Origin of the sequence: Gordonia sp. 852002-50816_SCH5313054-c, from assembly GCF_001665925.1 — a bacterium.
GTDB classification, from domain to species: Bacteria; Actinomycetota; Actinomycetes; order Mycobacteriales; family Mycobacteriaceae; genus Gordonia; species Gordonia jacobaea.
The window spans coordinates 1-47,942 of the sequence record NZ_LZTE01000028.1 but is presented as its reverse complement, the minus strand read 5'-3'; the positions used below and the strand labels follow the sequence as shown (position 1 = coordinate 47,942).

Annotated in this window: 40 protein-coding genes; 23 read left to right on the top strand and 17 right to left on the bottom strand. The window is 64.7% G+C overall.

Annotation, left to right across the window (positions count from 1 at the left end):
* Positions 1-241 precede the first annotated feature (241 nt).
* From A5788_RS04400 to A5788_RS04385, 4 genes are all read left to right on the top strand, one after another.
* A complete protein-coding gene (locus tag A5788_RS04400) occupies positions 242-1,612 on the top strand; it encodes an SAM-dependent methyltransferase (RefSeq protein ID WP_064865303.1) in 1,371 nt (456 codons plus the stop codon).
* The gene (locus tag A5788_RS04395; RefSeq protein WP_049700273.1) at positions 1,609-2,439 is read left to right on the top strand and encodes a DUF1295 domain-containing protein; all 831 of its coding nucleotides are present in this window, start codon (positions 1,609-1,611) and stop codon (positions 2,437-2,439) included. Before A5788_RS04400 ends, A5788_RS04395 begins: the two co-directional genes overlap by 4 nt.
* Before the next feature lie 146 nt (positions 2,440-2,585).
* The gene (sigK, locus tag A5788_RS04390; RefSeq protein ID WP_005207638.1) at positions 2,586-3,155 is read left to right on the top strand and encodes an ECF RNA polymerase sigma factor SigK; all 570 of its coding nucleotides are present in this window, start codon (positions 2,586-2,588) and stop codon (positions 3,153-3,155) included.
* A complete protein-coding gene (locus A5788_RS04385; RefSeq protein WP_049700329.1) occupies positions 3,148-4,032 on the top strand; it encodes an anti-sigma factor in 885 nt (294 codons plus the stop codon). Before sigK ends, A5788_RS04385 begins: the two co-directional genes overlap by 8 nt.
* Positions 4,033-4,098: 66 nt before the next feature.
* On the opposite strand, the gene A5788_RS04380 is transcribed toward A5788_RS04385, so the two are convergent.
* On the bottom strand, positions 4,099-5,814 hold the full coding sequence (locus tag A5788_RS04380) for a flavin-containing monooxygenase (protein ID WP_064865341.1): 1,716 nt from the start codon (positions 5,812-5,814) through the stop codon (positions 4,099-4,101).
* A gap of 399 nt (positions 5,815-6,213) precedes the next feature.
* On the opposite strand from A5788_RS04380, the gene A5788_RS04375 reads away from it, so the two are divergent.
* The 14 genes from A5788_RS04375 to A5788_RS04310 all read left to right on the top strand — a co-directional run bounded on the left by A5788_RS04375 (position 6,214) and on the right by A5788_RS04310 (position 24,881).
* Positions 6,214-7,485: an aromatic ring-hydroxylating oxygenase subunit alpha gene (locus tag A5788_RS04375; RefSeq protein ID WP_197494425.1), complete on the top strand. Its 1,272-nt coding sequence runs from the start codon at positions 6,214-6,216 to the stop codon at positions 7,483-7,485.
* Positions 7,485-8,516, top strand: coding sequence for a hybrid-cluster NAD(P)-dependent oxidoreductase (locus A5788_RS04370; RefSeq protein ID WP_064865309.1), 1,032 nt, complete (start codon positions 7,485-7,487; stop codon positions 8,514-8,516). Before A5788_RS04375 ends, A5788_RS04370 begins: the two co-directional genes overlap by 1 nt.
* A gap of 7 nt (positions 8,517-8,523) precedes the next feature.
* Complete coding sequence (locus A5788_RS04365; protein WP_064865312.1) at positions 8,524-9,732, top strand: sarcosine oxidase subunit beta family protein; 1,209 nt, start codon at positions 8,524-8,526, stop codon at positions 9,730-9,732.
* 66 nt (positions 9,733-9,798) lie between these two features.
* On the top strand, positions 9,799-10,065 hold the full coding sequence (locus A5788_RS04360; protein WP_064865314.1) for a sarcosine oxidase subunit delta: 267 nt from the start codon (positions 9,799-9,801) through the stop codon (positions 10,063-10,065).
* Positions 10,062-12,866, top strand: coding sequence for a 2Fe-2S iron-sulfur cluster-binding protein (locus A5788_RS04355; protein WP_064865317.1), 2,805 nt, complete (start codon positions 10,062-10,064; stop codon positions 12,864-12,866). Before A5788_RS04360 ends, A5788_RS04355 begins: the two co-directional genes overlap by 4 nt.
* Positions 12,859-13,437 (top strand): sarcosine oxidase subunit gamma, encoded by a 579-nt coding sequence (locus tag A5788_RS04350; RefSeq protein WP_064867885.1) that lies wholly within the window; start codon positions 12,859-12,861, stop codon positions 13,435-13,437. Before A5788_RS04355 ends, A5788_RS04350 begins: the two co-directional genes overlap by 8 nt.
* Before the next feature lie 15 nt (positions 13,438-13,452).
* The gene (purU, locus tag A5788_RS04345) at positions 13,453-14,301 is read left to right on the top strand and encodes a formyltetrahydrofolate deformylase (protein WP_064865325.1); all 849 of its coding nucleotides are present in this window, start codon (positions 13,453-13,455) and stop codon (positions 14,299-14,301) included.
* Positions 14,302-14,411: 110 nt separating this feature from the next.
* Positions 14,412-16,868 carry a GcvT family protein gene (locus A5788_RS04340; protein WP_064865328.1) on the top strand — a complete coding sequence of 819 codons (2,457 nt, stop codon included), beginning with the start codon at positions 14,412-14,414 and terminating at the stop codon, positions 16,866-16,868.
* A 31-nt stretch (positions 16,869-16,899) separates the two neighbouring features.
* On the top strand, positions 16,900-18,612 hold the full coding sequence (locus A5788_RS04335; RefSeq protein WP_049700283.1) for a BCCT family transporter: 1,713 nt from the start codon (positions 16,900-16,902) through the stop codon (positions 18,610-18,612).
* A complete protein-coding gene (locus A5788_RS04330; protein WP_064865332.1) occupies positions 18,609-20,114 on the top strand; it encodes an aldehyde dehydrogenase family protein in 1,506 nt (501 codons plus the stop codon). Before A5788_RS04335 ends, A5788_RS04330 begins: the two co-directional genes overlap by 4 nt.
* A gap of 17 nt (positions 20,115-20,131) precedes the next feature.
* Positions 20,132-21,679, top strand: a complete 1,548-nt coding sequence (locus A5788_RS04325) for an APC family permease (RefSeq protein ID WP_064865335.1) — start codon at positions 20,132-20,134, stop codon at positions 21,677-21,679.
* A complete protein-coding gene (locus tag A5788_RS04320) occupies positions 21,676-23,250 on the top strand; it encodes a GMC family oxidoreductase (protein WP_064865338.1) in 1,575 nt (524 codons plus the stop codon). Before A5788_RS04325 ends, A5788_RS04320 begins: the two co-directional genes overlap by 4 nt.
* A gap of 162 nt (positions 23,251-23,412) precedes the next feature.
* Positions 23,413-24,210, top strand: a complete 798-nt coding sequence (locus tag A5788_RS04315) for an IclR family transcriptional regulator (protein ID WP_197494424.1) — start codon at positions 23,413-23,415, stop codon at positions 24,208-24,210.
* A gap of 380 nt (positions 24,211-24,590) precedes the next feature.
* Positions 24,591-24,881 carry a GIY-YIG nuclease family protein gene (locus A5788_RS04310; protein WP_049699084.1) on the top strand — a complete coding sequence of 97 codons (291 nt, stop codon included), beginning with the start codon at positions 24,591-24,593 and terminating at the stop codon, positions 24,879-24,881.
* 405 nt (positions 24,882-25,286) lie between these two features.
* Here A5788_RS04310 and A5788_RS04305 read toward each other — a convergent pair whose 3' ends face one another.
* The 8 genes from A5788_RS04305 to A5788_RS04270 all read right to left on the bottom strand — a co-directional run bounded on the left by A5788_RS04305 (position 25,287) and on the right by A5788_RS04270 (position 35,390).
* Positions 25,287-26,801, bottom strand: coding sequence for an ATP-dependent DNA ligase (locus A5788_RS04305; RefSeq protein ID WP_082938019.1), 1,515 nt, complete (start codon positions 26,799-26,801; stop codon positions 25,287-25,289).
* The gene (locus A5788_RS04300; RefSeq protein WP_049699086.1) at positions 26,798-28,591 is read right to left on the bottom strand and encodes a SulP family inorganic anion transporter; all 1,794 of its coding nucleotides are present in this window, start codon (positions 28,589-28,591) and stop codon (positions 26,798-26,800) included. The genes A5788_RS04305 and A5788_RS04300 overlap by 4 nt, the downstream gene beginning before the upstream one ends.
* A gap of 55 nt (positions 28,592-28,646) precedes the next feature.
* Positions 28,647-29,105 (bottom strand): DoxX family protein, encoded by a 459-nt coding sequence (locus A5788_RS04295; protein ID WP_049699087.1) that lies wholly within the window; start codon positions 29,103-29,105, stop codon positions 28,647-28,649.
* A gap of 87 nt (positions 29,106-29,192) precedes the next feature.
* Complete coding sequence (locus A5788_RS04290; protein WP_331710811.1) at positions 29,193-30,482, bottom strand: MFS transporter; 1,290 nt, start codon at positions 30,480-30,482, stop codon at positions 29,193-29,195.
* A 205-nt stretch (positions 30,483-30,687) separates the two neighbouring features.
* Entirely contained in the window at positions 30,688-31,317 is a 630-nt protein-coding gene (locus A5788_RS04285; protein ID WP_049699089.1) for an MBL fold metallo-hydrolase, read from the bottom strand.
* Positions 31,314-32,408 carry an S-(hydroxymethyl)mycothiol dehydrogenase gene (locus A5788_RS04280; RefSeq protein ID WP_049699090.1) on the bottom strand — a complete coding sequence of 365 codons (1,095 nt, stop codon included), beginning with the start codon at positions 32,406-32,408 and terminating at the stop codon, positions 31,314-31,316. Before A5788_RS04280 ends, A5788_RS04285 begins: the two co-directional genes overlap by 4 nt.
* A gap of 128 nt (positions 32,409-32,536) precedes the next feature.
* Positions 32,537-33,742 (bottom strand): serine hydrolase domain-containing protein, encoded by a 1,206-nt coding sequence (locus A5788_RS04275; RefSeq protein ID WP_049699091.1) that lies wholly within the window; start codon positions 33,740-33,742, stop codon positions 32,537-32,539.
* 46 nt (positions 33,743-33,788) lie between these two features.
* Positions 33,789-35,390, bottom strand: a complete 1,602-nt coding sequence (locus A5788_RS04270; RefSeq protein WP_064867445.1) for a flavin-containing monooxygenase — start codon at positions 35,388-35,390, stop codon at positions 33,789-33,791.
* Positions 35,391-35,676: 286 nt separating this feature from the next.
* Between A5788_RS04270 and A5788_RS04265 the strand changes: the two genes are divergently transcribed.
* Positions 35,677-37,356 (top strand): sigma-54-dependent Fis family transcriptional regulator, encoded by a 1,680-nt coding sequence (locus A5788_RS04265; RefSeq protein ID WP_231894240.1) that lies wholly within the window; start codon positions 35,677-35,679, stop codon positions 37,354-37,356.
* Positions 37,357-37,571: 215 nt separating this feature from the next.
* Here A5788_RS04265 and A5788_RS04260 read toward each other — a convergent pair whose 3' ends face one another.
* Complete coding sequence (locus A5788_RS04260; protein WP_231894239.1) at positions 37,572-38,867, bottom strand: helix-turn-helix transcriptional regulator; 1,296 nt, start codon at positions 38,865-38,867, stop codon at positions 37,572-37,574.
* 10 nt (positions 38,868-38,877) lie between these two features.
* Positions 38,878-39,933: a zinc-binding dehydrogenase gene (locus tag A5788_RS04255; protein WP_064867447.1), complete on the bottom strand. Its 1,056-nt coding sequence runs from the start codon at positions 39,931-39,933 to the stop codon at positions 38,878-38,880.
* A gap of 222 nt (positions 39,934-40,155) precedes the next feature.
* Here A5788_RS04255 and A5788_RS04250 point away from each other — a divergent pair, with 222 nt between their 5' ends.
* Complete coding sequence (locus A5788_RS04250) at positions 40,156-41,070, top strand: beta-propeller fold lactonase family protein (protein WP_064867449.1); 915 nt, start codon at positions 40,156-40,158, stop codon at positions 41,068-41,070.
* Between the two features lie 26 nt (positions 41,071-41,096).
* Here A5788_RS04250 and A5788_RS04245 read toward each other — a convergent pair whose 3' ends face one another.
* Positions 41,097-41,615, bottom strand: coding sequence for a Rho termination factor N-terminal domain-containing protein (locus A5788_RS04245; protein WP_064867451.1), 519 nt, complete (start codon positions 41,613-41,615; stop codon positions 41,097-41,099).
* 187 nt (positions 41,616-41,802) lie between these two features.
* Here A5788_RS04245 and A5788_RS04240 point away from each other — a divergent pair, with 187 nt between their 5' ends.
* The gene (locus A5788_RS04240; protein ID WP_064867453.1) at positions 41,803-42,072 is read left to right on the top strand and encodes a DUF7218 family protein; all 270 of its coding nucleotides are present in this window, start codon (positions 41,803-41,805) and stop codon (positions 42,070-42,072) included.
* A gap of 75 nt (positions 42,073-42,147) precedes the next feature.
* On the opposite strand, the gene A5788_RS24230 is transcribed toward A5788_RS04240, so the two are convergent.
* From A5788_RS24230 to A5788_RS24020, 3 genes are all read right to left on the bottom strand, one after another.
* Complete coding sequence (locus A5788_RS24230) at positions 42,148-42,348, bottom strand: hypothetical protein (RefSeq protein WP_231894238.1); 201 nt, start codon at positions 42,346-42,348, stop codon at positions 42,148-42,150.
* Positions 42,335-43,258, bottom strand: coding sequence for an NAD(P)-dependent alcohol dehydrogenase (locus A5788_RS04235; protein ID WP_231894237.1), 924 nt, complete (start codon positions 43,256-43,258; stop codon positions 42,335-42,337). The genes A5788_RS24230 and A5788_RS04235 overlap by 14 nt, the downstream gene beginning before the upstream one ends.
* Before the next feature lie 128 nt (positions 43,259-43,386).
* Entirely contained in the window at positions 43,387-43,572 is a 186-nt protein-coding gene (locus A5788_RS24020) for a hypothetical protein (protein ID WP_197494551.1), read from the bottom strand.
* A gap of 185 nt (positions 43,573-43,757) precedes the next feature.
* Here A5788_RS24020 and pcaC point away from each other — a divergent pair, with 185 nt between their 5' ends.
* The gene (gene pcaC / locus A5788_RS04225) at positions 43,758-44,126 is read left to right on the top strand and encodes a 4-carboxymuconolactone decarboxylase (protein ID WP_064867457.1); all 369 of its coding nucleotides are present in this window, start codon (positions 43,758-43,760) and stop codon (positions 44,124-44,126) included.
* A gap of 262 nt (positions 44,127-44,388) precedes the next feature.
* On the opposite strand, the gene A5788_RS04220 is transcribed toward pcaC, so the two are convergent.
* Positions 44,389-45,183, bottom strand: coding sequence for an IclR family transcriptional regulator (locus A5788_RS04220; protein ID WP_064867459.1), 795 nt, complete (start codon positions 45,181-45,183; stop codon positions 44,389-44,391).
* A 2-nt stretch (positions 45,184-45,185) separates the two neighbouring features.
* Positions 45,186-45,989: a LuxR C-terminal-related transcriptional regulator gene (locus tag A5788_RS04215; protein ID WP_064867461.1), complete on the bottom strand. Its 804-nt coding sequence runs from the start codon at positions 45,987-45,989 to the stop codon at positions 45,186-45,188.
* Positions 45,990-46,100: 111 nt separating this feature from the next.
* Here A5788_RS04215 and A5788_RS04210 point away from each other — a divergent pair, with 111 nt between their 5' ends.
* Positions 46,101-47,840 carry an AMP-binding protein gene (locus tag A5788_RS04210; RefSeq protein ID WP_082938018.1) on the top strand — a complete coding sequence of 580 codons (1,740 nt, stop codon included), beginning with the start codon at positions 46,101-46,103 and terminating at the stop codon, positions 47,838-47,840.
* The last annotated feature ends 102 nt before the right edge of the window (positions 47,841-47,942 follow it).

The following is a 47,942-nucleotide window of genomic DNA, read 5'->3' as shown; positions in this document are numbered from 1 at the left end:
AAACGATCGTCGGCAGCGTCAGATGTGTATAAGAGACCCCCACCGTCGGCCGAGCCCACGGAACCGCTGGTCGAGCCCACCCCACCGGCCGAGCCTCAACCCTCGCTGGTCGAGCTTGTCGAGACCACCACGCCGACCGAGCCCACCACGAGCCCACCGAGCAGCCTTCAACCGCTGGTCGAGCCGGCCACGAGCGCAGCGAGTAGCCGAGTCGAGACCACCCCCACCCGAAAGGTCACCGATGAGTAGTCCCACCACCGACTCCGACTCGCATGACACCCCGCCGCCCGCGCTCGACACCGACCTCACCGCGGCCGACGCTCGCCGCTGGCCTGACGTCGCGGACGTACCCACCGGCGCGGCCGCACGAGTCCGTGGTCGCGCCGCAGCGTGGCTCTTCCGACACGCGACCACCGGAATCGGAGTCCGCATCGAGTTCCCCGACGGCTCACGTCGCGGAAGCAAGACCGATTCGGTGTTGCCGCGCATGATCGTTCGTCGCCCGGTCGCGTTCTCACGTCGCGTCGGCTCGGGCGGTCTGATCGGATTCGGTGAGGCCTTTATGGCGGGCGACTGGACCACCGACGACCTCGTCGGTGTCCTCACCCCCTTCGCCGAACGAGTCGCCCGGCTCGTCCCGAAGCCCCTGCAAACCCTGCGCGCACTCGTCCTACCCCGACATCCCGCCGACGAGGAGAACACCGCCGCCAACACGCGCAGCAACATCGCGCGACACTACGATCTCTCCAACGACCTCTTCGCGACCTTCCTCGACGAGACGATGACCTACTCGAGCGCCCTGTTCGACGACCCGTCCCTCGACGCAGACGCCGCGAAGACTCCCAAACCAACCTCCCAGGCCGGATTCGACGACCTCGCAGATGCCCAGCGCCGCAAGGTCGATCGCCTGCTCGATGCGGCGGGTGTCGGCCCAGGCTCGCGCGTCCTCGAGATCGGAACCGGCTGGGGCGAGCTATGCCTGCGGGCTGCAGCACGAGGAGCCACCGTGCGATCGGTAACTCTCTCGAGCGAGCAGCGCGAGCTCGCGATGCAGCGCGTCGACGAGGCGGGCTTCGCCGACCGTGTGCAGATCGACCTGCTCGACTACCGCAGCGTCACAGGTACCTATGACGCCGTGGTTTCCGTCGAGATGATCGAGGCCGTCGGCGAAAAGTATTGGCCCATCTACTTTTCGACGATCGATCGGGTGCTCGCGCCCGGAGGCCGCGTCGCCATCCAGGCCATCACCATGCCCCACGACAGGATGCGCGCCTCGCGGAACACCTATACCTGGGTGCACAAGTACATCTTCCCCGGCGGGCAGCTCACCTCTCTGCCCGCACTGCGCGACGTCACCGCAGAGCACACCCGACTTCGCCTGCGCGACAACCTGTCCATGGGCCATCACTACGCCGAGACATTGCGACTGTGGCGCGAACGCTTCACCGCTCGCCGCGCCGACGTCGAATCCCTCGGTTTCGATTCGACGTTCATGCGGATGTGGCAGTTCTATCTCGCCTACTCCGAGGCGGGATTTCGCGCTGGATACCTCGACGTGCATCAACTCGTCTTCACCCGTGATGACGACTCCGCCGGGAGCACCGACTCATGACAGGACTGACCGGGTGGGCGGGCTTCGGCGTGGTCACCGGAGCGTCGTTGCTGTTCATCGTTGTCCTGCAGGCCATCACGTTTGCGGTGGGACGTCGTCTTGGGCACTACAACGTCGTCGACGTCATCTGGGGATTCGGATTCGTCGGGATCGGCTGGATCGCACTGATTCTCGGTGGCGGCGACATCACCCGACGATGGATTCTGGCCGTCGCCGTCACGGTGTGGGGTCTGCGACTGACCTGGCACATGCTGGGCAAGGTTCGCGGCAAGGGTGAAGACCCACGCTATGCAAAGGTCCTCGGCGAGAACCCCTCGGCCGAGCGCGTGATTCGCAAGATCTTCGGAACCCAGGGGGCTGCACAGTGGTTCGTGTCGCTGCCGCTGCAGGTCTCCGCGGTCACGCACGCGACGCACGGAATCTGGTGGATCGTGCTGATCGCGGGTGTCGTGCTCTGGGCCATCGGCATCTCGTTCGAGGCGATCGGCGACGCGCAGATGACGTCGTTCAAATCCGATCCGTCCAACAAGGGCAAGATCATGGACCGCGGGCTCTGGGCATGGACGCGTCACCCCAACTACTTCGGCGACTCCGCCGTGTGGTGGGGCATGTGGCTCATCGCCGCGTCGGCATGGCCCGGAGTTCTGACCGTGCTCTCGCCCGTGGTGATGACCTACTTCCTGGTGTTCGCAACCGGCGCGCGTCTCCTCGAGCAGTCGATGAGCAAACGCGACGGCTACCCCGAGTACCAGCAGCGCACGTCGTACTTCTTCCCTCTACCGCCGAAGACGCGTGAGGGGGCGGGTAGTCAGGGCCACGCGCCATGACCGCCCTGCTCGCAGCCCCAACACCTCCAGCCCGGTCGACGAGTTCGGCCTGGTCGCCGAGTTCTGCCGGACGCAAGACTCAGGTGTGGTTGAGGGTCGGCACGTCGCCAATTAGGGTGAACTGCGATGAACGCAGAGGCCTGTCGGTGACCGCTGACCACGATGCCGGCGACCGGCTGCCCGCACTTCTGGAGAAGATCGCTTCGGGAGACGAGCTCGCATTCGCCGAGTTCTACGACCTCACCAGCCATCGCGTCTACGGCATGGTGCTGCGTGTTCTGCGCGACCCCGGCTACAGCGAGGAGACCACGCAGGAGGTCTACCTGCAGGTCTGGCGATCTGCGTCGACGTTCCGCGCCGACCTCGGCTCGGCGCTGAGCTGGCTGATCACCCTGGCACACCGCCGCGCCGTCGACCGTGTGCGATCGGAGACCGCGAGCAGCCGCCGCGAGGAGAACTACGGAGCACAGGACTACACCTCGACGTTCGACGAGGTCAGCGAGGCCGTCGACAAACGGGAGACGAGCTCTCAGGTCCGCGGCTGCCTCGAGACGCTGACCGACGTCCAGCGCGAATCGATCGGCCTCGCCTACTACGAGGGGCTCACCTATCGCGAGGTCGCCGAGCGACTGTCGGTGGCTCTCCCCACCATCAAGAGCCGTATCCGCGACGGAATGGCTCGCCTCCGCTCATGCCTCGGAGATCGTGATGTCTGACGAAAATCCCACTACCCCAGCACCTTCGGACGACAACCTCGTCAGTCTTGCACCGATGCTCGGCCTCGACGCACTCGGCGCGGCCGAGCGCGACTCGGTTGCCCGACGCCGCGCGAAGGCGTCGGACACCGACCGCGCCGCCTTCGACCGCGACGTCCGACTCACCCGCGAGGCGATGGCCTCGGTCAGCTCCACCACATCCGCGGCTCCGCCACCAGAACTGCGCGACCGCCTGCTGCACCTCATCCGCACCGAGCCCCAGGACGACGCACCGTCGCACCGGCCCGCGGGTCTGTCGGCAGTGACCCCCTCCCACGAGGCGGGAGCTGCAGACCCCTCCCGCCAGACCGGAGCACCGGCGGACCTTTCTCGCTGGTCGAGCCGGTCCGGAGCGCCAGCGGAGGGCCGAGTCGAGACCACCCCACGCAACCGTCGCATCCTCTACCTCGCGGCCGCGGCGATCGTGGCCGTCGCGATCGGAGCCGTCGGCTGGGTCGTCGGCGCCAATCTCTCGTCCGACAACGAGCCTCAGCAGACCACCGCGCAGCAGGTGTTCGACGCCAAGGACATCCGCACCTCGTCGGGTTCGGTCGCCACCGGCCGCGCGACCGTCGCATACTCCGAGAGCGCAGACGCGGGCGTGCTCGTCATGAACGACGTCCCGCCACCCAAGTCCGGAACCGTCTACCAGATGTGGCTGGTCGGCCCCGAGGGCGCGACGTCGGCGGGCACCATGACCGACAAGGACGTTGCCCCGTCGACCACCGCGGTGATCCCCCACATCGGAAACGCGAAGTCGCTGGCGTTCACCGTCGAGCCGCCCGGCGGTTCGACGACTCCGACCAGCAGCTTTGTGGCCGAACTGCCGCTGAGCTAGGTTCCGCGCCGCAGTTGCGTGGGACACACGGGGGCATTTTTGTACCCGTGTGTCCCACACAACTTTTCAGATCAGATGCTTCGGGTGCACGCGCTTGGGCATCAGCTGCAGCAGCGCTAGCTGACCGGCCATCTGCCAACGGTTTTCGACGGTCTCGGAGTACAGGTCATCGAGCGCTGCCTTCCCGAGCCTGTGCGGCCCGACGATGCGATAGCACGACTGGTTGAAACTCCCGAACCACAACTGGATAAACAGCTTGGGATTCACCATCATTCGCCAGGCGGGCACCAGGCAACCGATCTCGCCGGCGAGTGCGTCCAGGTACAGCACCTGCGACGGAATCGCCTCCGTGTGGCCAGGACTCAGCGCAGTCCAGTGCTCTTCCCACTCCTTTTCGCGACCGATGCGTTCGTCGATGTTCGACGGCGCGGCGAGCTTTCCGCTGCACAACTGCGCGAAGTACCGCGCCTGCATCTCCGCGCAGATCGGGATGCCACCCGAGAACGGCCGGACGAATCCGATGAACGCCGCGGTGCCGTCGTGTTCGGGGTGCAGGAAGTGCTTGTAGAGGTTGCGCACGTTGCCGTCCTTCACCTGCAGATCGCCGATCGACAGCTTCTCGGTGGTGAAGCCGGTGCACAGCACGATCGCGTCGAACTCCGCCGAGCTCTCGTCACGGAAGCGCACCGTCGAACCGTCGGAGCCTGCAATTCCACTGTCGTTCAACGCTACTCGTCCGTCGACGAGACTCGGGATGAAGCTGACGTTCTTGCAGAAGATCGCCCGCTGCGCCCAGCTACCGTCGGGATGCGACCGTCGATTCCAGGTGCGAATCATGTCCCAGTTGGCCTCGTTGTCGAGGGTGTCCACGTCGATCTTCGCAGGCTCCATCGGCTGGCCGAGAGGATTCACGTCGGGCTCGACGGTGCGCCGACCTCCCGGCGCCCTGCCCGCGTACGCCCGCACTACACCTGCCGCAGTGGTGAACACACCCAGCACCACCGACATCGCCAGGAACAGCGCCTTGATCACCGAGTTGCGGCCCCATGCGGAGTCGAGCACGAACGGATACTCCGCCGACCTCCTGCACATCTCATGCGCATGCGCACGGACGGTTCCGTTGTCGGTCGTCCTCGTACGGTTGAACACACGCGGCAACAGGTAGGTGTAGGAGCGGATCGCAAGAGTGCATTCCGTTGCCACATCACCGATTTCGCGCACGAGGTCTGCACCGGATTCGGCCATTCCGACAATCAGAACCCGCTTTCCGGCAAACCGGTCGCTGTTGCGGTACTCCGACGAGTGCACGACCTCCCCGGTGAAACCCTCGAGCCCCGCGATCGCGCGGTTGGGTGTCTTGAAGGGGCCGGAGCAGACGGCTACCGCGTCAAAGCTCTCCGACGACGTCGCGCTCCCGCGTGAGACCGTCACCGTCCAGCCCCGGTCGTCGCGCCGGATATCGGTGACCTCTGAACCGAACGTGATGCTGTCGGCGAGACCGAATCGGGCCGCGTACTCGCGCAAGTACTCCAGATACTGCGCGCGCGTGTAGAACACGCGGCCGTCGGCAAAGGGGTGATCCGAGTAGGCCATGAGTTTCATCGAGATCGTGAGCATGAGGTTGTCGTAGGCCTTCATCTGCTCGCCATCGCCCTCGTGGCGCAGCCACAGGCCACCGAAGTCCGTGTTCTTGTCGAAGCAGACGACGTCGTGCCCCTCGTCGCGCAATTGCTTGATCGTCGTCAGACCACACGGGCCCGCACCAACCACACACACCTTCACGGCAATTCCTTCGAGTTTCCGGGCGTCGAATTCGACGGCCAACCAATCGAGACTTAGGGAAGGCTAACATCACCTCCTCATTGGCGGGGATGTCATATCCGCAGGTCAATGACCCACACCGGTCAATTCGGGCCAACCCGACATGGATTGCGCATCGCCCTGAATCGTCGCCAGACCCCTCCTTGCGTCCGATTGACAGACGCAACCCGAGCATTCACACTTGTTGCATCAGTTGCTTGTCGTTGCGTTATACGCAACTAGCAATGCAAGGGTCGCCGCTGACCCCCGCACGCCTGCCACCGCGATCCCATACGCCGCCAAGAGAGACTTCGATGGCCGATGCACACTGACCCGCCCCAGCAGAATGCGCGGTCGACCGCACACCGAGCCGACCCGGCCATGTGCACCCTGATCGACACGCGTGTCGTCAGCGAAAGCCTCCCGGGCCAGTGCTACGTCGATCAGAAGTGGTTCGACGTCGATCTTGACGAGATCTTCGCCAAGCAGTGGATCTTCGTCGCCGCCGAAGCCGAGATCGCGGAGCCCGGCGACTACGTCACCGTCGAGTTCGGAACGCGATCGGTCATCGTCACGCGTGACAACCTCGGCAACGTCCGCGCCCACCACAACGTCTGTCGCCACCGCGGGGCGCGCCTGATCACGCAGGCAAACGGCTCGACCGGCACCATTGTCTGCTCGTACCACTCGTGGACCTACGGCACCGACGGCCGCCTCATGTACGCCGAGGCCCAGGCACCCGACTTCGACAAGCGCTGCTTCTCGCTCCGCTCCGTCGCAGTCCGCACCATCGCCGGCCTCGTCCTCATCTGCCTCGCCGACGACCCGCCCACCGACATCGACGACGTCGCGCGCATCGTCGAACCGTATCTCGCGCCTCACCGACTCGCGGAGGCCAAGGTCGCCAAGCAGACCGATCTCGTCGAGAACGGAAACTGGAAGCTCGCAATGGAGAACAACCGCGAGTGCTACCACTGCGGCGGCCATCCGGAACTCCTGAACGTCTTCTTCCCGACCTGGGGCTACAGCGACTCCGACGCCATCCCAGACCGACTCACCGCTGTCGTGGAACGTTATCGACGCGCCACCGCGGAACTCACCGACACGTGGACCCGCTTCGGCCTTCCCTATCGGCGCATCGCCCAACTCGACTCCCGCCCAACGGGTTTCCACATCGAGCGGGAAGCAATGGATCTCGCGGGCGAGTCGTTCACACTCGACGGAACCTCCGCGTGCACACGCCCGCTCTCCGACGACCTACCCGACCGCCGACTCGGCCGCCTCTCGATGCACCTGCAACCGAACATGTGGTTGCACGTGACCAGCGATCACGCAGTGTTGTTCTCCGTCATACCGATTCGGCCCGACGAGACGCTCGTGCGCACCACCTGGCTGGTCAACGCCGCGGCAGTCGAGGGCGTCGACTACGACCTCGATCGACTCACCGGGGTCTGGGAGATCACCAACCAGCAGGACGCCGACCTGGTCCGGCTCGCGCACCGGGGCATCGCCGATCCCGCCTACGTTCCCGGTCCGTACGGACCGTCAGAGTTCCAGGTCGAGGCGTTCATCAACTGGTACATCACACGGCTGCGCGTCAACCTCGGACTCGACGCTGACGCCACACCCGATCAGATTGCCGAGAGCGCGTGATGAGCACCGACCACCTCCTCGTGTGCGTCGACCGCACCGAACTCACCCGCGACATGGCGACGTTCACCTTTCGCGCAGTCGAGCCGTACACGTTCGTGTTCAACCCAGGGCAGTTCTTGTCCGTCGGAATAGAGATCGATGGGCGGGTCGTCGAACGGTGCTACTCGATTTCGTCGTCGCCCACCCGCCCGGACACCCTGTCGATCTCGGTGAAACGTAAAGTCGGTGGGCACGTGTCGAACTGGTTGCACGACAACATGTCTGAAGGTCGAACCATCACCGCGTCCGGGCCACTCGGCCGGTTCAGCTACATCGACAAGGCCGCAACCAAGCTCCTGTTGATCTCCGCCGGCAGCGGCATCACCCCGGTGATGTCGATGCTGCGGGCCGCCACCGATTCCGACACCGATACCAGCCCCGACATCGTCTTCATCCACAGCGCCCGCACGCTCGACGACATCCCGTTCCGCACCGAGCTCGACGACCTCGCCGTCACGCACCCCAAAGTCGCTGTCGCCTTTGCCTGCACACGCCTCACCGACGACGATTCGGGCGCCGCGTGGTCGGGGCATCGTGGCCGACTCGACGCCGCAGCCCTCGCCCGCATCTGCCCCGATCTCGCCGAGAGGGAGGTCTTCCTCTGCGGCCCAGGCCAGTTCCGTGCGGGTGTCCGTTCGGCTCTCGTCGCCTCCGGCGGTTCGCTGACGCGAATTCACGAGGAGAGCTTCGGCTTTCGGTTGCCAACCAGCGACGACGGCGCTGCCTCCGACGGCGTCAGCGTCGACTTCACCCGCCGCGCACGCCGTATCCACGTCGGCACCGGTACGACGATCCTCGCCGCCGCCGCGGCTGCAGGAGTCACGCTTCCGTCGTCCTGCGGTGTCGGCCTGTGTGGCTCGTGCAAGGTGACCAAGACCTCGGGCGACGTCGTGATGAACCATCAGGGCGGAATCCACCGCCGCGAAATCGAGCAGGGCAAGATCCTGCTCTGCTGCTCCGAACCACTCTCGCCCGTCGTGATCGATCTGTGAGGACCCCATGACCAGCCCCCATCCAGACTTCCTCTGGCGCAACCCCGATCCCGTGCCCCACTACGACGTGGTGATCGTCGGCGGCGGCGGCCACGGCCTCGCCACCGCCCACTATCTGGCACGCAATCATGGGATCACCAATGTCGCTGTGCTCGAGCGTGGTTGGCTCGCGGGCGGCAACATGGCACGCAACACGACGCTGATTCGCTCCAACTACCTGTGGGACGAGAGCGCCGCGATCTACGAGCATTCCCTCAAGCTCTGGGAGGGACTCGAGGACGAGCTCGGGTATCCGATCCTGTTCAGCCAGCGCGGAGTGCTCAACCTCGCGCACACCGAGCAGGACGTCCGTGATTCGATCCGCCGAGTAGAAGCCAACCGGCTCAACGGAATCGATGCCGAATGGCTCGACCCCAAGCAGGTCGCCGAGGTCTGCCCGATCGTCAACACCTCCGCCGACATCCGCTATCCAGTCCTGGGTGCCACATTTCAGCCGCGCGGAGGGATCGCGAAGCACGATTGGGTCGCATGGGGATTCGCGCGCAGCGCAAGCGACGCCGGCGTCGACATCATCCAGAACTGCGAGGTCCTCGGGTTCGAGACCGACGCGGGCAAGATCACCGCGGTCAACACCAGCCGCGGGCGAATCGGGGCAGGCACCGTGGCACTGTGCGCCGCAGGCCACACTTCGACGCTCGCCGACCCGCTCGGCATCGACCTTCCGCTGCAGAGTCACCCGTTGCAGGCTCTCGTCTCCGAACTCCTCGAGCCCGTGCACCCCACCGTCGTGATGTCCAACGCGGTACACGTGTACGTCTCGCAGGCACACAAGGGCGAGCTGGTGATGGGAGCGGGCGTCGACTCGTACAACGGGTACGGCCAGCGTGGCGCTTTCCACATCATCGAACGCCAGATGGCGGCGGCCGTCGAACTGTTCCCGATCTTCGGTCGAGCCAGGCTGCTAAGGACATGGGCGGGCATCGTCGACGTCACCCCCGACGCCTCACCGATCCTCGGCGCCACGCCGTACGACAATCTGTTCCTCAACTGCGGCTGGGGCACAGGCGGTTTCAAGGCAACACCAGCCGTCGGTTGGTGCCTCGCGCATACCGTCGCGACCGGTGCACCACATCCGATCAACGCGCCGTTCACCATCGAGCGCTTCACCACCGGCGAGCTCATCGACGAACACGGCGCCGCAGCGGTAGCGCACTGAAACACTGACACCGCGCCGCTGATACCCCGCCACCGACACCGCAGCCACTGAGTACCAGGAGATCCGTTGCAGCTCATCACCTGCCCGCACTGCGGGCCACGCGAAGAAGTCGAGTTCCACTACGGTGCCGCCGCGGGCGTCGCCTACCCCGACCGTCCCGCCGACCTCGACGACGCCGCGTGGGCACGCTATCTGTTTTTCCGCCCCAACCCGAAAGGTGCACTGACAGAGCGCTGGTGCCACAGCGCAGGTTGTCGGCAGTGGTTCACCGTCCAGCGCGACACCGTCACCTACGCGATCGTGCCGGCACCGTCCGAGGAGACCTCCCGATGACTCAGACCTTCCGCGCCCCCTCCGGCGGACGTGTCGATCGCGATACCCCCATCGACTTCGTCTTCGACGGTGCCACGTACACCGGTTACGCAGGCGACTCACTGGCATCGGCATTGCTGGCCAACGGAGTTCGCTCGATCACCAGCAGCGTGATACTTCATCGCTCGCGTGGTGTCACGGGATCGTGGGCCGACGATGCCACCGCGCAGATCGGTGTCGACGCTCCCTACAGCGAACCGATGGTTCCCGCGACCACAGTCGAGCTGTGCGCCGGCCTCGTCGCGCACGGCGTGCCGGGACTGGGCCGCTTGTCATTCGACGTCGACACCGCCCGCTACGACTCGCTGCACCACCATCCCGACCTGCTCGTCGTCGGCGCCGGACCCGCAGGCCTCATGGCGTCACTGATCGCCGCCCGCGCAGGCCTACAGGTCCTGCTCCTCGACGAGCGCGCCGAGCCCGGCGGCGCAACACCGTGGGCGCCCTGGGTAGCCGACGCCATCACCGAGTTCGACTCACTGCCCACCACCACCCGACTGAACCGCACCACCGCGTTCGGTGCATACGACGACGGGTTCGTACTCGCTGTCGAACGTCGCACCGACCATCTGGGAACGGACGCACCACAGCACATCTCGCGGCAGCGCATTCATCGAATCCGTGCCCGACACATCGTCATAGCCGCCGGCGCACACGAACGTCCGATCATCTTCGGCAACAACGACCTACCCGGTGTCATGCTTGCCGGTGCGGCGGCCGACTACCTCCGCCGATACGCAGTGCTCGTCGGCGCCAGCGCTGTCGTCTTCACCGCCTGCGACGCCGCATACGACGCCGCGTTCGCGTTGGCGCAGGAAGGAGTCGAGGTCCGTGCGATCGTCGACGTGCGCGCCACCGTGTCGACCGATCTCGCCGAACAGGCTGCAGCCCTCGGGATCTCACTGCGTGTCGACGACGCCGTGGTCGGGGCTCTCGGCACCGATTCGGTAGCGGGTGTGCGCCTCCGGGATGGCACGTCACTCGACTGCGACACCGTGCTGGTCTCAGGAGGCTGGAATCCCGCTGCGCACCTGTGGAGTCAACTGCGCGGTCCGCTGACCTTCGACGCCTCAGCCGCAGCCTTTCTACCCACGGGAACGCTACCGACCACTGAGATCGCGGGCGCGGCAGCCGGAATGCTCACCACGCCATCGTGTCTGGCCGACGGGCGTCGAGCAGGGCTATCAGCAGTGCGCGCGCTCGGCGTCGTGGCACCCGAGTTCCGAGCCATTCCGCACGTCGGTGAACGCACCCCGGCCGCGACAGAAGTGTGTTGGCGAGTTGCCGAATCCGACGCTGCGACATCGTTTGTCGATCTCCAGCGAGATGCCACGGTCACCGACGTCGAGCGTGCCGTCGGCGCCGGGATGACGTCTGTGGAGCATGTCAAGCGCTACACCACGATCGGCACGGCACACGATCAGGGCAAGACGTCTGGCATCGTCGCTTCGGGCATCGTCGCGGAGTTGCTCGGCGTCGACGTCACCGACACCGGAACCACGACGTTCCGTCCGCCGTACACCCCGGTGTCGTTCGCCGCCTTGGCAGGTCGCGACCGAGGCGATCGCTACGACCCGGTTCGACGAACCGCGTTGCACGAGTGGCACAGTGAGCGCGGGGCGGTGTTCGAGGACGTCGGCCAGTGGAAGCGTCCACGCTTCTATCCACGCGGCGGCGAAGACATGGCATCGGCTGTGCTCCGTGAATGTGCCGCTGTCCGTTCGGGAGTCGGCATCCTCGACGGTTCGACGCTCGGTGTCATCGATGTCGCGGGACGTGACGCCCCCGCATTCCTCGACATGCTCTACACGAACATGATGAGCACACTTGCGGTCGGCAAGATTCGTTACGGCGTGATGTGTGGCCCCGACGGCATGGTCAAGGACGACGGCACCGTCATGCGCATCGCGGACGACCGCTACACCGTCTACACCACCACCGGAAATGCGGCGGCCATCCTCGACTGGATGGAGGAGTGGCACCAGACCGAATGGCCGGAGCTGCAAGTGTTCACCACCTCGCTGACCGATCACGTCGCCACGTTCCCCGTCGTGGGACCGCGATCTCGGGACGTCGTGGGTGCCGTGTTCGGTGACCTCGACGTGAGCAACGGCGCGTTCGGCTTCATGGACTGGCGCGACACCACTCTCGACGGCGTTCCGATCCGTATCGGGCGCGTCAGCTTCTCCGGCGAGCTCGCCTTCGAGGTCAACGTTGCCGCGGAGTACGCACTCGATGTGTGGTGTGCACTCCTCGACGCCGGTGAACGCTACGAGATCACGCCGTACGGAACCGAGACCATGCACGTGTTGCGCGCCGAGAAGGGGTATCCGATCATCGGCCAGGACACCGACGGAACGGTCACGCCGCACGATCTCGGCATGAGTTGGGTGGTGTCGAAGAAGAAGTCCGACTTCATCGGAAAGCGCTCGTTCGCCCGCGTCTCCGACCGTGATCCGTTGCGCAAGCATTTCATCGGGCTACTTCCGACCGATGCGTCGACGGTGTTGCCGGAGGGATCGCAGATCATCGCGCACAGTCCGAGCGGCACGCTGCCACCGCCACCCGTTCCGATGCTCGGGCACGTCACCTCCAGCTACCTCAGTGCCGAGCTCGGGCGACCGTTCGCTCTGGCACTCGTGAAGGGCGGCCGGGATCTGGTCGGCTCACGGCTTTCGGTGCCCTTCGGAGACCGCCTCGTCGAAGTCGAGGTCACGTCACCGGTATTCGTCGACCAGGAAGGAACCCGTCGCGATGGCTGACATCTCGCTCGCACCGCGCTCGCCGCTGAGCGGCCGACAGGTGGCATTCGACGCGCTCGCGCCCACAGTCCAACTCGCTGAAAAGCCAGTGGCACAGTCGATTGTCCGTACCTCCGACGTCGATGCCATTTCACGCCTCGAGCTGCCAGGCGTCTGCGAACTACGACGCCGCGACGGTGAGGTCGCAGTCTGGCTCGGCCCCACCGAGTGGCTGCTCTATCGCGAGGGCGTGACAGGCCACGCATTCTTCGACGACGTCGTGTCCCGCGCAGGCGACAACGCTTACGTCATGGATGCGACGTCGCAGCGCACCCGGCTCGTCCTCGGCGGACCCCGCGCTCGCACGATCCTGGCCCACGGCTGCGCAGTTGATCTGTCCGACAACGCGTTTCCACCCGACCGCGCAATCTCGACCCTGTTCGCCCAGACCGGCGTCGTGATCCACCGCGACCAACCCGACGACTCGTACACACTCTTCGTGCGCTCCTCGTTCGCCGACTACCTCGCTGACTGGCTCGTCGACGCCGCGGCCGAGTATGTGGTCCCGACTCCAACTGACACGAACCCCTAACCTGAAAGACCGCTCATGCCCTCGACTTTCACGCTCACCCTGCGGTGTCCCTCCCGCGGCGGGATCATGCATGCGATCTCGTCGTTCCTGTTCAGTCACGGCTGCGAGGTCATCGACCATCGACAGTTCGACGATCCGACGACGCATACCCTCTTCGTACGAACGGAATTCGCGTCCGCTCGCCAATCGAGCGCCGACGACGTGACCCGCGCGTTCGAACATCTAGCCACCGGGATCGACGCCGAATTCGAGATCCACGATCGCACGCCCGCGCGGATCGTGGTCATGGTCTCCAAGCTCGGTCACTGCCTCAACGACCTGATCTTTCGTTGGCGCGCAGGGACACTCGGAGGTGAGCTGGTCGCTGTCGTATCCAATCACAGCGATCTGGAGCCGATGGCCACCTCGGCCGGACTTCCGTTCCGGCATCTGCCCGTGTCGCCGGACACCAAGGCCGACGCCGAGGCGCGACTTCTGGCAACGGTCGACGAGTTCGACGCCGATCTCGTCGTCCTCGCCCGATACATGCAGATCCTCTCCGACGAGACCTGCGCGAAGCTGCGCGGCAGGGCGATCAACATCCACCACTCGTTCCTCCCGGGCTTCAAGGGCGCCAAGCCTTATCACCAGGCCCATCAACGCGGAGTCAAGTACGTCGGTGCGACAGCGCATTACGTGACCGCAGATCTCGACGAAGGTCCCATCATCGAACAGGAGGTGATCCGCATCGATCACACCCACGACCCACGCAGGCTCGCCACGGTCGGCAGCGACGCCGAGGCCTTGGCGCTCTCCCGCGCCGTCCGCTGGCACAGCGAGAACCGCGTGCTCATGAACGGAACCAGCACCGTGGTGTTCAGCTAGCCCGCCCCGCCGCCGGTCGAGCCCCACCCGCTGGTCGAGCGCCCCAACCGCTGGTCGAGCCCAACCCGCTGGTCGAGCTTGTCGAGACCACCCCCCACCAAAGGAACCCCATGCCCACTCCCAAAGTCGTCATCGTCGGCGCAGGCATCGTCGGCACCTCGCTGGCCGACGAGCTCACCGCGCGCGGTTGGACCGACGTGACGGTCCTCGACCGCGGGCCGCTCTTCGCCACCGGTGGATCGACCTCGCACGCACCGGGTCTCGTGTTCGCGACCAATCCGTCGAAGACGATGACCGAGCTCGCGAGCTACACCCTCGAGAAGTTCTCCGCACTCGAGCACCCCGACGGCTGGTGTTTCAGTCACGTCGGAGGGCTCGAGGTGGCCACCACCGAGGCCCGCCTGGACGACCTCCACCGAAAGGCAGGCTGGGCGGCCTCGCGCGGCGTCGAACATGAGCTGCTCTCTCCCGCAGAGTGTCTCGAACGCCACCCCCTGCTCGACCCGGGCCAGATCGTCGGCGGTTTCTTCACGCCGCGCGATGGTCTGGCGAAAGCGCTGCGGGCAGCAGAAGCCCAAGCGACGCGGGCGATCTCACGTGGGGCACGGTTCGTTCCGCACACAGAGGTGATCGACGTCGTCGAAGAGAACGGTGAGGTACGTGGCGTCCGCACCGCAACCGGAGTCGTCGACGCCGACATCGTGGTGTGCTGCACGGGTTTCTGGGGAAGAGAGTTCGGCCGTCGCGTCGGACTCACCATCCCCCTCGTTCCGATGGCACATCAGTACGCGTACACCACGCCGCTGGAATCTCGACACGGCGCCAATTCTGTTGTCGCAGAGGCTTCGCTGCCAATCCTGCGCCATCAGGACCACGACCTCTACTACCGCGAGCACGGTGACCGCCTCGGCATCGGCTACTACGGCCATCGCCCCATGCCGAGCGACGTCAACGCGCTCGACTACGACTCGACAGTCTCGCTCGAGGAGATGCCGTCGAAACTGATGTTCACGCCAGACGATTTCGCCGAAGCCTGGGACCAAACCATCACGCTCATACCGGAACTCGCAACGGGAAAGATCGACGACGGATTCAACGGGATCTTCTCGTTCACCCCCGACGGGCACTCGGTCGTCGGAGAACACCGCGACCTCAAGGGATTCTGGGTCGCCGAGGCGGTGTGGGTCACGCACTCCGCGGGCATCGCGCGCACCGTCGCCGAGTGGATGGTCGACGGCACACCCGCCGTCGACACCCACGAGTTCGATCTCTACCGGTTCGAAAACGCCGCTCTCACAGACGACTACATCCTCACGACGAGTTCGCAGTCGTTCGTCGAGGTGTACGACATCATCCACCCACACGATCAGGTTGCCGCTCCACGAGGCGTACGCACCAGCCCGTTCTACGACCGGCAAGCCGCTCTGGGCGCAGAGTTCTGGGTCGCGAATCTGTGGGAGCGTCCGGCGTGGTTCGAGGCCAATCAGGCGATACTCGACGAACTCGTCGCCGGTGGCATGCAGATCCCGCAACGCGACAACTGGTCCGCGCGCAACTGGTCTCCGATCTCGGTCGCAGAAGCGGCGTGGACTCGCAGTCATGTCGCGATGTACGACATGACACCGCTGACCCGATATGAGGTCAGCGGTCCCGGAGCCGCGGACTACCTGCAACGACTGACCACCAACAACGTCGACAAGTCGATCGGCTCGATCACGTACACGCTCATGCTCGACGACGCAGGCGGCGTGCGGTCGGATCTGACGGTCGCCCGACTCGGTGCTGATCTGTTCCAGGTCGGGGCCAACGGGCCGATCGACTTCGACTGGATGTCGCGACATCTTCCCGCCGACCGCAGCGTCACGCTCCGAGACATCACCGGCGCGACCTGCTGCATCGGACTCTGGGGGCCATCCGCCCGCGACGTCCTCGCACCGCTGACGCCAACCGACCTCACGAACGACGGCCTGAAGTACTTCCGCTGCGTTCAGACGACCATCGGGTCCGTGCCTGTGACTCTCATGCGGGTCTCCTACGTCGGTGAGCTCGGCTGGGAGATCTACGCCGACGCCGAGTACGGCCGCGGTTTGTGGGACCTCCTCATGGCGGCGGGTGCCGAGTACCGCATCATCGCCGCGGGCCGGATCGCGTTCAACGCACTGCGCATCGAGAAGGGCTACCGATCCGCCGGCACCGACATGACGACCGAGCACACCCCGGCTGCGGCCGGGCTCAGCTTCGCCGTGAAGTCGTCGAAGCAAGACTTCGTCGGGAAGAAGGCTCTGGACCAGCGGAAATGCACATCACGCCTGCGCACGATCAAGTTCGACGACCCCGCAGCCGTGGTGCTCGGGAAGGAGCCCGTCACCGTCGACGGGAACGTCGTCGGATACGTCACGAGCGCAGGGTGGTCGCCGACGGTCGGCGCGTGTCTGGCGTACGCGTGGCTGCCTTCGGACCTGCCCGATCTCACGGCCGTTGAGGTCGATTACTTGCGCACGTCGTATGGTGCCTTAGTGATCTCGGATCCGGTGGTCGACCCCGAGATGGCTCGAATCAAGCAGTAAGTGTCCACCGCTACCTGCGAAAAGAGGCGCTATGGCGAACATGAATGATGTGCGGAAACGCTACACACTCGACCCGGTGGTGTTCGGTGTGACGGCAGCACTGATCATCGCGTTTCTGATCTGGGGTCTGGTCAAGCCCCACAATCTCACGTCCGTCTCGTCGACCGTCCTCGACTGGATCACCGGCAACCTCGGCTGGCTGTTCATCCTCACAGCAACCGGTTTCGTGATCTTCGCGGTCTGGCTCGCCCTGAGCAAGTACGGGCGCATCCCGCTCGGCAAGGACGGCGACAAGCCCGAGTACCGCACCGTGAGCTGGATCGCGATGATGTTCAGCGCCGGCATGGGCATCGGCCTGATGTTCTTCGGCGCATACGAGCCGCTGTTCCACTTCGTCGAGGCACCGCCGGGATACTCGGCTCGCGACGTGCAGGTCGCAATGGCAACCACCATGTTCCACTGGGGATTTCACCCGTGGGCCATGTACGCTGTGGTCGGTCTCGCAATCGCATACTCCACCTACCGTCTTGGCCGTAGCCAGCTCATGAGCGCAGTTTTCGCTCCGCTGCTTGGCAATTCGGTGAACGGCCCGGTCGGCAAGATCATCGACATCCTTGCGATCTTCGCGACGCTGTTCGGCACCGTCGCGTCACTGGGACTCGGCGCGCTGCAGATCGGTTCGGGCTTGGACAAGGTCGGTTGGGTGAAGAACCCGTCGACCATGGTTCTCGTCGCGATCATCGCGGTGCTGACCGCCGCATTCGTCGCGTCGGCAGTGTCGGGTATCGCCAAGGGAATCCAGTGGCTGTCGAACATCAACATGGTGCTGGCGCTGATCCTCGCGGTCTTCGTATTCGTCGTCGGCCCAACCGTGTTCATCCTCAATCTCCTGCCCACCACAATGGGCGCCTACGCCAACGACGCCCTCGGTTTCTCCGCACGGTCGGGCGCGACAGTCGACGCCGACGGCGAGAGCTGGCTGGCGTCGTGGACCATCTTCTACTGGGCGTGGTGGGTGTCGTGGACCCCCTTCGTCGGAATGTTCCTCGCGAAGATCTCCAAGGGCCGCACCATCCGCGAGTTCGTTGTCGGCGTGATGATCGTGCCAACCGTGGTGTCACTGTTGTGGTTCTGCATTTTCGGCGGATCAGCCATACGTGAATTCACCGACGGCAAACTGGCTTTCGACCCCGCCACCAGCGCCAGCGAAGACACGCTGTTCGACGTCCTGGCCAACATGCCGTGGACAGCGATTGCCTCCGCCCTCGTCATGATCTTGGTCGCCATCTTCTTTGTCTCCGGCGCGGATTCGGCGTCGTTGGTGATGGGTACTCTCTCGCAGCGGGGCACCCCGGAACCGAGTAGATGGATCACCATCTTCTGGGGTGTGTCCACCGGTGCGGTCGCCGCAGTGCTGCTGGCCGTCAGCGGCGACGACGGACTCACCGGCATCAAACAGATGGCGATCATCGCCGCGCTGCCGTTCGTGTTGGTGATGGTCGGCATGTGTGTGTCGCTGTACATGGATCTGCGCCGCGACCCGTTGATCGTCGCTCGTGGCCTGCTGTCCGACCGCGTCGACGAGCACATCCGCGAGGAGGCTGTCAAAATCGAGACCAGCGAGTTCGCGGTGCTCGACCCGGAGACCGGCGACCCCATCGCACCGTTCGTCAACGACACCGTCGAAACCATCCCGCCCGCAACGGAAGACAAGAAAACCACGGAAGGCAAGAGAACCGAATGACCCAACCGCTCGCGGGGCTGATCGGCGACCATCAGCTCTACATCGACGGCACGTGGCGCGCCGCCTCCGACGGCGGCGTCCGCGCGCTGATCAACCCTGCGAACGGAACCGAGTTCATCTCTGTCGACGAGGCGAGCGCCGACGACGCGACTGCCGCCGTCACCGCTGCGCGCACAACGTTCGACGCCGGCGAGTGGTCATCGACGCCGGTCGCCGAGCGGGCCGCACTTCTACGCCGCATCGCCGACCTGTTGGTCCGCGACAAAGCAGACCTCGCGTACATCGAGACACTCGACACCGGAAAGACGTTGGCGGAGAGCGAGATCGACATCGACGATGTCGAATCGGTCTTCCGCTACTACGCCTCACTCGTCGAGACGTCTGCCGATCGGGTCGTCGACGTCGGCAACCCCGCCGTCATCAGCCGCGTGATCCGCGAACCGATCGGGGTCTGTGTTCTCATCGCGCCCTGGAACTATCCGCTTCTGCAGATCTCGTGGAAGATCGCGCCCGCACTCGCTGCGGGTTGCACCATGGTCGCCAAACCCAGTGAGGTGACTCCCCTTTCGACGATCGCGTTCGTCAGGCTGTGCGAAGAGGCCGGAGTCCCCGCCGGCGTACTCAACCTGGTGCAGGGTTCCGGTGCCGTTCTCGGTCAAGCACTCACCGACAACCCCGACGTCGACTTCATCTCGTTCACCGGCGGCCTGCAGACCGGCATCGTGATCTCCGAGACCGCAGCCAAGCACGTCACCAAGGTTGCCGTCGAACTCGGAGGAAAGAACCCGCACATCGTCTTCGACGATGCCGACTGGGAATCGTCTGTCGACCAGGTACTCACCGGGGTGTTTCTACACTCGGGTCAGGTGTGCTCGTCAGGGACACGGCTCATCGTGCAGTCGTCCATCGCCGACGACTTCGTCGACGCGCTCGTCGTGCGCGCTTGCACCATTCGTATGGGTGACGGGCTCGATCCGACGAGCGAGACCGGCCCTCTGGTATCCCAAGCACAGCTCGACAAGATGCACGCCTACGTGGCGTCGGCGAAAGACGAAGGCGCCGTGCTGCGTTGCGGCGGCGGACGGCCAGATCGCGACGATCTCGATCCCGGCGGCTACTTCTTCTCCCCCACCATCTTCGACCACTGCGACCGATCGATGACGATCGTCCGCGACGAGACGTTCGGGCCGATCCTCACCGTCGAACGATTCGAGACCGAGGAGCAGGCACTCGCTCTCGGCAACGACACCGAATACGGTCTGGCCGCTGGGGTCCGCACCTCCGACGCCGCGCTGGGCGAACGGATGGTTCGCGGTCTGCGGCACGGGACCGTATGGCTCAACGACTTCGGCTACTACACACCAGCCGCCGAATGGGGAGGATTCGGCAAGTCCGGCAACGGACGCGAACTGGGCCCGACCGGGCTAGCGGAATATCAAGAAACAAAGCACATCTGGCACAACACCGCGCCGTCGGCGTCGCGGTGGTTCGGACCGGAATGATCACGCGATGAGGAACAATGGCCACAGAGTCCACGCCGACAACAGCTTCCGAGGCCGACGGCCTCGAAGACTTCGGATACAAACAGTCACTCGACCGTAGTATCGGCAAGTTCGCCAGCTTCGCCGCGGGCGTCAGCTACATCTCCATTCTGACCGGAACCTTCCAGCTCTTCTACTTCGGCTTCGGGACCGCGGGACCCGCCTATCTGTGGTCGTGGCCGATCGTCTTCGTCGGACAGCTCTGCGTCGCACTGTGTTTCATGGAGCTAGCGGCGAAGTACCCGGTCGCCGGGTCGGTGTACAACTGGGCAAAGCGGTTGGGCACGCAGCTGGTGGGATGGTCGGCCGGCTGGTTGATGCTCACCGCATCGATCGTCACCCTGGCGGCCGTCGTGCTGGCATTGCAGCTCAACCTGCCGAGACTGTGGAGCGGCTTCCAGATCTACGGCGACGGTTCCACCGCGACTTCGTACGCGGTCAACGCGGTGATCCTCGGCTCAATCCTGGTGGCCATCACCACCGCCATCAACGCGTGGAGCGTGCGGCTCATGGCGATGATCAACAGTGTCGGCGTCTTCGTCGAGCTGATCGCAGCGGTACTCATCGCAGTTATTCTGGCATGCAACGTGACTCGGGGTCCGCAGGTCTTCTTCTCCACACATGGTTACGGGGCCGGCGAGAGTGGCGGCTACCTCGGCGCATTCCTCGTCGCGTCGTTGGCGTCGGGCTATGTGATGTACGGCTTCGACACCGCCAGTTCGCTCGGCGAGGAGACCGTCGAACCACGACGCACCGCGCCGAAAGCGATCCTGCGCGCAATTCTGGCCTCGTTCGTCATCGGCGGTGCGATTCTCGTCTTCGCGATCATGGCTGCCCCGGACCTCGACGATCCCAAGCTCGGACAACCCGACGGAAGCCTGCAGTACATCGTCGAATCCGTGATGTGGGGACCGCTGGGCAAGATCTTCCTCGTCGCCATCGTCATCGCGGTCGTCGTCTGTTCACTCGCGGTGCACACGGCAGGTATCCGGCTGATGTTTGCGATGGCCCGCGACAACGCGCTGCCCTTCGGCTCCCACCTGGCAAAAGTCGACCCGAAGCGACAGACCCCGGTCATTCCCGCTTTCGTCATCGGGATTCTCGCCATACTGATACTCGTGATCAACATCGGTCAGCCGAAGATCTTCACCGTGCTGACGTCGATCGCGATCATCATGATCTACCTCGCGTATCTCTTGGTCACGATGCCCATGCTGCTCAAGCGTTTTCGCGGTGAGTGGCCGCCGAAGGATCTCGCCGAGGGCGGCTATTTCACGATGGGGCGGTGGGGACTGGCGGTGAACCTACTGGCCGTCGTCTGGGGCATCGGAATGGCGCTCAACCTGGCCTGGCCACGTTCGGCCGTGTACGGCACACCGTGGTTCAACACGTGGGGGGCGTTCGTCTATATCGGCATCATCCTCGGACTCGGATTGCTCTGGTACTTCACCGTGGGTCGTCGAAACATCGGTGTACTGGCATCGCATTCGAGTACCAACGATATCGCCACGGAGGCCGCGCAGTGACCACCTACGACTACGTGATCGCGGGCGGTGGAACCGCCGGATGTGTTCTTGCCGCGCGACTTTCCGAAGATCCCAATGTGACTGTCTGCCTGATCGAAGCCGGACCGAGCGACGTCGACGACCCTGCGATCCTGGTGTTGGCCGACTGGATGCACCTACTCGACTCCGGCTACGACTGGGACTACCCCGTCGAACCGCAGGAGAAGGGCAATAGCTTCCTACGACACGCCAGGGCAAAGGTCCTGGGCGGATGTTCGTCGCACAACTCGTGTATCGCCTTCTGGCCCTTGGCACAGGGGTTGAGAGACTGGGAGGCGATGGGCGCGACCGGTTGGGGGCCCGAAGCCGTACTACCCTACGTCGCGCGCGTGGAGAACAACGTCGCCGACGGTACGTACCAGGGCTATCCACACGGACACGACGGCCCTGTCCGACTCCGCGATGTGCCGCCGAATGATCCTTGCGGCCAGGCGGTTTTGGATTCTGCCGCCAAGCTCGGCCTTGACACCGTCGCATTCAACCGCGACGAATGGCACCTCAATGCCGCTGGCTGGCTGCAGATCAACGCCAATGAAGCCGGCGAACGCATGTCGTCGTCGCACGCCTACCTGCATCCGATCCTCGACAAACGGCCGAATCTGACTGTGCTGACGGACAGTTGGGTCAGTGGGATCGTCATCGACGACTCTTTGCGAGCCACCGGCGTTACGTTCCTGCGGCCAGACCTCAGCGGATACGACACCGTCGACGCACGACGCGAGGTCATCGTGACCGCGGGCGCCATCGATACTCCCAAGTTGTTGATGCTCAGCGGGATCGGGCCGGCCGACCACCTCCGTGAGATCGGCGTCGAGGTGCGTGTCGACTCGCCCGGCGTCGGGGAGAACCTCGACGACCACGTCGAGGGTCTGGTGTTCTGGGAGGCGTCGCAGGCGATGGTCACCGAGTCGACACAGTGGTGGGAGATCGGCCTCTTCGCCACGACACGTGATGGCCTCGACCACTCTGATCTGATGATGCACTACGGCAGCGTGCCGTTCGACATGAACACACTCCGATGGGGCTACCCCACCACGGAGTCGGGGTTCTGCCTCACACCGAATGTGACGCAAGGTCTTTCCCGGGGAACGGTGCGACTGCGGTCGCGCGACTTCCGCGACCGGCCCCGGGTTGACCCGCGCTATTTCACCGATCCCGAGGGCCACGACGAGCAGGTGATGCTCGCGGGAATCCGACTCGCGCGCGAGATCGGCGCGCAGAGTCCGTTGGCGGAGTGGGTATCTCGAGAGCTGGCGCCGGGGCTCGACGCCGTGACCGACGACGAGTTGATCGACTACATGCACAAGACGCACAACACCGTCTACCACCCCGCGGGTACCGCGAGGATGGGCGCGGCGTCGGATCGGATGGCGGTGCTCGATCCCGAGCTGCGGGTCAAGGGCGTTTCGGGTTTGCGGGTTGTCGACGCGTCGGCCATGCCCAAACTGCCCGTCGTGAACCCGAACATCACGGTGATGACCATGGCCGAGAAGTGCGCCGACCTGATCAAGGCTGCGGACGGAAGCCAATGAGCGCTCATCCGCGTCGAGTTCGCCTGGTACGTACACAAGTCGTACGTCAGCGGGAGGCCGAGGAGATTATTTCGATGGCGGCCCGCTCACGACCGGATTGTGTACGTGCAGATTTGGTAAGCGGCCGGCAGCCTCAACCCAATGGAATCGACAGGTAGGCTCATGAGCATCATGTCCACCGACGCACACGACCACGACAAGACCGCAGGTGGCGCCGTGCAGTCCGTCGACCGCGCGCTGCAGATCATGGAGCTGATCGCCGACGCAGGCGCTGCGGGTATCACCGAATTGTCTGTCGCTCTCGGAGTCCACAAGTCGACCGTCTCTCGGATCGTGGCCTCGCTGGAATCGCGCGGCTTTGTCGAGCAGGCGCCGGGTGGCCGCAAGTATCGCATCGGCTTCACGGTGGTGAGGCTCGCCGGATCGACTACCGCGACAATGGATCTCGCGAAACTCGGCCAGGACGTCTGCGACGGCGTGGCCAAGAAGACCGGGGAGACGACCAATCTCGCGGTCCTCAACGCCGCGCAGGCCATCAACGTCGTCGAGTCGCAGGGGTCGTCAAGCGTTGCGTTGAAGACCTGGATCGGCCAGCCGTCGCCCGCGCACGCCACGTCGTCGGGCAAGGCGCTACTCGCCGGCTTGAGCGAACGAGAGCTGCGCACGCTCTACTCCGATGAACTACCCGGTTTCACCGACAACACCATCACTGACCTCGATCAGCTCATCGCCGACCTCGAAGCCTCCTCCGCCCGCGGCTGGGCGCTCGCTGACGAAGAACTCGAAGTCGGGCTCGTCGCCCTCGCCGCCCCGGTCCGCGACAGCACAGGCGCCGTGGTCTCGGCGCTGAGCATCTCAGGCCCGCGTTACCGCCTCGACCCCGCCGACGCCCCCCAACTCGCCGAGGGCGTCGTGCGCGCCGCCGACACGGTCAGCCGCCGCCTGGGCTACCGCGGCTGACCCCCGCCGCCCGAGCGCCTACACGCTGGTCGAGCTTGTCGAGACCACCCCACCGCCGGCTGAGCGCCCACTCGCCGGTCGAGCCCCCACCGCTGGTCGAGTGAACCCCGCTGGTCGAGCTTGTCGAGACCACCCCACTCGCCGGTCGAGCGCCCACTCGCCGGTCGAGCGCCCACTCGCCGGTCGAGCCCCCACCGCTGGTCGAGCCCTCACCGCTGGTCGAGCTTGTCGAGACCACCCCACCGCCGGCCGAGCCCCCACTCGCCGGTCGAGCCAACCCCGCTGGTCGAGCCAACCCCGCTGGTCGAGCTTGTCGAGACCACTAAGCGGCCTGTGGACAGAGAAATTCGACAGTCGAGCGGTGAGTGCATAGTTGTCGGATGACCGGCTACATGTACATCCTCGAGTGCGCTGACGGCAGCTTTTACGTGGGCAGCACCCAGAACGTGGAGTCGAGGCTCGAGCAGCACAACAGCGGTCAGGGCAGTCGCTACACGCGCTGCCGGCTGCCTGTTCGGCTCGTGTACCAACACGAATGTCCAACCATCGCAGAGGCGTACGCGCTCGAGAAGCGCGTTCAGAACTGGTCCCGCGGCAAGCGGAAGGCCCTCATTGCTGGAGATTATGAGTTGCTGCAACAACTCTCGCGCAACCGACAAGACGGGGCGTAGACGCTCGGCTGCGGTGAGGTGGTCTCGACAAGCTCGACCAGCGGCGGTTGGCTCGACCCGCCCGTGGGGCCCTTTCCGCTGATTGAGCCGGCCGCGAGCGAAGCGAGCAGCCGAGTCGAAATCACCAGCGGTGTGGCTGGGCTCGACCAGCGGGGTGAGGTGGTCTCGACAAGCTCGACCAGCGGGGTCAGCACCCGGCCCGCGCGTGGGGCCCTTTCCGCTGATTGAGCCGGCCGCGAGCGGAGCGAGCAGCCGAGTCGAAATCACCAGCGGGGTGGCTGGGTTCGACCAGTGGGGTGAGGTGGTCTCGACAAGCTCGACCAGCGGTGGTGCGCTCGACCAGCTGGGTTACCTCGACCGGCGAGGTGCGGCTCGACCAACGGTGGCCGGCTCGACCAGCGCCCCCTACGGCAGCAGCGCGCGGACGGCGTCGATGGTGTCGGCGGCGGCGGCGGTCTTGTCGGGCCGATACCGCAGCACCCGGGCGAACCGCAGGGCAACTCCGCCCGGATACCTTGAACTGCGCTGCACACCGTCGAGTTCGATCTCCACGACTATCTCCGGCCGCAGGAACACCGCCCACTCCGTACGCGACTGCTCGTACTTGGGGAACTCCTCTGTCTGCCAACGCAATATCTCGTCGGTCAGGCCCTTGAACGTCTTGCCGACCATCACCGGCGGCCCGCCGTCGGGGTCGCGTGCGCCCAGGTGCAGATTTGATAGCCAGCCGCGTCGACGCCCCGATCCCCACTCGGCGGCGAGTACTACTAGATCAAGAGTGTGCACCGGTTTGACCTTCTGCCACGTCCGGCCACGACGGCCAGCCGCGTACGCACCGCTGCGCGACTTGACCATGACCCCTTCGTGGCCTTCCGCTATGGCCGCGGCGAATTGTGCCTGTGCCGCTTCGACATCGGGGTCGACCACAGACGGAATGCGGAGACCCGGTGCCACCGAATCCAGTGCCGCGAGTCGTTCCGACAGCGGCAGGTCGATCAGATCACGGCCGTCGAGATGGAGGCAGTCGAAGAAGAACGGTTGCAGCAGTCGAGGGTTCGCCTCGTCTGCGGCAGACCCGAACCGGCTCATGGTCTCCTGGAACGGTCGCGGCCGGCCGTCGTCGCTGAGCATCAACGTTTCACCGTCGAGAATGACTGTCTCACAGGGCAACCCGAGCACAACCTCGACAAGATCGGGCACCCTATCGGTCACGTCCCGCAACGTGCGGGTGAACACCCGCACGTCACCGCCGTTACGGTGCACCTGAATTCGTGCACCGTCGAGTTTGAAGTCGACAACGACGTCGGGGCCGAGGTCGGCAAGCGCGCTCGGCAGGTCGTCGGCGGGAGTCGCAAGCATCGGTGCGATCGCGCGTCCGACCTGTAGCCGCACTCCACGCAGCGCCTCGTCGCCGCCATGTGCAGCCAATACCGCTGTCTCCGATAGTGATCCGGTCAGCATGTGCGCGCGTCGCACCGAGTCGACGGGCTGACCCGTCGCTTGCGCCACCGCGTCGACCATCAGCCCCGCCAACGATCCCTGCCGCAACTCGCCGGTCAGCAACCGTTTCAGGAAGTCCTGTTCGGGCGGCGTCGAACTCGTGAAAAGCTCTGTCAACACGCTACTTCTGAGTGCCGCTGACCCCGTCCCCCTGGCCGCAGCGAGCTGCTCAAACGCGTCGTCGACATCGACCACATCAAGTCTCGGCTCCTCGGTGCCGTCGACGTCGAGGCTCGCCAACGACCGCCACCCGACACCCAACTTGCCCTGCGGCACTTCACCGGAGAGCCACGTGACCACGATCGGCAGTTCGTCCTTCGACGCAGCACCAAGGAGATCCACCAATGCGGTGGTCTTGAGCTTGCGTGATCGGGTCGCAGCCATCTGCGCCGACGCTTCGACGACCTGCCCGAGTTTCACGACTCCTGCTTCCATGCATCCGGCGATACATCCGACGAGCCCTCCGACCGCGCGGTTGCTACCGCGTCGGGATACTCCGCCTCGTACGCACGCACCGCGGCGCCGACCGTCGGGTACACGTGGTCGGAGTTCAGCTCCGAGAGCACTCCCTCATCGGAGAGTGTGTCGCCGAGTTCTGGGTCGACGCCCGCGAGGACGAAGTGAGCATTTCGCTTGTGCACGAAGGTGATCAGGTCCTTCAGCATGACCGACGCTGTGTAGTCGACGTCGCCGATCACTGTGCAGTCGAGTACCAGCCAACGCACCGGATGTGGTGCCGCCCGAACCAGCGCAGCCACCTCGTCGGAGAATCGACTGGCGTTGGCATAGAACAGATCTGCGTCATAACGGAACACGATGAGTCCCGGCATCGACTCGGCGCCAGGCTTCGCCGACTCGTATCGGCGACGACGTCCGTGGTCGGAGACGCCGACCACGAACCGCTCGGGACGGTATTGCCTGCGCACTATCGCCAGCAGCGACACACCCATCGCAACGACCACACCGTTCTGCACACCGAAGACCAACACCACCACGGCGGTCAGAACGGCAATAGCGAACTCGTACTTCGACACTCGCCACATTCGACGGAACTGGTCGACGTCGATCAGCCGCACCGCCACCACGGCGACGATCGCCGACAACACGGCGTGCGGCATGTAGGCGAGCGCGCCGTCGAAGAAGACCACGACGATCAGCGCGATCAGCGCCATCGTGATGTTGGCGAGCTGGGTCCGACCGTGTTCGGATTCGAGCAGTTCGGTCTTGGTTGGGCTGCCGTTGACCACAAAGGTCGACGAGAAGCCCGCCACGATGTTGGCCGCCGACAATCCGACGATATCGCGATTGACGTCGGCATCCTCGCCGTGACGCTGTGCGAAACTTCGTGCTGTGGCAGCACTTTGGGCGAGAATGACCACCGCGCAGCCGATCGCGACCGTCGCGGCTTTCGGTATGTCACGCCACGTGACGTTGTCGGGAAGCCCGAATTCGGGGAAGCCGCCGTGCAATTCACCGATCACCGGGACGTCGTCGGACCAGTTGAACACATACACCAACACGATCGACGCCACCACCACGATGACCGGCATCGGAATTCGGGGCGCCCACCGCTTACCTACGATCAGCAACAGCAGCGTCGCAGCGGCGAACGCCACCGCAGTCCATTTGATGGAGCCGAGTTCTCGCGCCAGGTGTTCCCAGCGCTCCCAAATCCGACCATCGCTCCCGGAGACTCCGAGCATTCCCGGAATCTGCCCGGTCAGCACACTGATCCCGGTACCCGCAAGGAAACCGACGAGCACAGCGGTGGACAGGAAGTCGCCGAGAAACCCCAGTCGCGCGACCCTGGCCACTGCCAGCATCAGGCCTGCCACGATAGCGATCAGCGACGCGAAGCCCAACCATTCCCGCGAGTTCGGTTGCAGTCCAGCGACTCCGATACCCGCGATACCCGACCCGATGATCGCCGCCGTTGCCGAGTCGGCACCGGTCACCATGAGCCGTGAGGCACCCAGAATGGCGAACACGATCGTGGGAAGGATGATCGTATAGATTCCCGCAACCACCGGAACGTGAGCAATTGTGCTGTAGCCCATCGATTCCGGAATGGCGACGGCCGCGAGCGTGACGCCCGCGAGCACATCCGCCCGCAACCACCCGCGCTGGTAACCGCGGAACGCGGGTGGCAGCAAGCGTTTCAGCGACGTCGAGAACGCACGCTCCGCCCCGGCGGCCCGCGTCCCGCTCACTGCCGTTCGCCCGAGCTCAGCGGTTCGATCACCCCGCTGACGTTACCCGCGTTGATCAGGCAGCGGTGCGCACTGCCGAGCCTTGCGATGCTGCGGCGTCGGACTCTTCCACTCGCTTACGTACGAGCACGTTCTCCAATGCGGGACGCCCCGAGCCGATGAAGACCAACAGGAACAGCGCCCAGCAGTACAGCGCGGCCGAGTCGCCCTCGTTCGCTATGGGCAGCAGACCGTCGCCCTGGTGCTTCCAGAAATAGGCGACGGCCATCGCGCCGGAACCGATGAACGCAGCAACGCGAGTGCCGAGTCCGAGCATGACTAGGATGCCGCCGACCAGCTCAATCGCCGCAGCCCACCACGACGGCCCCGCCCCGAACGCTGCGGTCTCGCCGCCGTACGGCGCGACCGGCCATCCGAACAGCGTCGACGCTCCATGACAGAAGAACAGGAAGCCGACGACGATACGAAACAGGCCGATCGCCCATGGCGCGACCTTCTCAAGTGAGGTAAGCATTGCCTAACTATGAAGGTATGGTTCCCGCATCGCAACCCCAGAAACCCGATTCCGAGGGAATCGCGTTCGACGCTCAGACCCCGACACTCAGACTTCCGACAAGTCCACCGACCGCGTCTCCTGGACCGACCACAACGCCAGCAGCGTCAGCACTCCTGCCACCGCGAGGTAAACCCCAACCCACGCCACACCGAAGTCGGCAACCAACCACGTCGCGATGAACGGCGCAACGGCAGCGCCGAGGATCGACGCGACGTTGTAGGCGATCCCAGATCCCGTGTAGCGCACGTTCGTCGGGAACAACTCCGGCAGGATCGCGCTCATCGGCCCGAAGGTCAGTCCCATCAGCGCCATACCCAGGATGAGGAAGCCCAGCATCACGCCGTCGGTCACCGACGACGGGTTGAGCAGCCACCCGAAGCACAGACCGAAGATGACGATCGCACCGGTGATGACCAGAAGCACCACACGTCGGCCATACCGGTCGGCGAGCCATCCCGAAAGCGGGACGCACGCTGCGAAGAACAGCACCGAAATAAGCTGCAGCCCAAGGAAGTCGACGTAACTGATGGAGAGCTTGACGCCCGACGCGTCGGTCACCTTGCCGGTTCCGTACGACGTCGTCCACGTGGTCACGATGTAGAAGAGCGTGTACGTGGCCAGCATGATGAACGTGCCGGCGATCAGCGGGCGCCAACTGGTCTTGACGACCTCGGCCAACGGCGCGCGCACCTTCTTGCCCTCTTCGACTGCCTTGGCGAACACGGGCGTCTCGGTGAGCTTCAACCGCACGTAGAGCCCGATGACCACCATGATTGCGCTCGCCAGGAACGGAATTCGCCAACCCCAGGTCAGGAATGCGTGGTTGGTCGCAGCGCTCTTGGCGTCGAAGTCCATTCCCAGCATCAGCAGCAGGAAGATGCCGTTGGCGAAGAAGAAGCCGATCGGCGCACCGAGCTGCGGCCACATCGCCGCCCAGGCGCGCTTACCCTTCTCTGCGGTCTCGGTGGCCAACAGCGCGGCCCCCGACCATTCGCCCCCGAGTCCGAGACCCTGACAGAAGCGCAACAGCGCGAGCAGAGCCGGTGCGGCATAACCGATCTGGGAGAAGGTCGGCAGCAACCCGATCGCGAAGGTGGCGATACCCATCGTGAGCAGCGAACCGACCAGGGTCGCCTTGCGCCCGACGCGATCTCCGAAGTGTCCGAACAACACCGAACCGATCGGCCGCGCGACAAATGCGAGGCCGAACGTCGCGAACGACGAGAGTAGCGCGGCGGTGTCGTTGCCCTTCGGGAAGAACAGAGTCGGAAACACGAGGACGGCTGCCGTCGCATAGATGTAGAAGTCGAAGAATTCGATACTCGTGCCGACCATCGATGCGATGACGATGCGGCTACGCGGAACTGCGGGTCGAGCGGGATCGACAGGAGCAGAACCCGTTGAAGGGACAGTGGCTTCACTCACCGCGGAGAGGTTACGCGCCCGCCCCTCGGGATCTTCGCAGGTGGGTAGGTTTTCGGGGCAGAAGGCCGTGTTTCCGAGCTCACGTGGCGACTCGGAAACACGGCTCTGAGCGCGCTCAGCTACCCCGCTTGATCCACTCCTCGAGATGCGGCGCCTCGGCACCGACCGTCGTGCCGTCTCCGTGCCCCGTGTAGACCTTGGTCTCCGGGTCGAGCACGAAGATCTTTTCCTTGATGGACTCGATGATCTTCGGGAAGCTCGAGAACGACCGTCCTGTCGCTCCCGGTCCACCCTGGAACAGCGTGTCGCCACTGAACAACACACCGAGCTCCGGCGCGTAGATCACCGACGAGCCCGGCGAGTGCCCCGGCGTATTGATGACCTTCAACGACGTTCCCGCGACGTCGATTTCCTGCCCGTCGTCGAGGTTGCCGGGCGTCACGTCGGGGTGCGTTTCCTTCCACAGCATGGTGTCGCCGGGGTGCAGCAGGATGGGCGCGCCGGTCTCCTTCGACAACTCCGGAGCCACGGTGATGTGGTCGTTGTGGCCGTGGGTCAGCACGATCGCCTTGACGGTCCGGTCGCCGACAGCGTCGAGGATCGGCTTTGCGCTGTGCGCGGCGTCGATGATGACGACCTCACTGTCGTCGCCGACGATCCAGACGTTGTTGTCGACGTCCCACGTCCCGCCGTCGAGCGAGAAGGTGCCGGACGTGACGACGTTGTCGATGCTCGCGTTGCTCATGACTTCAGCTCTACCACCGAGCGAAGCACCTTGCCGCCCTTCATCGCCTCGAACGCTGCCTCGACGTCGCCGAGTCCGACGCGCTCGGTGACGAACTTGTCGAGCGGGAGTCGACCCTGCTCATAGAGGTCGATGAGCATCGGGAAGTCGCGCTCGGGCAGGCAATCGCCGTACCACGACGACTTGAGCGATCCGCCGCGCGAGAAGAAGTCGACGAGCGGCATCTCGAGCTTCATCTCGGGTGTCGGAACACCAACGAGCACAACGGTTCCGGCGAGGTCGCGGGCGTAGAAGGCTTCCTTCCACGTTTCCGGTCGCCCGACGGCGTCAACGACGACGTCAACCCCGTTGCCGTCGGTCAGGTCCTGGACGGCGGTCACCACGTCGTCGACCTCTGCACCATTGATGGTGTGAGTTGCGCCGAGTTCGGTTGCCCACTGCAGTTTTGCCGGATCGCGGTCGATCGCGATGATCTTGGTGGCACCGGCCAGTCGGGCACCGGCGATCGCGGCGTCGCCGACGCCACCGCAACCGATGACGGCGACGGAGTCTCCGCGACCGACGTTGCCGGTGTTCATCGCCGCGCCGAGGCCCGCCATCACGCCGCAACCGAGCAGGCCGGCGACCGCGGGATCGGTCTCGGGATTGACCTTGGTGCACTGCCCCTCGTGAACGAGGGTCTTCTCGATGAACGCGCCGATACCCAGCGCAGCCATCAGTTCGGTGCCGTCGGTGAGCGTCATCGACTTCGACGCGTTGTGGGTGTCGAAGCAGTACCAGGGCTTCCCGCGCTTGCACGCCCGACACTCACCACACACCGCACGCCAGTTCAGGACGACGAAATCGCCGACCTCGACGTGAGTGACATCCGAACCGATCGCCTCGACGACGCCCGCGGCCTCGTGCCCGAGGAGGAACGGATACTCGTCGTTGATGCCGCCCTCTTTGTAGGCGAGATCTGTATGGCAGACACCGCACGCCTGGATATCCACGACGACGTCGTTGGGCCCGGGGTCGGGCACCACCACGTCGACGAGTTCCGTTGGCGCGCCCTTGCTACGCGAGATGACTCCCTTGACCGTCTGCGACATTCCGCTTTCAACCTCTCGATGGTGAGAACCTTGTACTCAACACAGTCTTGTGGCATGGCACGAGACATGCATCCATCCGAATGGATGGTTCTACCTGGTCGAAAGTACAGGAATGACGTTCGACGGTCCTAGTGGTCCAGCGACCGGTACAGCGCGGTCTCGAAGTCCATGTACTTCGTGAACGACGTCGGATCACCGAACGGCAGTATCTGCGTCGCCCAGAAGCCGCCGTAGCCGTTCTCTCGATCGATCCAGTAGAAGAGGTTCGCAAGGCCTGCCCAGCCCAGCGCCCCAGCAGGTCGACCTGTGGGTGCCTCTTCGTTGTTGATCATGAACGGCAACGACCACGACTTCGATTGGCCCGGAAAGAATTCCGCGTCGTTGGACAATGACGGGATCACGCCGGGCAGCATGGTCACCGGTAGATCGCCGAGGTGGTTCTGAACCGCCATCTCGACGGTCTCCTGCTTGAGCACACGGCCGTGTTCACCGGCTCCGTCGTTGAGCCACATCCGGATGAACCTCATGTAGTCACCGACGGTGCCATAGAGCCCGTGCCCACCGAAATCGACCTCCGGTGGCGTCGGCAACTCGAAGTCCATCGGCGTCAACGTGCCGTCGGCATTGCGCGCATGCATCTCCGCAAGACGCGAGCGGAAGTCCTCTCGCAGAACGAAACTCATGTTCTGGATACCCAGGGGCGGGAAGATCCGTTCCTCGAATACCTCGCCGAGTCGCTTACCGCGAAGGCGCTCGACGACCTGCCCGACCCAGTCGAGGTTGGTGCCGTATTGCCACCGCTCGCCCGGATCGAAGAGCAGAGGCGTCGTGAGTGCGGCTTTCGTTGCGGTGATGACGCTGGGCTGACCTTGTTCGTCGGCCAGTCGGGAGTAGACCTCGTCGAAGAAGTCGTACCCGAAACCTCCTGTGTGTGTGAGGAGTTGGCGCGTCGTCGGAATCGACCTCGGCGCGCGCAGCTGTGGCGCACCGTCGTCGCCGAAGCCCTCGATCACCTGCAATTCGCCGATCTCGGGCGCGTACTCGGATGCGGGAGCGTCGAGGTCGAGTGCGCCCTCTTCGACGAGCTGCAATGCCGCGGTCGCGGTGATCGCCTTCGTGGTCGAGAAGAGAGCGAAGACGTCGTTGGTGGTGATCGCGGCGTCGCCGTCGATTCGACGCTTGCCTGCGGCACCCTCGTAGATGTTGCCGTTCCGATCCGTCACCATCGCCACCACGCCCGCCACGGGCATGTCTGCGTCGACTGCTGATTTCAGAATGGCGTCGTCCGACCGCTTGAGTACACCACGGTCGACTCCAGTGACTGAACTTGTCATCTCATCTGTCCTTTCGATGAATTTCTCTGATTAACAACACTTTTCGTCATGACAGGGAGAACCCCTTGTAACCTGCTGCTGCGGCCTCCAATGTCGCGGCACGGTAAGCCCCGACCCCGCCGACGTACGAGAGAACGCGGCGCGGCTTGCCCGGGACGTTCGAGCCGACGTACCAGGAGTTCGTCTTGGAGATGAGGTTGGCGTCTGCCAGTTCGTCGTGGTGGGCCACCCACGCGTCCTGCCCCTCTTCAGTGGGCTCGATGACCGACTTGCCGTTGGCACGCATGTGCCGGATCGCATCACTGATCCATTCGGTCTGCTGCTGCAGACAGGTCGTCATGTTGCACAAGGCGGCCGACGGCGCGAGCGGCGCGCCGGTGGTCAGCAGATTTGGATAGCCGTGCACCATCAGGCCCATGGTCGTGCGGATGTCACGGCCCCAGTCCTCACGGAGGGAACGTCCGTCACGTCCACGAATGTCGATCCGCGTCAGTGCGCCTGTGCCTGCATCGAAGCCGGTCGCCATGACGATCACGTCGAGTTCGTGGAGTGATCCATCCTCGAGCACGATTCCCTCGGGGACAATCCTCGCGATCGGATTGTTCTTGACGGGCACCGCCTGAACGTTGTCGCGGTGATACACCTCGAGATAACCGGACTCCAACGGAACGCGGTGGGTACCGAAACCGTAGTCGGAGGGGATCAGCAGCTCGCACAGCTCCGGGTCCTGCAGTCGAGCGCGCATCTTCTCGCGCACGAACTCCGAGACCTCCTCACTGACCTCCTCGTCGGAGAAGATCTCGGCAAAGGACGCCAACCAGAGTTTCAACGACCCGTTCTCGTAGTCGGCTTCCAGACGTGCTCGACGCTGCTCGGGCGTGAGATCAGCCCAGGCGACGGTGAAGTCGTATTCGAAACCCGTGAACGTGTTCGGCAGGTTCTCCCTCAGCTCGTCGAAGCGCGACTTGTACGCAGCGACATCGTCGGGACCGTAGCTGGGGTTCTTCATCGGCAGCGCGTACTGCGGCGTCCTGATGAACACCTTCAGTTGGCCGACCTGATCGGCGATCGTCTGGATGACCTGGATGCCCGTCGCTCCGTTGCCGATGACGCCGACCCGCTTGCCCGACAGGTCGACGCCGTCACGCGGCCAACGCGCGGTGTGGAAGATCTCGCCGGCGAAGTCGCTCTGTCCCGGGAAGATGTCGGCCATCGGCGCCGAGAGCATTCCGCAGCATGTGACGAGGTATTGGGTGTCGATGGTCTCGCCGCTGTCGGTGGTCACGGTCCAGCGGTTGGTGTCCTCGTCGAATACGGCGCTCGTGATCGTGGTGTCGAACGAGATGTCGCGCCGAAGGTCGAGCGCATCCGCGACATAGTTGAGCCACTCCTCGATCTCGCTCTGGCCGGGGAATCGGCTACTCCAGCTCCAGCCTTTGTAGAGGTCCTCGTCGAATAGGTACTGGTAGATGTAGGCCTCCGAATCGAACTTCGCGCCGGGGTAGCGGTTCCAGTACCACGTCCCGCCGACACCGGACGCGGTGTCGAAGGCCCGAACGTCGAGGCCCTGTTCGCGTAGCTGATGCAGTTGGTAGAGACCGGCCACGCCGGCTCCGATCACCACAGCGTCGAGCGTCTTGTCTGACATCGTGCTCCTCCATTGATGTGATTGTGGTCACGTAGTGGAGAATGTTTGTGCTGTCTCACAAATCTGAGGTGTCCCAAATTGGGACAGCAAACCTGTCCGGTCGGTGGTGGCCGCAGAGACGTCGACCAATGAATAATGGGCTGTGCCGTGCGTCACACTGGTGCACCTCAGGGCAGGAAGGAGTCGCCGACGTGCGTGACAGGCGGGACGAGCAACTCCGTATCGCTGCTGCTCGCGCCGATTTTCTGGAGTACGGACCGCAGGAGCCGCCGGCGTCGGCGACGTCGTGGCGGCGTCCTGGTCGAGGAGCGCTTCCGCCGGACTCGATGCCGACAAGTACACGGTCGCCTTCCACGACGACATCGACTTCGACTCGCGTCTGGCACGCTGCGCCCGACCGGTACTCGAGCGACTCACCGGCGACATGTCCGACGTTCCCGTCACCATCGCTCTCACCGACGCCCAGGCCAGGATCGTCGACCGCCGCGATTGTTCGACGGCGGTCGGGCGAGTCCTCGACCGCGTGGACTTCGACCGCGGGTACTCGTTCGAGGAGAGCGCCATCGGGACCAACGGCGTGGGCACGGTGTTCGAGGTGGGTGCGCCGGTCAGCGTCGTCGGCTCCGAACACTTCAACCAGTCGCTCGTTCAGTTCGCCTGCACGGGTGCGCCCATTCTCGATCCGCTGACCGGGCGGGTTGCCGGGGTTCTCGACGCGAGCATGTTGGCGGAGAGTTGGAACAGCCTTGTCGATGCTCTGGTGCGCTCGGCAGCAACCGACATCAGCCGCAACCTCCTCCTCGACCGGAGCCAGGACACGCGCGCGGTATTCGAGACGTATCTGCGTGCCTCCGCGCGACCGGGTCGCGCTGTGATCGCCCTGGGTGAGACCGTGATGGCGAACGAGGCCGCACGGTCGCTGCTGAACCCCGACGAGCAGGCGATCATCGGCCAGTACGCCGAGTACCTCATGTCCAAACACGACAACGCCCTGCACACGGTCACGCTCGACAGCGGGCGGCAGATCCGAATGCGGACCAAACACATCACAAGCCGGGGTGACGTCGTTGGAGTGGTGGCCGTGCTCGACGAGGATCGGTTCGGCAATCGCGGGGCCGACGAGACCGACTCCCGGATTGCATCATTGCCGACGATCTCCGCGGGCGGCATGCGCAGTCCCAGCTGGATCTCGGCGTACAACGAGGTCGCACATTCGCTTACGCGAAACACCAGCGTGATCGTCCTGGGCGAGCCGGGAAGCGGGCGCCTCTCGATCCTCACGGACGCATTCCGCATCGAGAGCCCCACGGCCCCAATCGTTGTCATCGACGCAGCGGACCCCCGACAGACTACGCAGACCACGTCCCCGCCAACTCCTGCTGATGGTCGCGGCCTCCTGGTCCTGCGACACATCGACAGCCTCCCCGCACAGGTTCCACAGGAGTTGCGGTCCGTCATCGACGACGCCGTGGCCGCCGGATACATTCTCGCCGCGACCTCGTCGTCGCGCCCTTCGACGACGGCCACGACCTACGGCGGCCTGGTCGCACGATTCGACCATTCGGTCACGTTGCCGCCCCTGCGGCTTCGCGGGCCAGACCTGCAACTCCTCGTCGATCGCATCTTGAAGTCGATTGCACCGCAACGTAATACCCGGATCAGCCCGCAGGCCATGCGCGTCATCTCGGCCTACTCGTGGCCGCAGAACCTGACACAACTACACACAGCGCTCGAGTCCGCGCTTCATCGACGTCCTGTCGGAGAGATACAACCCGAGGACCTCCCCGGCTTCTGCCGAACCACCGCCCACCGGGTGCTCACCACCCTGGAGATCACCGAGCGCGACGCTATCGTCCGTGTGCTCGGAGAATGCGGCGGCAACCGAGCCCGCGCCGCGCAAGTGCTTGGCATGTCGCGCAGCTCGATCTACCGCAAGATCCACACCTACGGCATCACTGGGGTGTGAGCGCCCCACCGCCGACCGAGCGCCCCAACCGCTGATCGAGCCCTACCCGCTGATCGAGCGCCCAACCGCTGATCGAGCGCCCCCAACCGCTGATCGAGCTTGTCGAGATCACCCCACCCGCCGATCGAGCGCCCCACCACCGATCGAGCGCTCCAACCGCTGATCGAGCCCCATACCGCTGATCGAGCCCCACCCGCTGATCGAGCTTGTCGAGATCACCCCGCCGTGATCCCCGCGCCCGCGGCGAGCAGGCCGGCTTCGCCGCGGTTGGACACCTGCAGCTTCTGCAGAATCGCCGCGACGTGGAACTTGATAGTGCTCTCACTCACCCCGAGCTCCGCGGCGATGGCCTTGTTCCGCCGACCGAGCGCGAGATGCCCAAGCACCTCGAGTTCACGCGGATTCAACGACGCGAGCAGATCCTTCTCGGGACGAGAGACATTCGCTTCCAACGGAATTCGAGCGCACACCCTACTCCCCCACCCGGCAAGCGACTCGACGTCCAGCGTCCCATCAACCGCACGCAACCGTCCTGCGAGCTGTCGCGACAACGCGTCGCCGTCGAGTTCACCGCGACCCCGATCACGCACGTCGACGACCAGATCGTCACCACTGATTTCCCACGCCACCCGCAACCGTTCGACGGCCGGTTGTGCGGCTACGGCCACGGCGACCGCGCGCACGATGGCTCTCGCGGCGTGCGCGATCTCGCCCGACAACGTCGCGTCGACCCCCGGCTCCACAAACTCGACGTCGGCGTCGAGGTCACGCAGCACCGGTTCGAGTTCAGCCCGGAGCCGTCGAAAGGCAACGCCGATCGGTTCGGTCGCAAGCGCGCGATCGGTGTCACCGACCGACCGCAGCGCAATCAATGCGGCCGACGCCGTCTCCGCCGCGACCGTGCGCGCGACGGCGTCGTCGAGGTCTCGCGAACGCAGCGTCCCGAGAACCGACGACAACGTGTCCTCGTGTGTTTCGGTCAGTTGGGTGATCGTCCGAGCCCGTTCGGTCGACGCCGCCCGCGACTCGGCCAGATAGTCGGGACTCGCCTGGGCTACCTGCTGCCGGATCGACGTCGCCACCAGCGCGAACCAGGCGGTCAGGAGTTCATCGATGCTTGTGGCCTGCGACTTTGCCGACTTGGGTACCAGCACCAGCAACGTGTCGGTGGCATCGCGGACCGCGAGAATTCTTCGACGCGCTCCGCCGACTACCGCCTGTCCGCGCAGCGTGTCACCTCGTTGAACCGACTCTTTGATCGCGTCGAGTTCGGCGATGGTCGCACGCTCGACAACCGCCGGGGCACCGGCCACCTTGCGTGGGCGGCCGGTGCACTCGCGGGTGTAGATGATCAGCGCGTCGTGCGGATGCGCCGATGCCAAAAACTTCGAGAAGCGTTCGGCGATCTGCGGCAACGGACCGTCCACCACGGCGGCGAACTGCTGCCACCGGCTTGCCGACAGCGTCGTCGTCACGTCGCCCGAGCGTTCGGACAGTCCTTCGATCGTCACCTCACCATTGTCACCCGTTGCTGATGATCACCTTCAGTGCGTGCTCGTCGGCAGCGTTGGAGAAGGTGTCGTAGGCCCGATCGAACTCGTCGAAGGTGAAGTGATGCGTCACGAACTTCTCGGGCGCGATCTTTCCCTCTTCGATCTCCGTGAGCAGTTCGGGAGCCGTCGTCGCGTTGACCAGGCCGGTCGTCAGCGTCAGGTTGTTGATCCAATCCCGATCGATCGGAAATTCGACGGGCTTCCCGTGCACACCGACGTTCGCGAGATGTCCGCCGGGGCGCAGACAGTCGAGCGACGTGCGGAACGCGGGGCCGAGACCGACCGCTTCGATTGCGACGTCGACACCGAGCCCGCCGCGACTGAGTTCCTTGATCTGTTCGACGACGTTGCCTCCCGCGAGAATGTCGATGGTGTCGGTCGCACCGAAGTCCAGTGAGCGCTCAAGACGAAACTTGTTGCCGTCCACCGCGATGACCTTCGACGCCCCGCGCGAGCGAGCGGTCATCACCGCCGCGAGACCCACCGGCCCCGCACCGATCACGGCCACCACGTCGCCTTCCTTGACGGCCCCGTAGAGCACACCGATCTCGAAACCGGTCGGGAGGATGTCGCTGAGCATCACGCCCTGCTCTGCCGTGACTCCCGCCGGTAGCGGGATGAGTCCGTTGTCGGCGAACGGAACACGCACGAACTCGGCCTGCGTGCCATCGATGAGATGCCCGAAGATCCACCCGATTCCGCCGACCGTCTGGCAGTGCGACGTCATCCCTTGCTTGCAGTATTCGCAGTAGCCGCACTTGGTGACGCACGAAATGATGACGCGGTCACCAACTTTGACGCGGGTGCACTCCGGCCCCACCTCGGTGACGACGCCGACCCCCTCGTGCCCGAGCACGCGCCCATCGGTCACCGCGGGTACGTCGCCGGAGAGAATGTGTAGATCGGTGCCGCAGATGGTCGTCGTCTCGACTCGGACGATCGCATCGGTCGGGTCCTTCAGAACAGGATCTGGAACGTCCTCCCACGCCTTGCTTCCCGGACCGTGATAGACGAGCGCTTTCATACCTGGCCTCCTTTGGGCCGCACGACGGTGCGGCGTGTCCCCCGGATTCCCCATCCCAGTATGCGATGAACCGCATGAATGATGGTTGGCTTCGCGAGGGCGATCTCATGTTGAGACGAACAATCTTGGCCCACAATTGAGTAGTGCGATACGCGCGCCGTCGCGACGTCGCGATGAGAACGTCGACATGAGGAAGATCAATCTCGCGAGAACCGAGGCGCCGTGAGCAAAGTCATCGCATCCATCCCAGTAGGCGAGTACCCGATCGACATCTCGCTGACCCGAGACGGCAAGCGCGCCTACGTTGTCAATAACGGCCACACGGACGCGGCGGGGAGTATCTCGGTGATCGACACCACGCGCAATACGCTGCTGGGCACAATCCCGATCGGCCATTTCACGCAGAGTGTGTCGATCGGATCGAATGGCGCGGCGTACATCGCAGTGACTGGCGACAAGACTGTCACGGTCATCGACACAACAACCAATCTCGTCACCAAACGGATCGGCTTCACCTCTTCGCCACAAAGTGTGAGCGTCGACCCCGACGGGAAGTTCGCGTACGTCATAGTCGGCTACAACTCACTCACCCTGATCGACACGACGTCAAATACCGCGACTAGCACCACAATCGCCGTCGGAGAGACTCCGCAACGAGTTACGTTCCTACCCGACGGGTCCCGGGCATACGTCGCGAATATCAACGACGGCACGATCAGCGTGATCGACGCGATCGACAACGTCGTCAAAGCGACTGTCATGATCGGGACGACACCCGACGGCGAAGGACCCGCGGCAATCGCGTGCGCTCCGAACGGAAAAACCGTGTACGTGATTTCGGCGAACTACACCGGGGGCGCTGTGTCGGTAATCGATACCGCAACCAACACGATCACCCAGTCGATTCCCACTGGACGTTGGTCAGTCGACGCTGTTACAAGTCCTGACGGGTCGAGGCTCTACGTCTCAAACATGGCCGACTGCACGATATCGGTGATCAACACGACGTCGAACAAGGTGATCGAGACTGTTCCCGTGGGCCAGTTTCCCGGTGGTCTGACCGTGAATCATGCGGGCAGCCTCGTCTATATCACCAACACCAAGGACGACACCGTGTCGGTCGTCTCTGTCCGGTAAACGTCACCACGGGTTACGGGCGGAGGTCACGCTCCGCCGACCGCGCTCAGCAACTCCGCCTTGGTCATCGACGAGTAACCCTTGATGCCCTTGGCCTTAGCCTGCTCGCGCAACTCCTTGACCGTCGGCGACTTGGCTCCCGTCGACTTCGCCGCCTGCGTGGTCCCAGACGGCTTGGCCTTGGGTGCCGCAGTTTTCGGTGTCGACGTCTTGGGTGCCGCAGTCTTTGATGCCGCAGTCTTTGGCACGGCTGTCTTCGACTCAGCGGGCTTCACACTCGCGGCGGGCTTCGGCTTCGAGGCCGACGCGCTCGGTGTGGGTTTCGGTGCGACGACGGCCCGCGGCGCGTCCGACGACTCGACCTTCTTGTCGTCGGAATCACCGGAGATCGCTCCGATGCGCTTCAAGAGTTCTCGACGCAGCGCGTCGGTTTCGCTCGCTGCTTTGCCGAGTTGCTTCTCTGCCAACTTCCGCACATCGTCGAGGCTCTGTTGGAGTTCGCCGATCTGCTTCTGCAGACGTTTGATCGCCTTCTTCTCGCCCATGCCTTGTGCCCTTCGTCGCCGTAGATTGCAGGACCCCCGTACCCGAGGGTAGGCACTCCACCGCTGCTAGAGGCGGATTATCGCCGACCTTGTCGTGTCGCGATCGTGAGCACGTCGTCGCGTACCCGCTCGGCGCGTAGCGTGGAAAACGCCCCAATCCGAGATTCAATCCGACGAGGAGGCAGCCATGCCAGAGCGCGATCCCGGCCCGTCCATCAAAGATGACGAGCTCTACGAGAAGCTTCGCGACGAGGGCAACTCCAAGGAGAAGTCCGCCCGCATCGCCAATGCCGCTGCCGCGCAGGGCCGTTCGAAGATCGGCGAGAAGGGCGGCGAGTCCGGATCGTACGACGACTGGACCGTCGACGAACTGCGCTCGCGGGCAAAGGAACTCGGGCTCCACAATTACTCGGACCTGAAGAAAGACGACCTCATCGACAAACTGCGCGAGCACTGACGAGGCGCGGGCACCTAACGAGAAACGACGACGGGTCTGCGGCATCGAGCCGCAGACCCGCCCAACCCTTCACGATCAAAGTCGAATAACCGGTTTGATGGTCTTGCCGTGGTGCATATCGTCGGTCGCGGAATTGATCTCATCGAGCTTGTAGTGCGCCACGATCGAGCGCAGCGGGAATGATCCGCTCCGATACAGCTCGACGAGCACCGGCAGGAGCGTCTCGGGTTCGCTGTCGCCCTCGGTGATGCCGATGACCTTCTTACCCACCAGCATGTCTTGGACACCGAGCGAGACCTCTGCACCAGCGACGTGCTCCGATGACACCGCAGGTGCCGTCGACTCCGAGCGCCAGAACCGCTGTCTTGAGCACCGCGGGCACCCCTGTGGTCTCGACGGCGTAATCGAGTCCGAGTCCTCCGGTGAGTTCGCCGAGTTCTTCTGCCACATCCTGTGTCGACGCGTTGATGGTGTGGGTGGCGCCGAACTCCCGCGCCGTCTCCAGACGCTCGGCGACCAGATCGATCGCGACGATCGTGGCGTCGGGGGTCTGCGACGCCGCGTAGATCGCCGACAAGCCAACGGCGCCATTCCCGAACACGGCGATGGTCGACCCGGGTTCTGGCTTCAAGATGTTCCAGATCGCGCCGATGCCGGTCTGCACACCGCAGCCGAGCGGCGCGATGACCGACAGATCCTCATCGGACAGGTCGTCGGCGACCTTGACGACGCTGCGCTCGGTCACGAAAGCAACCTCGGCGAACGACGACTGCCCGAAGAAGCTGCCACCGATCTCCTCGTCGCCTCGGTGTAGCGGTGCGCTGCCGTCGGGCCGCGTACCGCAGATGAGGTTGCGTGGCACGAACTCGAGGCAGTACGCGGGATGCCCTGCCCGGCACTTCACGCACCGCCCGCAACTGGTGAAGCTGAGCAGCACCTTGTCACCCGGATTCACCTTGGTGACGCCACTGCCCACACGTTCGACGATGCCCGCTCCCTCGTGGCCGAGAACTCCGGGGAACTTGAACGGAATGGCGCCGCCCTGGACCACGAGGTCCGTATGGCACAGGCCCGCCGCGACGATGCGGACCACGACCTCGTCTGCGCGCGGTTCGTCGAGGGTGATCGTGTCGATGGTGAACGGCGCACCAGTGGATTCGATAACTGCCGCACGTGTTTCGGTCATTGTCTGGTCTCTTTCTCGGATGGTGGTGATGGTAAGGACGTGTGCTGATAAGCAGCGTCAGGAGATCCGCACGGGGACGGAGGCGAATCCGCGGGTGACGTTGTTGAGGGCGCGCACCGGTTCGCCGGTCAACTCGAAACCACGAACACGCGGACGCACTGGCGTCGACGCTGCAACTCGCGTCGGCCGACGCCGTGGACGAGCGCACACCCGGCGGCTGGCACGCGGAATGGTCGACGCTGCGAATCCTGCTGCGGCGCAGCGTAGTAGCGGCATCGCAGACCACGGAACTGGTACGCAATCTCAACGTTCATGCGGACGCGATGGCGTTCAACCTGTCGGCCGCCGGGACTTCGGTGTTGTCCGAACAACGATCGATGGCCGAGCTTGCAGGCCATGAATCGAGTGGTCAAAATGTCGGCGTCGCACCACTTCTCGTCGACGCGACGCTGAGCAGAGCACAAGAGCTGACCCGAACCCGACTAGCAGAGAGGCCCCGATGAGCCGCTACGACGACGGCATGACAGTACGACGCGAGGTGCTCGGCGACGCCCATGTCGACCGCGCGACCGCCGCCGCAACCGATCTGACTCGTGAGTTCCAGGAGTTTATCACCGAGTACGCGTGGGGCACCATCTGGACGCGCCCCGGCCTCGACCGCCGCAGCCGCTCGATGATCACGCTGACCGCGCTCATCGCCCGCGGACACCACGAAGAACTCGCGATGCACCTGCGCGCCGCCCGCCGCAACGGACTGACCCTGGACGAGATCAAGGAAGTCATCATGCAGTCCGCGATCTATTGCGGTGTGCCCGATGCCAATACGGCCTTCCGCATCGCACAGCAGACCTTCGCGGAGGAAACGTAACCGCTGGTCGAGCTTGCCCCGCTGGTCGAGCCCCATCCGCTGGTCGAGCCCCATCCGCTGGTCGAGCTTGTCGAGACCACCCATCCGCTGGTCGAGCCCCATCCGCTGGTCGAGCTTGTCGAGACCACCCCACCGCCGGCCGAGCTTGCCCCGCTGGTCGAGCCCCAACCGCTGGTCGAGCCCTCCCCCGCTGGTCGAGCTTGTCGAGACCACCCAACCGCTGGTCGAGCCCTCCCCCGCTGGTCGAGCTTGTCGAGACCACCTACGCGCTGTCCGCGACCCCAGCGCGCCCGGGCGGAACCGACCCCGGAGCGCCGAGCTGCCGCCCGATGCCCCGCGCCGCGACCTGCAGCGCCGCGAGAAGCCGCGGGCGATTTCCGCGAAGAGTCCCGACCACCACACCCAGCGCCGCGACCACCCCGTCGGGCCCCCACACCGGTACCGCGATCGAACACGCGCCCGCCGTCATCTCCTCCGCCGTCGTCGCGTAGCCCTCGTCGCGCACACGCTGCAACTGCTGTTCCAAGAGCTGCGGGCTGATCAGCGTCCGCGGCGTAACCCGCGTCAACGATGCCATGACCTCATCGCGAATCTCCTTGGGCGCGTAGGCAAGCAGTACCTTGCCGACCCCGGTCGGCGGCATCGGTAGCCGACTACCCACCTTGCTCACGACCGGCACCGACTCGTTCCCGGAGATCCGATCGACGTACAGCACCGACGTTCCCTCGCGCACCGCGATATGCACCGTCGCCTTTGTCGCGGCGTACAGGTCGTAGACGTACGGTTCGGCGATCTCACGCACTCCGGTCTGGATCGGCGCCAGCAGCCCGAGATCCCACACCCGCCTGCCGATCACGTACCGCCCGTCGGGCCGTCGAACAAGGGCACCCCACCGTTCCAACTCGCCGACGAGCCGATGTGCGGTGGGTACCGCGAGATCGGCGCGCTGTGCCATCTCGCTGAGCGTCAGCGCACGGTGTGACGCGTCGAATGCACTGAGTAGAGCGAGAGTTCGCGCCGCGACCGATGCTCCGGGAACCGACGTGTTTCCGGCCATAGCTACGGAAGTAGCCCTGAGCGTCGAGCAATGACAACGGCTTCCAGCCGGCTCGACGCGCCGAGTTTGCGCAAGACGTCTTTCATGTATCCCTTGGCAGTCTGCACCCCAATATTCAGCTCCTCGGCAATTCTCGCATTGGTGTAGCCGAGTGCAGCGAGGGTGACCACATCCTGTTCGCGACGGGTCAGGGTGAGTGTCGTCGATTCGTCCGACTCACCGTCGAGCAGGAGGTCGGAGATGCGTGCGATCTGATCGGCAACGGCGTCGTCGTCGACGTCTCGTGCCAGAGTGCGGAGCTGCGCGTAGGCCTCGGTGATCCGATCTCGAAATCCATCGCCCACAGCGGCGTCGGCGGCGACCGCCGCGCGCGAGGCGACGATCTGCTGTTCGAGTTCACGCGCCTCGACGGCGAGTGCGTCTAGCGTCCGATCGCCGATGGCCTCGTCAGTCCGCAATGCCCCGTAGATCACCGCGATAGGCCTGCGTCCGACGATGACCGGGGCGGCCGCCATCGCACGCAGGCCCTCGGCCGCGATGATCGCGTTGTACCGATGGGTGATCCGCGGGGTACGCAGATAGTCGTCGACGACCATCGGGCGATTGAGCGCGATGACCTTGCCGCCGAGTCCGTGCCCGGCATCAACGGCAACGCCGTTCAACGCACCGTAGGTGTCGCCGACGAAATGTCGGAGACGCAGACCGCGCGAGCCGTGCACCACACCACCGAACGCCAACGACACACCCGTGCCGCGACGCAGACGACGCAACGCATCGGTGACCGGCGCTGTCAACGACTCAGCCATGTCACCACCTACCTCCTGACCCCTCTTCGGGGGGTTCTGCCCATGCGACGTCGCATTCGAGAATCACTCCTCGAATGTGATTCAGCTTACTCTGGCAGTAAAGGTGTGGATATGACACAGACATCCTTGGCCGACGACCGCGCGCGACGCGAGTCGATTCAGGCACAGTTGACCCCGGCTGTCACCGCCGACCTCGACGCCTGGCTGGAGCTTTTCGGCTCACCCGACGCCAACGCTGCGTCGCTGCTGGTGGACCGCCACGACCCCGAATCCGTCGCGTTCACCACCGTTTCGCTGCGGGATTCTGCGCAGCCCGAGCAGCCCCCGCAGGCCAAGCAACCCCCGCACTCCACGCACGCCGAGCAGCCCCCGCTGATCGAGCAGGCCCCGCTGATCGAGCAACCCCCGCTGATCGAGCTTGTCGAGATCACCTACGGCCAGCTCGCAGCGGAGTCCCGACGCCTCGCCACCGCGCTCGCCGGTATGGGTGTCGAGCGCGGCGACCGCGTAGGGGTGCTCATGGGCAAGCGCACCGAGCTCGTCGTCTCGCTGCTGGCACTCGCCCGACTCGGGGCCGTCTACATTCCACTCTTCACCGCCTTCGCCACCCCCGCGATCGAGATGCGACTGCGGGCGGGCGGCGCCTCCATCGTGATCACCGAACCGAGCCAGGCGTCGAAGCTCGACGACATCGACGGCCTCACGACCATCGTCGCGGGCGAGCAGTTCGACGCTCTCATCGCCGACAACGATCCCCTCGACCACTCCGTCGCGGTCGGCGGCGACGGCACGCTGATCCTGCTGTTCACCAGCGGCACTACCGGCGCGCCGAAGGGCGTGCCCGTTCCGCTACGCGCGCTGGCGTCGTTCTCCTGCTACATGCGCTACGGACTCGACGTCTCCGACACCGACGTCTTCTGGAACGCCGCCGATCCCGGCTGGGCGTACGGCCTGTACTACGGAATCCTCGGGCCGATGGCAATCGGCCGACCAAATGTGTTGCTGCAGGCGGGTTTCACCCCTGAGGTGACCGCCACGGTACTCACCGAACTGGGCGTGACGAACTTCGCCGCAGCGCCCACAGTGTACCGCTCGCTGAGCAAGAACCCTGCGATCAACGGCTTCTCGCTGCGTCGAGCATCGTCGGCGGGCGAGCCGTTGACGCCCGACGTGATCACCTGGGCGAGAACAGCTCTCGGCACCGAGGTCCGCGACCACTACGGCCAGACCGAGCACGGCATGTTCATCAATAACCACTGGGCCGACGACCTGCGTCGACCACTCATCCCCGGCTCCATGGGACAGCCGATGCCCGGATTCGCCGCAGGAATCGTCGACGACGCCGGCGCGCCCGTCACCGAACCCAACGTCACGGGTCAGATCGCGATTGACGTCCCCGCCAGCACCGGCTACTGGTTCTCCGGATACCTCGACGCCCCGGAGAAGACCGCATCGCGCTACACCGAGGACGGCCGTTGGTATCTCACCGGCGACACGGGACACCTCGACGCCGACGGCAACTTCTTCTTCAGCTCCCGCGACGACGACGTCATCATCATGGCCGGGTATCGCATCGGCCCGTTCGACGTCGAGAGCGTCCTGATCACCCACCCGTCGGTCATCGACGTCGCGGTCGTCGGCCGACCCGACGACCTGCGCGGCGAGGTACTCGAGGCGTTCGTCGTACTTGCCGACGGCGTCAGCGGCGACGACGCTCTGGAGACCGAGCTGCAGCAACTGGTCAAAACCGGCTTCGCCGCGCACGCCTACCCGCGCACGGTGCACTTCGTCGACGCGCTGCCGAAGACGCCGAGCGGAAAGATCCAGCGGTTCGTCCTGCGTCAGCGCTGACAGTCCGCCACCCCGCTCGCGCCACCTAGTGTCGCGTTTCGTTAGTTGGTTTTCGGTTGAGCTTTCTTGAGAATCTCCTCGACCGGTTTCGTCCACAGGAAG

Excerpts from the sequence above, each read along its gene's own strand:
- A5788_RS04400 (WP_064865303.1), top strand. The coding sequence starts at position 242 with ATGAGTAGTCCCACCACCGACTCCGACTCGCATGACACCCCGCCGCCC.
- A5788_RS04395 (WP_049700273.1), top strand. The coding sequence starts at position 1,609 with ATGACAGGACTGACCGGGTGGGCGGGCTTCGGCGTGGTCACCGGAGCG.
- A5788_RS04385 (WP_049700329.1), top strand. The coding sequence starts at position 3,148 with ATGTCTGACGAAAATCCCACTACCCCAGCACCTTCGGACGACAACCTC.
- A5788_RS04375 (WP_197494425.1), top strand. The coding sequence starts at position 6,214 with ATGTGCACCCTGATCGACACGCGTGTCGTCAGCGAAAGCCTCCCGGGC.
- A5788_RS04370 (WP_064865309.1), top strand. The coding sequence starts at position 7,485 with ATGAGCACCGACCACCTCCTCGTGTGCGTCGACCGCACCGAACTCACC.
- A5788_RS04365 (WP_064865312.1), top strand. The coding sequence starts at position 8,524 with ATGACCAGCCCCCATCCAGACTTCCTCTGGCGCAACCCCGATCCCGTG.
- A5788_RS04355 (WP_064865317.1), top strand. The coding sequence starts at position 10,062 with ATGACTCAGACCTTCCGCGCCCCCTCCGGCGGACGTGTCGATCGCGAT.
- A5788_RS04350 (WP_064867885.1), top strand. The coding sequence starts at position 12,859 with ATGGCTGACATCTCGCTCGCACCGCGCTCGCCGCTGAGCGGCCGACAG.
- purU (WP_064865325.1), top strand. The coding sequence starts at position 13,453 with ATGCCCTCGACTTTCACGCTCACCCTGCGGTGTCCCTCCCGCGGCGGG.
- A5788_RS04340 (WP_064865328.1), top strand. The coding sequence starts at position 14,412 with ATGCCCACTCCCAAAGTCGTCATCGTCGGCGCAGGCATCGTCGGCACC.
- A5788_RS04335 (WP_049700283.1), top strand. The coding sequence starts at position 16,900 with ATGGCGAACATGAATGATGTGCGGAAACGCTACACACTCGACCCGGTG.
- A5788_RS04330 (WP_064865332.1), top strand. The coding sequence starts at position 18,609 with ATGACCCAACCGCTCGCGGGGCTGATCGGCGACCATCAGCTCTACATC.
- A5788_RS04325 (WP_064865335.1), top strand. The coding sequence starts at position 20,132 with ATGGCCACAGAGTCCACGCCGACAACAGCTTCCGAGGCCGACGGCCTC.
- A5788_RS04315 (WP_197494424.1), top strand. The coding sequence starts at position 23,413 with ATGAGCATCATGTCCACCGACGCACACGACCACGACAAGACCGCAGGT.
- A5788_RS04310 (WP_049699084.1), top strand. The coding sequence starts at position 24,591 with ATGACCGGCTACATGTACATCCTCGAGTGCGCTGACGGCAGCTTTTAC.
- A5788_RS04295 (WP_049699087.1), bottom strand. The coding sequence starts at position 29,105 with ATGCTTACCTCACTTGAGAAGGTCGCGCCATGGGCGATCGGCCTGTTT.
- A5788_RS04290 (WP_331710811.1), bottom strand. The coding sequence starts at position 30,482 with ATGGTCGGCACGAGTATCGAATTCTTCGACTTCTACATCTATGCGACG.
- A5788_RS04285 (WP_049699089.1), bottom strand. The coding sequence starts at position 31,317 with ATGAGCAACGCGAGCATCGACAACGTCGTCACGTCCGGCACCTTCTCG.
- A5788_RS04280 (WP_049699090.1), bottom strand. The coding sequence starts at position 32,408 with ATGTCGCAGACGGTCAAGGGAGTCATCTCGCGTAGCAAGGGCGCGCCA.
- A5788_RS04275 (WP_049699091.1), bottom strand. The coding sequence starts at position 33,742 with ATGACAAGTTCAGTCACTGGAGTCGACCGTGGTGTACTCAAGCGGTCG.
- A5788_RS04270 (WP_064867445.1), bottom strand. The coding sequence starts at position 35,390 with ATGTCAGACAAGACGCTCGACGCTGTGGTGATCGGAGCCGGCGTGGCC.
- A5788_RS04255 (WP_064867447.1), bottom strand. The coding sequence starts at position 39,933 with ATGAAAGCGCTCGTCTATCACGGTCCGGGAAGCAAGGCGTGGGAGGAC.
- A5788_RS04245 (WP_064867451.1), bottom strand. The coding sequence starts at position 41,615 with ATGGGCGAGAAGAAGGCGATCAAACGTCTGCAGAAGCAGATCGGCGAA.
- A5788_RS04240 (WP_064867453.1), top strand. The coding sequence starts at position 41,803 with ATGCCAGAGCGCGATCCCGGCCCGTCCATCAAAGATGACGAGCTCTAC.
- A5788_RS24230 (WP_231894238.1), bottom strand. The coding sequence starts at position 42,348 with ATGCTGGTGGGTAAGAAGGTCATCGGCATCACCGAGGGCGACAGCGAA.
- A5788_RS04235 (WP_231894237.1), bottom strand. The coding sequence starts at position 43,258 with ATGACCGAAACACGTGCGGCAGTTATCGAATCCACTGGTGCGCCGTTC.
- A5788_RS24020 (WP_197494551.1), bottom strand. The coding sequence starts at position 43,572 with ATGAACGTTGAGATTGCGTACCAGTTCCGTGGTCTGCGATGCCGCTAC.
- pcaC (WP_064867457.1), top strand. The coding sequence starts at position 43,758 with ATGAGCCGCTACGACGACGGCATGACAGTACGACGCGAGGTGCTCGGC.
- A5788_RS04220 (WP_064867459.1), bottom strand. The coding sequence starts at position 45,183 with ATGGCCGGAAACACGTCGGTTCCCGGAGCATCGGTCGCGGCGCGAACT.
- A5788_RS04215 (WP_064867461.1), bottom strand. The coding sequence starts at position 45,989 with ATGGCTGAGTCGTTGACAGCGCCGGTCACCGATGCGTTGCGTCGTCTG.
- A5788_RS04210 (WP_082938018.1), top strand. The coding sequence starts at position 46,101 with ATGACACAGACATCCTTGGCCGACGACCGCGCGCGACGCGAGTCGATT.